Annotated in this window: 50 protein-coding genes, 1 pseudogene and 1 riboswitch; of the genes and pseudogenes, 20 read left to right on the top strand and 31 right to left on the bottom strand. The window is 71.6% G+C overall.

Annotated features, from left to right (window positions below; all coding sequences use genetic code 11):
- Positions 1 to 114: 114 nt before the first annotated feature.
- The 11 genes from ABZV06_RS25385 to ABZV06_RS25335 all read right to left on the bottom strand — a co-directional run bounded on the left by ABZV06_RS25385 (position 115) and on the right by ABZV06_RS25335 (position 11051).
- Positions 115 to 1338 carry a Gfo/Idh/MocA family oxidoreductase gene (locus ABZV06_RS25385; RefSeq protein WP_355624634.1) on the bottom strand — a complete coding sequence of 408 codons (1224 nt, stop codon included), beginning with the start codon at positions 1336 to 1338 and terminating at the stop codon, positions 115 to 117.
- Positions 1339 to 1359: 21 nt separating this feature from the next.
- Positions 1360 to 2412 carry a substrate-binding domain-containing protein gene (locus ABZV06_RS25380; RefSeq protein WP_355244274.1) on the bottom strand — a complete coding sequence of 351 codons (1053 nt, stop codon included), beginning with the start codon at positions 2410 to 2412 and terminating at the stop codon, positions 1360 to 1362.
- Between the two features lie 98 nt (positions 2413 to 2510).
- Positions 2511 to 3638, bottom strand: coding sequence for an ABC transporter permease (locus ABZV06_RS25375; protein ID WP_355244271.1), 1128 nt, complete (start codon positions 3636 to 3638; stop codon positions 2511 to 2513).
- Entirely contained in the window at positions 3635 to 5179 is a 1545-nt protein-coding gene (locus ABZV06_RS25370; RefSeq protein WP_355244329.1) for a sugar ABC transporter ATP-binding protein, read from the bottom strand. The genes ABZV06_RS25375 and ABZV06_RS25370 overlap by 4 nt, the downstream gene beginning before the upstream one ends.
- Before the next feature lie 74 nt (positions 5180 to 5253).
- On the bottom strand, positions 5254 to 6432 hold the full coding sequence (locus ABZV06_RS25365) for an ROK family protein (protein ID WP_355244268.1): 1179 nt from the start codon (positions 6430 to 6432) through the stop codon (positions 5254 to 5256).
- 268 nt (positions 6433 to 6700) lie between these two features.
- The gene (locus ABZV06_RS25360) at positions 6701 to 7822 is read right to left on the bottom strand and encodes a YihY/virulence factor BrkB family protein (RefSeq protein WP_355624632.1); all 1122 of its coding nucleotides are present in this window, start codon (positions 7820 to 7822) and stop codon (positions 6701 to 6703) included.
- A gap of 64 nt (positions 7823 to 7886) precedes the next feature.
- Positions 7887 to 8696 (bottom strand): ABC transporter permease, encoded by an 810-nt coding sequence (locus ABZV06_RS25355; RefSeq protein WP_355624630.1) that lies wholly within the window; start codon positions 8694 to 8696, stop codon positions 7887 to 7889.
- Between the two features lie 8 nt (positions 8697 to 8704).
- Positions 8705 to 9496, bottom strand: coding sequence for an ABC transporter permease (locus ABZV06_RS25350; protein ID WP_355244259.1), 792 nt, complete (start codon positions 9494 to 9496; stop codon positions 8705 to 8707).
- Positions 9497 to 9700: 204 nt separating this feature from the next.
- Entirely contained in the window at positions 9701 to 9895 is a 195-nt protein-coding gene (locus tag ABZV06_RS25345) for a DUF397 domain-containing protein (RefSeq protein ID WP_355624628.1), read from the bottom strand.
- Positions 9896 to 10065: 170 nt separating this feature from the next.
- On the bottom strand, positions 10066 to 10257 hold the full coding sequence (locus tag ABZV06_RS25340) for a DUF397 domain-containing protein (protein WP_355624626.1): 192 nt from the start codon (positions 10255 to 10257) through the stop codon (positions 10066 to 10068).
- On the bottom strand, positions 10248 to 11051 hold the full coding sequence (locus ABZV06_RS25335) for a helix-turn-helix transcriptional regulator (RefSeq protein ID WP_355624624.1): 804 nt from the start codon (positions 11049 to 11051) through the stop codon (positions 10248 to 10250). Before ABZV06_RS25335 ends, ABZV06_RS25340 begins: the two co-directional genes overlap by 10 nt.
- Positions 11052 to 11298: 247 nt before the next feature.
- Here ABZV06_RS25335 and ABZV06_RS25330 point away from each other — a divergent pair, with 247 nt between their 5' ends.
- Positions 11299 to 11505, top strand: a complete 207-nt coding sequence (locus tag ABZV06_RS25330) for a flavin reductase (RefSeq protein ID WP_355244249.1) — start codon at positions 11299 to 11301, stop codon at positions 11503 to 11505.
- A gap of 127 nt (positions 11506 to 11632) precedes the next feature.
- Here the strand turns inward: ABZV06_RS25330 and ABZV06_RS25325 are convergent, their stop codons facing one another.
- Positions 11633 to 12565 (bottom strand): ABC transporter ATP-binding protein, encoded by a 933-nt coding sequence (locus ABZV06_RS25325; protein ID WP_355624622.1) that lies wholly within the window; start codon positions 12563 to 12565, stop codon positions 11633 to 11635.
- A 94-nt stretch (positions 12566 to 12659) separates the two neighbouring features.
- Positions 12660 to 12989 carry a hypothetical protein gene (locus ABZV06_RS25320; RefSeq protein WP_355624620.1) on the bottom strand — a complete coding sequence of 110 codons (330 nt, stop codon included), beginning with the start codon at positions 12987 to 12989 and terminating at the stop codon, positions 12660 to 12662.
- Between ABZV06_RS25320 and ABZV06_RS25315 the strand changes: the two genes are divergently transcribed.
- Entirely contained in the window at positions 12988 to 15069 is a 2082-nt protein-coding gene (locus tag ABZV06_RS25315) for a TRAP transporter fused permease subunit (RefSeq protein ID WP_355624618.1), read from the top strand. The two genes, ABZV06_RS25320 and ABZV06_RS25315, sit on opposite strands and share 2 nt — an antisense overlap.
- Complete coding sequence (locus ABZV06_RS25310) at positions 15066 to 16085, top strand: TAXI family TRAP transporter solute-binding subunit (RefSeq protein WP_355244240.1); 1020 nt, start codon at positions 15066 to 15068, stop codon at positions 16083 to 16085. The genes ABZV06_RS25315 and ABZV06_RS25310 overlap by 4 nt, the downstream gene beginning before the upstream one ends.
- Before the next feature lie 9 nt (positions 16086 to 16094).
- On the opposite strand, the gene ABZV06_RS25305 is transcribed toward ABZV06_RS25310, so the two are convergent.
- Together ABZV06_RS25305 and dnaG are read right to left on the bottom strand one after the other, a co-directional pair.
- Positions 16095 to 16628, bottom strand: a complete 534-nt coding sequence (locus tag ABZV06_RS25305) for a hypothetical protein (RefSeq protein ID WP_355244237.1) — start codon at positions 16626 to 16628, stop codon at positions 16095 to 16097.
- A pseudogene (dnaG, locus tag ABZV06_RS25300) lies at positions 16629 to 18531 on the bottom strand (DNA primase).
- 114 nt (positions 18532 to 18645) lie between these two features.
- Here dnaG and ABZV06_RS25295 point away from each other — a divergent pair.
- The gene (locus ABZV06_RS25295) at positions 18646 to 19842 is read left to right on the top strand and encodes a low temperature requirement protein A (protein ID WP_355624617.1); all 1197 of its coding nucleotides are present in this window, start codon (positions 18646 to 18648) and stop codon (positions 19840 to 19842) included.
- A 53-nt stretch (positions 19843 to 19895) separates the two neighbouring features.
- Here ABZV06_RS25295 and ABZV06_RS25290 read toward each other — a convergent pair whose 3' ends face one another.
- From ABZV06_RS25290 to ppdK, 4 genes are all read right to left on the bottom strand, one after another.
- The gene (locus ABZV06_RS25290) at positions 19896 to 20726 is read right to left on the bottom strand and encodes a siderophore-interacting protein (RefSeq protein WP_355244231.1); all 831 of its coding nucleotides are present in this window, start codon (positions 20724 to 20726) and stop codon (positions 19896 to 19898) included.
- 14 nt (positions 20727 to 20740) lie between these two features.
- Positions 20741 to 21997 carry a deoxyguanosinetriphosphate triphosphohydrolase gene (locus ABZV06_RS25285; protein ID WP_355624615.1) on the bottom strand — a complete coding sequence of 419 codons (1257 nt, stop codon included), beginning with the start codon at positions 21995 to 21997 and terminating at the stop codon, positions 20741 to 20743.
- The gene (locus ABZV06_RS25280) at positions 21994 to 22341 is read right to left on the bottom strand and encodes a VOC family protein (protein ID WP_355244226.1); all 348 of its coding nucleotides are present in this window, start codon (positions 22339 to 22341) and stop codon (positions 21994 to 21996) included. The genes ABZV06_RS25285 and ABZV06_RS25280 overlap by 4 nt, the downstream gene beginning before the upstream one ends.
- Positions 22342 to 22496: 155 nt before the next feature.
- Positions 22497 to 25205 (bottom strand): pyruvate, phosphate dikinase, encoded by a 2709-nt coding sequence (ppdK, locus tag ABZV06_RS25275; RefSeq protein WP_355624613.1) that lies wholly within the window; start codon positions 25203 to 25205, stop codon positions 22497 to 22499.
- Positions 25206 to 25476: 271 nt separating this feature from the next.
- Between ppdK and ABZV06_RS25270 the strand changes: the two genes are divergently transcribed.
- Together ABZV06_RS25270 and ABZV06_RS25265 are read left to right on the top strand one after the other, a co-directional pair.
- Positions 25477 to 27174, top strand: coding sequence for a beta-N-acetylhexosaminidase (locus ABZV06_RS25270; protein ID WP_355624639.1), 1698 nt, complete (start codon positions 25477 to 25479; stop codon positions 27172 to 27174).
- A 493-nt stretch (positions 27175 to 27667) separates the two neighbouring features.
- The gene (locus ABZV06_RS25265) at positions 27668 to 28327 is read left to right on the top strand and encodes a C39 family peptidase (RefSeq protein ID WP_355244222.1); all 660 of its coding nucleotides are present in this window, start codon (positions 27668 to 27670) and stop codon (positions 28325 to 28327) included.
- A gap of 392 nt (positions 28328 to 28719) precedes the next feature.
- On the opposite strand, the gene dusB is transcribed toward ABZV06_RS25265, so the two are convergent.
- The 4 genes from dusB to ABZV06_RS25245 form a co-directional block, all read right to left on the bottom strand.
- Positions 28720 to 29892, bottom strand: coding sequence for a tRNA dihydrouridine synthase DusB (dusB, locus tag ABZV06_RS25260; RefSeq protein ID WP_355624611.1), 1173 nt, complete (start codon positions 29890 to 29892; stop codon positions 28720 to 28722).
- 64 nt (positions 29893 to 29956) lie between these two features.
- The gene (locus tag ABZV06_RS25255) at positions 29957 to 31336 is read right to left on the bottom strand and encodes a glycine--tRNA ligase (protein ID WP_234587283.1); all 1380 of its coding nucleotides are present in this window, start codon (positions 31334 to 31336) and stop codon (positions 29957 to 29959) included.
- A gap of 114 nt (positions 31337 to 31450) precedes the next feature.
- Positions 31451 to 31930 (bottom strand): hypothetical protein, encoded by a 480-nt coding sequence (locus ABZV06_RS25250; RefSeq protein ID WP_355244215.1) that lies wholly within the window; start codon positions 31928 to 31930, stop codon positions 31451 to 31453.
- 24 nt (positions 31931 to 31954) lie between these two features.
- Positions 31955 to 32296: an antibiotic biosynthesis monooxygenase gene (locus tag ABZV06_RS25245; protein WP_355244213.1), complete on the bottom strand. Its 342-nt coding sequence runs from the start codon at positions 32294 to 32296 to the stop codon at positions 31955 to 31957.
- Positions 32297 to 32325: 29 nt separating this feature from the next.
- Here ABZV06_RS25245 and ABZV06_RS25240 point away from each other — a divergent pair, with 29 nt between their 5' ends.
- From ABZV06_RS25240 to ABZV06_RS25200, 9 genes are all read left to right on the top strand, one after another.
- On the top strand, positions 32326 to 32583 hold the full coding sequence (locus ABZV06_RS25240) for a hypothetical protein (RefSeq protein ID WP_355244210.1): 258 nt from the start codon (positions 32326 to 32328) through the stop codon (positions 32581 to 32583).
- Positions 32584 to 32637: 54 nt separating this feature from the next.
- Positions 32638 to 33588 carry a metal ABC transporter substrate-binding protein gene (locus ABZV06_RS25235; RefSeq protein WP_355624609.1) on the top strand — a complete coding sequence of 317 codons (951 nt, stop codon included), beginning with the start codon at positions 32638 to 32640 and terminating at the stop codon, positions 33586 to 33588.
- Positions 33585 to 34346, top strand: coding sequence for a metal ABC transporter ATP-binding protein (locus ABZV06_RS25230; RefSeq protein WP_355244205.1), 762 nt, complete (start codon positions 33585 to 33587; stop codon positions 34344 to 34346). Before ABZV06_RS25235 ends, ABZV06_RS25230 begins: the two co-directional genes overlap by 4 nt.
- A gap of 2 nt (positions 34347 to 34348) precedes the next feature.
- Positions 34349 to 35215, top strand: coding sequence for a metal ABC transporter permease (locus ABZV06_RS25225; protein ID WP_355244202.1), 867 nt, complete (start codon positions 34349 to 34351; stop codon positions 35213 to 35215).
- 113 nt (positions 35216 to 35328) lie between these two features.
- The gene (locus tag ABZV06_RS25220; protein WP_282257156.1) at positions 35329 to 35628 is read left to right on the top strand and encodes a metalloregulator ArsR/SmtB family transcription factor; all 300 of its coding nucleotides are present in this window, start codon (positions 35329 to 35331) and stop codon (positions 35626 to 35628) included.
- Complete coding sequence (locus ABZV06_RS25215) at positions 35625 to 36023, top strand: Fur family transcriptional regulator (protein ID WP_355244198.1); 399 nt, start codon at positions 35625 to 35627, stop codon at positions 36021 to 36023. The genes ABZV06_RS25220 and ABZV06_RS25215 overlap by 4 nt, the downstream gene beginning before the upstream one ends.
- 6 nt (positions 36024 to 36029) lie before the next feature.
- Complete coding sequence (locus ABZV06_RS25210; RefSeq protein ID WP_355624607.1) at positions 36030 to 36473, top strand: GNAT family N-acetyltransferase; 444 nt, start codon at positions 36030 to 36032, stop codon at positions 36471 to 36473.
- Between the two features lie 125 nt (positions 36474 to 36598).
- Positions 36599 to 37207: a hypothetical protein gene (locus ABZV06_RS25205; RefSeq protein ID WP_355244193.1), complete on the top strand. Its 609-nt coding sequence runs from the start codon at positions 36599 to 36601 to the stop codon at positions 37205 to 37207.
- Positions 37208 to 37445: 238 nt separating this feature from the next.
- Positions 37446 to 37613, top strand: coding sequence for a hypothetical protein (locus ABZV06_RS25200; RefSeq protein WP_355051277.1), 168 nt, complete (start codon positions 37446 to 37448; stop codon positions 37611 to 37613).
- Between the two features lie 33 nt (positions 37614 to 37646).
- Here the strand turns inward: ABZV06_RS25200 and ABZV06_RS25195 are convergent, their stop codons facing one another.
- From ABZV06_RS25195 to ABZV06_RS25175, 5 genes are all read right to left on the bottom strand, one after another.
- On the bottom strand, positions 37647 to 39692 hold the full coding sequence (locus tag ABZV06_RS25195) for an acyl-CoA dehydrogenase family protein (protein WP_355244190.1): 2046 nt from the start codon (positions 39690 to 39692) through the stop codon (positions 37647 to 37649).
- 105 nt (positions 39693 to 39797) lie between these two features.
- Positions 39798 to 40301 (bottom strand): DUF6328 family protein, encoded by a 504-nt coding sequence (locus tag ABZV06_RS25190; RefSeq protein WP_355244188.1) that lies wholly within the window; start codon positions 40299 to 40301, stop codon positions 39798 to 39800.
- Positions 40302 to 40455: 154 nt separating this feature from the next.
- Positions 40456 to 41205 (bottom strand): SIS domain-containing protein, encoded by a 750-nt coding sequence (locus ABZV06_RS25185; protein ID WP_355244185.1) that lies wholly within the window; start codon positions 41203 to 41205, stop codon positions 40456 to 40458.
- Positions 41202 to 42008 (bottom strand): AAC(3) family N-acetyltransferase, encoded by an 807-nt coding sequence (locus tag ABZV06_RS25180; RefSeq protein WP_355244182.1) that lies wholly within the window; start codon positions 42006 to 42008, stop codon positions 41202 to 41204. The genes ABZV06_RS25185 and ABZV06_RS25180 overlap by 4 nt, the downstream gene beginning before the upstream one ends.
- Before the next feature lie 23 nt (positions 42009 to 42031).
- A complete protein-coding gene (locus tag ABZV06_RS25175; protein WP_355624605.1) occupies positions 42032 to 42862 on the bottom strand; it encodes an alpha/beta fold hydrolase in 831 nt (276 codons plus the stop codon).
- Positions 42863 to 42969: 107 nt separating this feature from the next.
- A riboswitch (TPP riboswitch) is annotated at positions 42970 to 43074 on the top strand.
- 77 nt (positions 43075 to 43151) lie between these two features.
- Between ABZV06_RS25175 and ABZV06_RS25170 the strand changes: the two genes are divergently transcribed.
- The 3 genes from ABZV06_RS25170 (at position 43152) to ABZV06_RS25160 (ending at position 46105) form a co-directional block, all read left to right on the top strand.
- Positions 43152 to 43739 (top strand): ECF transporter S component, encoded by a 588-nt coding sequence (locus ABZV06_RS25170; RefSeq protein WP_355244176.1) that lies wholly within the window; start codon positions 43152 to 43154, stop codon positions 43737 to 43739.
- Positions 43740 to 43824: 85 nt separating this feature from the next.
- Positions 43825 to 45252 (top strand): ABC transporter ATP-binding protein, encoded by a 1428-nt coding sequence (locus tag ABZV06_RS25165; RefSeq protein WP_355244174.1) that lies wholly within the window; start codon positions 43825 to 43827, stop codon positions 45250 to 45252.
- Positions 45253 to 45304: 52 nt separating this feature from the next.
- On the top strand, positions 45305 to 46105 hold the full coding sequence (locus ABZV06_RS25160; protein ID WP_355624603.1) for an energy-coupling factor transporter transmembrane component T: 801 nt from the start codon (positions 45305 to 45307) through the stop codon (positions 46103 to 46105).
- Between the two features lie 258 nt (positions 46106 to 46363).
- Here the strand turns inward: ABZV06_RS25160 and ABZV06_RS25155 are convergent, their stop codons facing one another.
- Positions 46364 to 46945 carry a hypothetical protein gene (locus tag ABZV06_RS25155; protein WP_355624602.1) on the bottom strand — a complete coding sequence of 194 codons (582 nt, stop codon included), beginning with the start codon at positions 46943 to 46945 and terminating at the stop codon, positions 46364 to 46366.
- A 286-nt stretch (positions 46946 to 47231) separates the two neighbouring features.
- Here ABZV06_RS25155 and ABZV06_RS25150 point away from each other — a divergent pair, with 286 nt between their 5' ends.
- Both ABZV06_RS25150 and gndA read left to right on the top strand, forming a co-directional pair.
- Positions 47232 to 47528: an MTH1187 family thiamine-binding protein gene (locus ABZV06_RS25150; RefSeq protein ID WP_355244165.1), complete on the top strand. Its 297-nt coding sequence runs from the start codon at positions 47232 to 47234 to the stop codon at positions 47526 to 47528.
- A gap of 121 nt (positions 47529 to 47649) precedes the next feature.
- Positions 47650 to 49092, top strand: coding sequence for an NADP-dependent phosphogluconate dehydrogenase (gene gndA / locus ABZV06_RS25145; protein WP_355624600.1), 1443 nt, complete (start codon positions 47650 to 47652; stop codon positions 49090 to 49092).
- A 117-nt stretch (positions 49093 to 49209) separates the two neighbouring features.
- Here the strand turns inward: gndA and ABZV06_RS25140 are convergent, their stop codons facing one another.
- Both ABZV06_RS25140 and ABZV06_RS25135 read right to left on the bottom strand, forming a co-directional pair.
- A complete protein-coding gene (locus ABZV06_RS25140; RefSeq protein ID WP_355244159.1) occupies positions 49210 to 49974 on the bottom strand; it encodes a pirin family protein in 765 nt (254 codons plus the stop codon).
- Positions 49971 to 50171: a thioredoxin reductase gene (locus tag ABZV06_RS25135; RefSeq protein ID WP_355244157.1), complete on the bottom strand. Its 201-nt coding sequence runs from the start codon at positions 50169 to 50171 to the stop codon at positions 49971 to 49973. Before ABZV06_RS25135 ends, ABZV06_RS25140 begins: the two co-directional genes overlap by 4 nt.
- Between the last annotated feature and the right edge of the window lie 135 nt (positions 50172 to 50306).

Raw genomic sequence — 50306 nt, 5'->3', positions numbered from 1 at the left:
CCGACCCCGCCCCGGCCGCGGGGCGAAACCCGCGGCCGGACCCTCGCCGGACGGCACCGGAAAGCCGGTCGGGCGACGGCGGTGCGAGCACCGCCGTCGCGGATGGTCAGGGGGTCAGACGGCGACCACGGTCAGCGCCGGTTCCACGTCGGTCCACGAGGAGCCGGTCTCCGCCGAGCGGGTGACCGCGTCCAGCACGAGCTGTACCTGCAACGCGTCGGCGAACGAGGGCGCCGGGTCGGTGCCGGTGGCGATCGCCTCGATGAGATCGCGCATCTGGTGGGTGAAGGAGTGCTCGTAGCCGATGATGTGGCCCGGCGGCCACCACGCCGACATGTACGGGTGGTCGCCCTCGGTCACCAGGATTCGACTGAAGCCCTGCTCCAGCGTCGGCCGGGTGGCGTCGTAGAACTCCAACTCGTTGAGGCGCTCCAGGTCGAAGACCACGCTGCCCAGCGAGCCGTTGATCTCGACACGCAGGGCGTTCTTGCGACCGGTGGCGAAACGGCTCGCCTCGTACGTGGCGAGGGCGCCGCCGTCGAGCCGGGCCACGAAGACCGCGGCGTCGTCGACGGTGACCGCGCCGGTGGCCGGACCGTTGCCGTCGGCCGATTCGCCGTCGACAGAGGCCGCCAACCCGCTCGACTCGGCCGGCAACGGCCGCTCCTTGACGAACGTCTCGGTGATCGCGCTGACGCCGGTGATCTGCTGGCCGACGACGAACTGCGTCAGGTCGATGATGTGCGCACCGATGTCACCGAGCGCGCCGGAGCCCGCCCTGTCCTTCTGCAACCGCCAGACCAGCGGGAACTGCGGGTCCACGATCCAGTCCTGCAGGTACGTCGCTCGGACGTGTCGTATCACCCCGAGTCGTCCGTCGGCGACCATCTGGCGCATCATCGTGACCGCGGGGACCCGGCGGTAGTTGAACCCGCACATCGACCGCACCCCGGCGGCGCGGGCGGTGTCCGCCGCAGCGGTCATCGCCCGTGCCTCGGCCACCGTGTTGGCCAGCGGCTTCTCGCACAGGACGTGCTTGCCGGCGGCCAACGCGGCGAGGGCGATCTCGGCGTGACTGTCGCCCGGGGTGCAGACATCGACCACGTCGATGTCGTCCCGGTTGACCAGGTCGCGCCAGTCCGTCGTGTACGCGTCCCAGCCGAGCCGGTCAGCGGCGTCGGACACCGCTGTGGTGTCCCGGCCGCAGATCAGCGCCATTCGGGCCCGCGCCGGCAGGTCGTACACGCGGTTCACGGTGCGCCACGCCTGTGAGTGCGCGGCGCCCATGAACGCGTAACCGACCATGCCGATCCGCAGTTCTCTGTCTGTCGTGGACAAGGTGGGTCTCCCCCCGGTATGTCAGAACCCGAGCTTGTCGTAGCTGCTCGCGTTCTCCTTGGTGATCGTCTCGGAGGCGAGGGTCACTTCCTTGGGCACCTGCAGCTCCGTCAGGTCGCCCAGGCCCCGACCCTGCGCGATGAGCCGCGCGAGCGAGATCGCCGAGGACGCCATCGACGGGTTGTAGGTGACCGTCGCCTTGAGCACCGAGTTGTCGGCCTTGATCGCGTCGATCGCGAGCTTGGAGCCCGCGCCGCCGACCATGAAGAACTCGGACCGGTTGGCCTGCTTGACGGCCGCGAGCACACCGATGCCCTGGTCGTCGTCGTGGTTCCAGATCGCGTCGATCTTCGGCAGCGCCTGGAGCAGCTGGGCCGCCTCGCGCTGGCCGCTGTCCGAGGTGAACTCGGCCGAGCGCCGGTTGCTCACCTTGAACCCGTACGTCGCCAGCGCGGCCTTGAAGCCCTCGCTGCGCTCGACCGTCAGCGGGATCTCCAGACCGGCGATCTCACCGATGACCGGGTTGGCGACACCCTTGTCCTTGAGCTGCTTGCCGATGTAGTGCCCGGCGGAGACGCCCATGCCGTAGTTGTCGCCCTTGATCACCAGCCGTGAGGCCAGCGCGTCGGGGAACGCCCGGTCGAGGTTGACGATCGGGATACCGGCCTGCATGGCCTGGAGGGCAACGGCGTTGACCTCCTTGCCGTCGTGCGGCAGCACGACGATGATGTCCGGCTTCTGGGCGATCAGGGTGCCGAGCGTGGAGCGCTGGGCCTCCGAGTTCGAGCCGCCGTCGACCTCCTTGAACTCCACGTCCGAGTACGCGGCGGCCTGGGCCTTGGCGTTGGCGTGGATGGCGCCCATCCAGCCGTGGTCGGCGGCCGGGGCGGAGAAGCCGATGACGACCTTCTTGCCCGGAGCGTTGTTGCCCTCGGCGTTTCCGGCGGCCTTGGTCTGGGTGCTGGCGGCCGGGGTCTCGTTACTGGTGCAGGCGGTCAGCAGGGTGGCGGCGCCGACCGCTGCGCCACCGAAGAGCAACCGGCGGCGCGACAGGTCGCGACTGTTCTGGGTCATGAACGACCTCCTGGGAGCGGGATTTCATCTGGGTGAGGGTGTGCGAGGTCCGGCCACCGTCGAAGATCTCGACGTCGCCAGGACAACGGTGCGGTGCGTCAGGTTGCGGTGGTGACCCTGTTCCGCGCGAGGAGCCGAGTGACGGACTTGAACTTGAACTGCTGGATCAGGACGGCGCCGACGATGATGCCGCCCTTGACCATGTTCTGGGCCTCGATGGAGAGGCCGTTGATGGCGAAGAGGTTCGTGATCGTGGCGAAGATGATGACGCCGAGCAGCGAGCCGACGATCGTGCCCCGGCCACCGCTGAGCAGCGTCCCGCCGATGATCGCGGCGGCGATCGCGTCCAACTCGTACAGGTTGGCCATCGCCGCCTGCGCCGAGGTGGCCTGCGAGGTGAGCATGATGGCGGCGATGCCGCAGCACAGACCGGAGAGCGCGTAGAGCAGCATGGTGTGCCGGCGGACGTTGATGCCGGCCAGTCGGGCGGCCTCCGGGTTACCGCCGACGGCGATGGTCCGCCGGCCGAAGGTCGTCCGGTTGAGCAGGACCCATCCGGCCAGTACGACCGCGCCGAGGATGTAGACCAGGATCGGAATTCCGATGACCTTGCGGGCGGCGATGTCGTTGATGAAGGTGCTGCTCGACACCTGGGTCTGCTTGTTGGAGATCGACGCCGCCAGGCCGCGCGCGGCCACCAGCATCGCGAGGGTCGCGATGAAGGGCACCAACCTGCCGTACGAGATGAGGACGCCGTTGACCAGGCCGACGCAGATGCCGACCGCGAGGGCCGCGAAGATCATGCCGCCGGCGCCGTAGCTCTGGGTGGCCACCGTGGTGCACCAGACCCCGGCCAGCGCGACGATCGCTCCAACCGAGAGGTCGATGCCACCGCCGATGATCACGAAGGTCATGCCGACCGTGACCACGCCGACGACCGAGGCGAGTTGAAGGATCGCCAGGACGTTGTTCCAGACCCAGTTCGGGTCGCCGTACAGCTCGGGCTTGGTGATCGCGCCGACCACGATGAGCGCGGCCAGCACGCCGATCAGGCCGAGGTTGCGCTTCGCGCCGTCGCCGCCGTCGCCCCGCCACCAGGAGAGTTTGCCGGTGGATACCGCTTTATCGCTGGCCACCGCCGTCTCCGCCGGGTCCACCGGCGGCGACTGCGCCGGAAGCTGCGGGCGCTCCGGTGTCGCGGTGGGTGTGGGAGTCGCGTCGCTCATGCCGGTGCGCCTTCCATCAAGGACCCCGCCATCACGAGGTCAAGCACAGTGTTCTCGTCGAGTTCGCCGGCCGCGGCTTCGCGGACGACCCGCCCTTCCCGCATCACCAGCACCCGGTCGGCCAGGCCGAGCACCTCGGGCACCTCGCTGGAGACCAGCAGCACGCCGACGCCCTGCGCGGCCAGTGAGCGGATGACCTGGTACAGCTCAGCCCGGGCGCCCACGTCCACACCTCGGGTGGGCTCGTCGAGGAGCAGGAGCTTGGTGCCACCGAGCAGCCACCGGCCGACCACCACCTTCTGCTGGTTGCCGCCGGAGAGGGTGCGTACCGGCCGGTCGACGTCCCGGGGCCGCAGCTCCAGGGTCTCGGCGATCCGGTCGGCCTCGGCGCGTTCGGCCGCAGCGTTGGTGAAGCCCAGCCGCGCGTACCGGCCGAAGGTGGCGAGCGTGACGTTGCGGTAGATCGGCTCACCGAGCAGCAGCGCCTGACTCTTGCGCTCCTCGGGGGCCATGCCCATGCCGGCCCGTACCGCCGCGCCGACGCCGGGGCGCAGCACCTTGCCGTCCATCCGCACCGTGCCGGCCTCGGCCAGCCGGGCGCCGTAGATCGTCTCCAGCAGTTCGGAGCGGCCGGAGCCGACCAGGCCGGCGATGCCGACGATCTCCCCGGCCCGGACGTTCAGCGAGACGTCGGCGAACTCGCCGGTGCGGGTCAGCCCCTCCACCTGGAGCAGGTTGGCGCCGGCGGTGTCGTCGGCCGGCCGGTCCGGGAAGACGTACTCGATGGTCCGGCCGGTCATCCGGCTGACCAGGTCGCGGGTCGGGGTGTCGCGCGCCGGCAGGTTCGCCGCCGTGGTCCGGCCGTCCTTGAGTACGGTGACCCGGTCGCCGATCTCGCGGATCTCCTCCATGCGGTGGGAGATGTAGATGACGGCGATGCCCTGGGCGGTCAGTTCGCGGATGATCCGGAACAGGTTGCCGACCTCGTCGTGGGCCAGCACCGCGCTCGGCTCGTCCATGATGATCAGTCGCGCCTCGTGCGACAGCGCCCGCGCCATGCTGACGATCTGCTTGCCTGCCGCCGGCAGGGAGCGGACCATCCGCCCGGGCGGGATCTCGCCGTGACCCAACCGGCTGAGGATCTGCCGCGTGTGTCGGGCCATCCGGCCGCGCCGGACGAAGCCGAGGCTGCGGTATTCGTGCCCGAGGAACGCGTTCTCCGCGACCGACAGGTCCTCGACGAGGTCGAGTTCCTGGTAGATGGTCGCGATGCCGGCCTTCATGGCGGCCTGCGGGTTGGTGAAGGTGGCCGGTTCGCCGCGCCACTCGACGAGCCCGGAGTCCGGCTGGTGCACCCCGGCCAGCACCTTGATGAGGGTGGACTTGCCGGCGCCGTTCTGCCCCAGCAGGCAGTGCACCTCGCCGGCGCGGACCTCGAGCTGGACGCCGTCGAGGGCGCGTACGCCGGGGAAGGTCTTGACCACGTCGGTGAGGCGCAGGACGACCTCGCCCGCGACGGTGTCGGGGGGAGCTTCGACCAGCGGCGCGTCGGTGTCGGCGTCGGCCGACCCGGTGGTGGCGGTCTCGTCGGACAGGGCCACGGTCTCCTCCTCGCTCACGATGCTTCCCCGAAGGCGACGTCACTGGCGAGTACGGCCGCGCCGGCGACACCGGCCCGACCACCCAACTCGGACAGCACGACGGGCAGGTTGCCGGTGGCCAGGGGAAGCGACCGGCGGTAGACCACGCTGCGGATCTCGGCGAGCAGGATGTGCCCGAGCTGGGCCAGCCCGCCGCCGATCACGATCATCGACGGATTGGTGAAGCTGACCAGGCCGGCGAGCACGCCGCCGACCCGCCGTCCGCCGTCGCGGATGAGTTGGATGCAGGTCACGTCACCCTCGACGGCACCCTCGGCGACGTCCAGGGCGGTGACCACGCCGCGCAGGCTCATCCGCTCGGCCAGGGCCGGCGACACCCCGCTGCGGGCGGCGGCGGTCGCGTCCTTGGCCAGCGCGGCGCCGCTGAACAGCGCCTCCAGGCAGCCCGCGTTGCCGCACGAGCACATCGGGCCGTGCGCGTCGACCTGGATGTGGCCGATGTCCCCGGCGCAGCCGTCCGTGCCGCGGTAGACCTCGCCGGTGAGGTAGATGCCGCAGCCGATCCCGGTGCCGATCTTCACGAAGAGGAAGTCGTCCACCGAGTGGGCGACCCCGCCGTGGCGTTCCCCGATGGCCATGATGTTGACGTCGTTGTCGACGACCGCCGGGCAACCGTGCTCACGGCTGAGCAGCTCGCGCACGGGGAACCGGTCCCAGCCCGGCATGATCGGCGGCGACACCGGGACGCCGTCGCGGAAGCTGACCGGCCCGGGTACGCCGATGCCCACCGCGTCCAGCCGCTCGTACGCCCCGTCGACCCGGGCCTTGTGCAGCAGTTCGTTGACCCGTTGCAGGGTCACCTTCGGGCCGCTGCGGATGTCGGCGGCCTCGGCGTAGTGGGCCACCGGTTCGAGGCGGCCGTTGACCACCTCGACGTCCATCGAGCTGGCGCCCAGGTCGACGGCGGCGAAGCGCAGCTTCGGGTTCAGCTCGACGAGCGTCGAACGACGCCCGCCCCGGGAGGCGGCGAAACCGGCCTCGGCCACGTACCCCAGCGCGACCAGCCGGTCCAGCTCGGCCAGCAGGCGCGGGCGCGGCATCTGGAGCCGGTCACCCAGCTCGGCGCGGGACACGGCCCCCTCGTCGCGGAGCAACCGCAACAGTCGGACGTGCAGGGGGTCGACGGTCCGCACGCGGGGTTCACCTCTTCATCGGACTCGTTCACATCGACGCAACGCCGATGTGTTGTGTCCGACACAGTAGGAGCGTTCCTCGCCGCCTGTCCAGAGCTTCAACCGTTCCGTTCCCAACTTTTGTCCGAAGGAACAAAAGCTTAAAGTGGATCAAGAAAAGGATAACGGCGAGCCCGCGGGCGCTCGCGCGCAGTTTCATCGACCGACACGAACCCGCCCCACCAGCGGCTCTTGGCTGGCGGGGCGGGTTCGTGTCGGGTGGGGCGGCTCAGCCGCCCGTGTGCGCGGTGCCCTTCTTGCGTAGCTTGCGGTCGTCGCGCAGCTCCAGGTACGGCTCGTCGTCGACCGGGTGACCGGCCGAGATGGCCCGGCCACGCTCCAACTCCGCGTCGAACTCGGCACCCAGCAGGATCGCGATGTTGGTCAGCCACAACCAGATCAAGAAGATGATCACGCCGGCCAGCGCCCCGTACGTCTTGTTGTACGAGCCGAAGTTGCTCACGTAGAAGGCGAACAGACCGGAGATCAGCAGCCAGATCACCACGGCCAGCACCCCACCGGGGCTGACCCAGCGGAAGCCGCCGTGCCGCGCGTTCGGCGAGGCCCAGTAGAGGATGGCGAACATCAGGCTGACCAGGATCAGCAGCACCGGCCACTTGGCGACGTTCCACACCGCGACCGCCGTGGAGCCGAGGCCGATCGCGTCGCCGACCACCTCGGCCAACCGGCCGGTGAAGACCACGATCACCGCGCTGGCCAGCAGCAGCACCCCGATCACGGCGGTCACGCCGAGCCGGATCGGCAGCGTCTTCCAGATCGGCCGGCCCTCCGGCACGTCGTAGATGGTGTTCGAGGCACGCATGAAGGCGCCCACGTACCCGGACGCGGACCAGAACGCGGCCACCAGACCGATGATCGCGGCGACGCTGGCCAGCCCACCGCTGCCCTGCGCCTGCTTGATCGCTTCCTCGATGATCTTCTGGATGCTGTCGTTGGGCACCGCCTGGTTGACCGTGTCCTTGACGCCCTCGGTGGCGCTGGTGCCCAGCAGGCCGAGAATCGAGATCAGGACCAGCAGCCCGGGGAAGATGGACAGCACCCCGTAGTAGGTGAGCGCCGCCGCCCAGTCGGTCAGGCTGTCGTCCTGGAATTCGCTGACGGTGCGGCGCAACGCCGCCTTCCAGCCACTACCGGGCAGGTCGGTGGGGCTGTCCGGGCCCGCGTCCGGCCCGACCGGCGCGTTGGCACTGTCACGCTCAGTGCGGGCCTGTGTGCGCGGATCATGCTCGCTCCGGCCGTGCTTGCGATCGCGGGCGCTGCTGTCGTGCGCGCTGCTGTCGTGCGCGCTGGGGTCGCGCTCGCGCTGGGCGGAAGACTCGTCCGAGGCCATCGCCCCTCCTCATCGTCGGCGGTGTCACCTGCGGACATGCCCCGTCGACGGGTCCGGATAACCCCTACTTGTAGAGGAACCTGCCCATCCGACGCGCGGCCACGCCCAGCCCGACCGTCATCAGCGCCAGCAGGTAGAGCACGTCGAGCAGCCAGAGCCAGCCGCCGACGCCCAACGTGATCCCGCGGATCAGGTGCACCGCCCGGTACAGCGGGGTGACCTCGACCAGCCAGTGCAGCAGCGTCGGATAGGCCTGCGCCGGCACGAACGTGCCCGAGAAGAAGAACAGGGTGAACTGGACCGACCCCACCAGGTCGAAATCCTGCCAACTGCGCATGACCGTGGAGACCGCCATGCCGAGCCCGCCGAACGCGAACCCGACAAGCACCGCCGCCGGCAGCGCGGTGACGGCCCGGGTCACGGTGGTCAGGTCGAGCGCGACCATGACCCCGAGGAACGCGGCCGAGTATGCGCTCCCGCGCAGCATCGCCCACCCCAGCTCACCGAGGGCGATCTCGAACGGCCGTACCGGGGTGGCGATCATCCCGTCGTACAGCTTCATGTACTTCATCTTGCCGAAGAAATTGAATGTGGTCTCCGAGAGCGCCCCGGTCATCGCGGAGGAGGCCAGCATCGCCGGGGCCACGAACTCGGCGTACGACACCAGCCGCCCGTCGGGCAGCGGCAGGTCCCCGACCAGCGTCCCCACCCCCAGGCCGATGGAGAACAGGTAGAGCAGCGGTTCCACGAAGCCGGAGAGCAGCAGCAGCCAGTAGACCGACTTCAGGGCCGCGACGTTGCGCCCGATCACCGACGCCGACCGGCGGGACGCGCCGGAGACGTCGACCAGTCGGGGCAGGACCAGCGTGATCACGAGACCCCCTAGACGACGAGCTTGCGGCGGAAGGTGCGCAGCGCGAGCAGCCACCCGGCGACCGCCCAGGCGGCCAGGTAGAGCAGGTGACCGACGATCGACCACTGTGGGGCGACACCGAGCGTGGCCGCCCGGCACAGGTCGACCGCATGCCAGAGCGGCGTCGCGTACGCCAGCCACCGCAACGCCTCGGGCAGCGACTCGACCGGGAAGAACACCCCGGCGAACAGGCTCATCGGGATGACCGCGAACCGGAACAGCATCGCCAGCCAACTGTCACTGGACACCACCGCGGCGTAGGCGAAGGTCGGCGCGGCCACGGCCAGCCCGAGCAACGCCACCACCGGCAGGGTGACCACCGCCCACGGTGAGCGCAACGCCCCGAACAACCCGGTCACCAGCAGGAACACCGCGATCGAGGTGACCACCCGGAACAGCACGAAGGCCAGGTGCCCGGCCAGGATGTCGCCCACGCGCAGCGGCGACGCGCTCTGCGCCTGGTAGCTCTTGATCCACTGGAAGTTGCTGAACACCGGCCACGTCGAGTCACCCACGGTCACCTGGAGCGCGGTCGAGGCGATCAGCCCGGGGACCAGCCAGTCGAGGTAGGGCACGCCGCCGACACCCTGGTCGATGTAGCCCCCGACGCCCACACCGAAGCCGAGCACGGTCAGCAGCGGCAGGAGGAACGACGAGAAGACCCCGGCCCGCCAGGTGCGGCGCAGCCCCACCAGGTAGTAGCCGAACACCGCGGCCGCCGGCGCCCACGGCGCCCGCGCCCGCTCCGCCACACCCACCATGACCACCCCCGTCCCCGACCTTCCTACCCCCGGGGTACGACACGTCGCCCGGCCACCCTACGGCGACCCCGTCGACGTGTCGCCGGGGTTTCGGCGGCTCCACGCGCCGTGCCAGCGGCTCTCCCGCGCGACGATCCACTCCAGATCCCCGATGTGGCGGCATCCCATCGCCCGGACACCCCCACATCGGCGACCTGGTGTGGATCACACCCTCCGGGCGGCGCCGGACCCGACGAAGGCGCGCCACGCGTCGGGCGGAAAGACCAGCATCGGCCCGCCCGGGTCCTTGGAGTCACGAACGGCCACGACCTCCGGCAGATTGTCCGCGACCTCCACGCAGTTGCCACCGCTGCCGTTGCTGCGAGTGCTCTTGCGCCACCGAGCGCCGGTCAGCTCCATGTCTCCGCCACTTCCTGCGCTTTTGTCGAATGGTTACTGCTGCGACAGTGCCTCATGGCAGATCAACTCGATTTCCCGTAAAGCGGTGCGTTCCGATCCCGCAGACGCCCCGGTTTGCGGGAAGCCGAGTGGACCTTGGGACTGTGCGGGCCGCGCGACCGTCCAGCGACCTATCGGACACCGACACCGAGGCCGACGAACGCGCGCCACGCCTCGGGCTCGAAGACGAGCACCGGGCCATCCGGGTCCTTCGAATCACGTACGGCCACCAGCCCCGAAAGGTTGTCGGCCACCTCCACACAGTTGCCACCGTCCGGGCCGCTGCGACTGCTCCTGCGCCACCGAGCGCCGGTCACATCCATGTCTCCGCCACTTCCGCCATCAGATCGAGGGACTGCCCGTGCGATAGTGCCTCACCCCGAATGGACTCCCACACCTCGACCATCTGCCGGACATAGTCGGACCGGTCGATGACCTGCCCGTGGCGCTGCCCAGCGAGGTAGACCAGGTCCTCCCCCTCTGGCGACGAGGCGATAACGAAGGGCCCGCCGAGTCCAGCGTAGGCACCGGCACTGGTCGGCACTACCTGGATGCGCACCCTTGGAAATGCCGAGCCGAGTTTCACGAGGTGCTGAATCTGCTCGCGCATCACTGCCGGCCCACCGACGTCTCGGCGCAGCACATGCTCATCGATCAACGAAGTGATCAATGGCGGCCGATCCCGAGTGAGTAGGCCCTGTCGGTCCAGTCTCGTCACCACGTGCTGCTCGATCTCATCCGGAGCGAAGAGCCCGCCACCGGTCAGCAGAGCCCGGGCGTACCCCTCGGTCTGCAAGAGGCCCGGCACACACAGCGGCTCGAACCACCGCAGTGCCGTGGTCTCCTGCTCGATGCCCGCCCAGTCGCGGAACCACGGCACGACGGTCTCCCGGCTGATCCGCCGTTGGATGCGTTCGAACCTGCCGTCGGCCGCGAGCACGACGTCACAGCGACGTGCGAAGTCCAGGCTCGGCCGGCGCTCGGAGGTCTCCACCTTGGCGACCAGCGCACCCGAGTAGCTCAACGCCTCGGCGAGCGCCGCCTGGGACAGGCCGCCGGCTGCCCGGGCCAGCCGTAGCTCCTCCGCGAAGTGCTCCAGCATGGACGAACTCTCCACGGACAACCTCCGTACATCTTCGTACCGTGCCGGGCCGACCCTCGTACGCGCCTGTCGTCGGCGCGCGGAACCTCCCACCGTAGTCGGACCATCACCAGACTGTCACGCAGCGGAACCGCTCACGGGAACGGACGGCGGGCGGAACCAGGCCGGGAGCGCCCCGTGACCCCCGATCCGGGGCGCTCCCACCCATCGAGCACACCGGCTACGACCAGGGGAGGCGCCGATGCCCCGCTACCGTCCACACGTGGCGGCGCGTCCGTCGTGGCGCTGCCGGGTCTGCGGCGCGGCGTGGCCGTGCTCGCCGGCACGGCTGGCGCTGCTCGGCGAGTACCGCGAGAACCGGACCGGCCTGCTGGTCTACCTCGCGACGCTGCTCGACGAGGCGGCCGGCGACCTCCCGGACAGCGACCGACTGACCGACCGCTTCCTCAGCTGGGCCAGAGCGCGATGATCGTTGGCTGCTCACCAGCACGACACGCCGGCATGAATGCCGCTGGGCAACCACCGATCGCCCCGGCTCACCCGCACCGGCCGCCGATCGGCCCGGCTCGACCACACCGGCCGCCAATCGCGGCGCTTCAGTCGACGAGGGTGCGGCCGGTGAGGTGCAGGAAGACGTCCTCCAGGCTGCTGCGCCGCACCAGCACGTTGGCCGGCTGCAACCCCAACGCGGTCACCTCGGTGACCGCCGCGTCGCCGTCCGGTACGTAGAGCAGGACCCGGTCGGGCAGCACCTCGACCCGCTCCCCCAGCCCGTCGAGCTTGTCGGCGAACGGCGCCTGCGACTCGGCGGCGAAGCGCAGCTCGACCACCTCGCGGGTGGAGTGTCGTGCGATCAGTGCGCGGGGTGAGCCCTCGGCGACGATCCGCCCACCGTCCATCACCACCAGCCGGTCGCAGAGCTGCTCGGCCTCGTCCATGTAGTGCGTGGTGAGCACCAGCGTGACGCCCTGCTGCTTGAGCCGGAACAGACGCTCCCACACCAGGTGCCGGGCCTGCGGGTCGAGCCCGGTGGTCGGCTCGTCGAGCAGCACGATGTCCGGGTCGTTGACCAGGGCACGGGCGATGGTCAGGCGGCGCTTCATCCCGCCGGAGAGCGGATCGACCCTGCTGTCGGCGCGCTCGGTGAGCTGGACGAAGTCGAGCAGTTCGTCGGCACGCGCCCGCGCCGCCCGCCGGGAGATGCCGAAGTAGCGGGCATAGACGGTCAGGTTCTCCCGAACGGTCAGCTCCGGGTCGAGGTTGTCGAGCTGGGGGCACACGCCGAGGCGGGCCCGGATCGCCGGCCCGTCGGCCACCGGGTCCAGGTCGAGGATGCGCAGCTCCCCGTCACTCGGTGGGGAGGTGCAGCCGATCATGCGCATGGTGGACGACTTGCCCGCGCCGTTCGGTCCGAGGAGACCGAACGCCTCACCCGACTGCACCTCGACGTCGATGCCGTCCACGGCGGTGAAGTCACCGAACCGCTTCACCAGCCCACGAGCCCGAATCAGTGGTCGCCCGGTAGTCACCGCCCGACCCTAACCGCCGGGTCCGACACCCCTCCACGCAAATACGCCGCGGCAGACCCGCCGGGAACGAAACGCCGATCAATGCCGCACCGGATCAGCTGATCGACAGGTATCGTCCCCTTGTGTCGCCCGTCAGCTCGCCCGATGGCCCGCCGTCAGCCGCCCGAGCAGCCAACTCATCCGCCGACGGACCTGCCACGAAAGCCGCCGACGAACCCGCCGCAAAGGCCAGCGACGAACCCGCCACAAAGGCCGCCGGCGAACCCGCCACGAAGGCCAGCGGCGAACCCGCCACGAAGGCCAGCGGCACAGCCGCCACGAGCACCGGCGACGGGCCGCCCCGACCACGCCCACCGGCCGAGACCTCGTTACCGGCGAAGGCCCACGGACCGGCCGAGGCGGCCGAGCGCGCGACCCGGGACATGGCGGCCCAGTTCGAGGACGAGAAGCCCGGGCGGGTGCTGTCCGGGCCGGCGGCTCTGCTCCTCGGCACGGTCGCGTTGGCGGTCGGCGCGCTGGCCCTCTGGCAGGTGTTCCGTCCGCTTGCGCAGGGCAGCAAATACTATTTGATCATCTTCCTGGCCGGAGTGCTGCCGCTGGTCTTCCTCGCCTACCCGGCCGACCTGCCGCGCTGGGCCCGTCTGCGCAGACCACGACGACGCGACGACGACGCCCACCGCGCCGACCAAACCGACCGCGCCGACGACACCGACCACACCGAGCGCACCGGCAGCACCCGGCCCACCGTCGTCGACTGGCTGCTGTTCGCCCTGACCGTGGCGGCCTGCCTCTACCCCGTCCTGCCGATCACGATCGGCACGGGTGGCGGCGGCTACAACGCGTTCCTCGATCGGCAGGGCCTGCTCGCGCCGACCGACCTGGTGCTCGGCACCGTGCTGCTGCTCCTGCTGCTGGAGGCGTGCCGACGTACGACCGGTTGGATCCTGCCGGCGGTCTGCCTGCTGTTCCTCGGGTACGGCTACTACGGCGGGTTGCTGCCGCAGTCCTGGCCGGTCGCGCACGCCGGGCTCGACTTCAGTCAACTCGTCGACGCGTTCTACAACTCCGACAGCGGCTTCTACGGCACCCCGCTGGACGTGGCCGCGTCGTACATCGTGCTGTTCACCATCTACGGGGCGGTGCTGGAGCTGTCCGGGGCCGGGCGGTTCTTCGTCGACCTGTCCGCCGCCGCGTTCCGTCGCTCCCGTACCGCCGCCGGTCGGACGGCGGTGGCCTCGGGCTTCCTGCTCGGTACGGTCTCCGGCTCCGGCGCGGCGACGACGGTGAGCATCGGCGCGGTCACCTGGCCGCTGCTGCGTCGCGCCGGCTATCCCCCGGAACGTGCCGGCGGCATGCTGGCTGCGGCGGGCGTTGGCGCGATCCTCTCCCCGCCCACCCTGGGTGCGGCGGCGTTCATCATCGCCGAGTACCTGGGCGTCTCGTACCTCGCGGTGCTGGGCTGGGCCACGGTGCCGACGGTGCTCTACTACCTGGGCATCCTGCTCTCCGTGGAGATCGACGCCCGCCGGTCCGGCGTACGACCGGTCGTGCTCGACGTCGGCTCGCCGTGGCGGTTGCTGGGCCGGTTCGGCTACCACTTCGCCTCGTTGATCGCGATCATCGTGTTCCTCGCGGTCGGTGTCTCCGCGACGAGGGCCGTGGTCTTCGCCATCGTCCTCACCGCCGCGTTGTCGTGGCTGGACCGCACGCACCGGCTCACCCCGGCCCGGCTGGCGACCGCGCTGGTCACCGGCGTACGCGGGGTCCTCGCCGTCACCGCTGTCTGCGCCGCCGCCGGCATCATCACGGCGACCACCACGAAGACCGGTCTCGGGCCGCAGGCGGCGGCACTGCTGATCGGCGGGGCGCAGGCGGCCACCTCGGACCCGACGCTGGTCCTGGTGCTGACGGCGCTTCTCGCCGCCGTCGCCCTCAGCCTGCTGGGCCTGGCCGTGCCGGTCACCGCCTCGTTCGTGATCGGGTGGGTGATCGTCGGCCCGGCCCTGCTCGACCTGGGCGTGGCCGCGCCCGCCGCGGCGATGTTCGTCTTCTACTTCGCCGTGCTGTCCGAGGTGTCCCCGCCGACCGCGCTCGCGGCCGTGGCCGCCGCCGCCGTCACCGGGGGCCGGCTGGTGCCGACCATGTGGCAGACCCTGCGGTACGCGCTGCCGGCGTACCTGACCCCGATCGCGTTCGTCATCACCCCGACCGGGCTGGGCCTGCTCGGCATCGGCGGTGTCGGGCGGATCGCCGTCGCCGCCGTGGTCACCGCGCTCAGCGTGGCGGTACTCGCCGTCGCCGCCGGTGGCTGGCTGCCCGGTGTGGGCCCGGCCGGCGCGCCGGAGCGGGTGCTCGGCGCGCTCGGCGGGGTCACGCTGCTCTGGCTCGAACCCGTGCCGGTCGCCCTCGGCGCGGCGCTGGCCGCTGTCGCGGCGACGGGTGTTTTCCTGCGCCGCCGATCCGCCGACCGATCATCGCCCCATCCTGTTGAGGAGAGACTGTGAGACGAATCGACGTACGACTCGCGGCGGGTGTGAGCGCGCTCGCCCTCGTCCTGACGGGCGTCACCGGCTGCGGAGGGCAGAAGGGCGGCGCGGCCGAGGACGACACGGCCAGCGCGGTCACCTGCGAGGTGGCCCGGGAGACCCGCGTGGGCATCGCCACCGGCAACTCGACGGGCGTCTACTACGGCGTCGGCAACGCCCTGGCCGGGCAGCTCTCCGGTGCGACAGGCGGCAAGCTCACCGGCACCGCCGCCGAGACCGGCGCGTCGGTGCAGAACGTCGAGCAGTTGGTCGGCGGCCAGTACGACGTGGCGTTCTCGCTTTTCGACACGGCGGTCAACGCGGTCGAGGGCAAGGGCAGCTTCAACGCGCCGCAGCCGGTGCAGGCGTTGGCCCGCCTCTACGACAACTACACGCAGGTGGTGGTCCGCAAGAATTCTCAGATCACCTCGGTGGCCGGCATGCGCGGCAAGCGGATCTCCACGGGCTCCCCGAAGTCCGGCACGGAGGTGATCGCGAACCGGCTACTGGAGGCCGCCGGACTCGACCCGGCCAAGGACGTCCGGGCGCAGCGACTCGACCTCGCGAAGACTGTCGACGGCGTCAAGGACGGCAGCATCGACGGCTTCTTCTGGTCCGGTGGCCTGCCCACCACCGGCGTGACGGACCTGTTCACCACCGCCGGCGACACGGTGACGTTCGTCGACATCTCGCCGCTGCTGCCGAAGCTGACCGCGTTGAGCCCCGGCTACCAGAGCGGCACGATCGGTCGGGACGTGTACCGGACGGCGACCGACACCCCGACCATCGTCGTGCCCAACGTGCTGCTGGTCCGCAAGGACCTGGACGCCAACGTCGCCTGCGCGATCACCCGGACGGTGTTCGACAAGCGCGACGTCCTGGCCCAGGCCAATCCGGCGGCCAAGGGAATCTCGCTGGATAAGGCCCGCAGGACCCTGCCGGTGCCGCTGCACCGGGGCGCCGAGAAGGCGTTGAACGACCTCGGCGCGCGGTGACCCGGCCGTTCAGTCGGCCGGCGCGGTGGCGGCGCGCGCCGCGCTGACCAGACGGTCGGTCTCGGCGAGCAGGGCTTCGTCGTCCGCCGGGGTGCCGGGGTCGGGTCGGACCGTCCAGGTCAGACCGTCCACGCCGGCCACCCGGCGGGCCACGACGCGCGCCGCGCCGCCGGGCACCGGGTGGTGTTCGGTGTACGCGACGGAACGCGTCACCCGGGCCCGTACCTGGTGCGGCAGCTCACCGGGGTCGAGCAGCAGGTACGTCTCGGCCGGCCCGTCGGCGACCACGAGGTAGCCGTCGCGCTCGACGACGGTCTCGGCGGGCGTGACGGTCAGCTCCCGGCCCGACCAGACCGCCTTGATCAGGTCGTGCCAGCCGATGCGGTGCCCGCGCCCGGGCAGCCACAGCCCGAGGTTGCTGGCCACGACCACGCCGTCGCCCTCGCCGTTGCCGACCGCCGCCCACGCGAGTACACGCTCGTCGGCGGCCAACGGCGGCCGGTCGGCCGGAGGCAGCTTCGGCTTACGGCTGAACAGTCCCATCTAGAGCCCTCCCGCGGCCTGCTCGCGCAGCGCCCGGGCGTGCTGTTCCAGTGACAGCAGCTCCCCGAAGGCGGCGAAGTACTCGTCCTTGTTGTTGACCGGGTTGATCCGCTGGATCCGCGACTTCAGATCACGGATGCGGGCCGTCACCGACCCGAACTGCACCCGGGCCATGGTGATCGACACGTAGCGCGGGTCGGGCTCGCCGTCGATGCGCAGCGGCTCCACGGCCAGCTCACCGACCAGCGCCGCGGCGGCCAGGTCGTCGCAGGCGTCGCGGACCTTCTCGATCCAGACCGCGCCACCGGTCGCCGACGCCACGCCGCCGGCCTCGGCGACGGCCGCCCGCACGGCCACGTGCAGCGGGTGGCGATATTCGTTGGCCTCGATCGCGTCGAACATCGGCCCGGCCAGCACCGGCTGTTGCAGGGCGAGCTTCAACGCCTCGCGCTCGACCATCGACTGCGGACTGTCCACCGACACCTCGGGGCGGGTCGGGGCGGGCCGGGCGGCGGGCGCGGCGTCCCGGCCACCGGACGGCGGAGTGTTCGCGGCGGCGAGCACGGCCCGCTGCACCGGCTCGATCTCCATCCCGAGGTCCATGGCGAGCTTGCGGACGTACTCGGGGCGCTTTTCCCGGTCTTTGAGTTGCGCGACAAGCGGCGCGGCCCGGCGCATGGCCTCCACCCGGCCGTCGACGGTGTCCAGGTCGAAGCGGCTGATCTCGTGCCGCAGCGCGAAGTCGACGAGCGGTTCGCGGCGGGCGACCAGGTCGCGCACGGCCAGGTCACCCTTGGCCAGGCGCAGCTCACACGGGTCCATGTTGTCGGGGCTGACGGCGATGAACGTCCGCCCGACGAAGCGCTGGTCGTCGCCGAACGCGCGCAGCGCCGCCTTCTGGCCGGCGGCGTCCCCGTCGAAGGTGAAGATGATCTCGCCGGCCACCGAGTCGGTGTCCAGCAGGAGCCGGCGCAGCACCCCGATGTGGTCCGCGCCGAACGCGGTGCCGCAGGTCGCCACCGCCGTCGGCACGTCGGCCAGGTGACAGGCCATCACGTCGGTGTAGCCCTCGACGACGACCACACGGCCCTGCTTGGCGATCTCCCGCTTGGCCTGGTCGAGGCCGTAGAGCACGTGCGACTTCTTGTAGATCGGCGTCTCGGGGGTGTTCAGGTACTTCGGGCCGTCGTCGTCGTCGAAGAGCTTGCGCGCCCCGAAGCCGATCACGTCGCCCGCCAGATCGCGGATCGGCCAGAGCAGCCGGCGGCGGAACCTGTCGATCAGGCTGCCGGAGCGGGCCTCCCGGGACAGCCCAGCGGTGACCAGCTCCTGGTGGGTGAAGCCCTGCTGACGGAGGTGCTTGGTGAGCAGGTCCCAGCCCTCCGGCGCGAACCCGCACCCGTAGCGCTCGGCGGCTGCCCGGTCGAAGCCCCGTCGGGCCAGGAACTCCCGTGCCGGCCGGGCCCCGGCGGTGCTGAGCTGCGCCCGGTAGAACTCCACAGCGGCGGCGTGCGCGGCGACCAGACGTTGACGCTGGCCCTGCTGCGGGCGCGGACGCGGGGCGCTCCGGTCGTCCTCGACGTAGCGGAGCTGGATGCCGGCGCGCCCGGCCAACCGCTCGACGGACTCGACGAAGCTGAGGTGCTCCGCGTCCATCAGGAACTTGATCGCGTCGCCGCCGGCCCCGCAGCCGAAGCAGTACCAGACGTTGCGGGCCGGCGAGACGTTGAACGACGGGCTCTTCTCGTCGTGGAACGGGCACAGGCCCTTGAGGTTGCCGCCACCGGCGGACTTCAGGGTGACCGTCTCGGAGATCACGTCCCCGATCGAGGTGCGTTCCCGGACCAGCGCGATGTCCTCGTCCCGGATCCGCCCAGCCATGCGCCACCCCCTCGCCGTACATCCTGCCCTGCCGGACCGACGACACGCCCTCCGGGGGACGCCGGTGTGGCGGGGGCCGCCGTCGGACTCGCCCGTTCCGGCCCGGCCGGCGGGTCCGCGCGGGGACCATGACCAGATGGGCAGGGTACGCGCCAACAGGCCCCGACCACCGGACTGGTTGGCCGGCCGGCTGCGGATACGGGGGCGGGGCCCGCAGGCCGACGGGGCCGGCGAGGCCGGCGAACGGCACGCAACCTGGCTGGAGCTGTTCCTCGACCTCATCTTCGTGTACGCGCTGGCGGCGGTGACACGCCGGTTGGGCGACGATCCCACCCCGTCGCCGAGCGCCGTGCTGGCCGTGCTGGGGCTCTTCGTCGTGGTCCAGTGGGCCTGGTTGGGCCAGGTGTTCTACGACACCCGCTTCGACCCGGACGACGTACCGCACCGGATCCTGGTGCTGGTCGCGCTGGTCGGCGCGGGGACGATCACGCTCGGGGTGGACGAGGTGCCGGAGAGCGTGCTCCTGCCGGTGGGCTACCTGATCGTGCGGGGCGTGCTGCTCCTGCTGTACGTCCGCGCCCGGCCGACCGGCCCGATGTCCCGTACGGTGACCACGATCTACCTGCTCGGCTTCGGGTCGGGCTGGCTGATCTGGCTGGCCTCGCTGGCCGCACCCACCGACACGCGCCCGACGTTGTGGATCGTCGCGATGCTCATCGAGCTGGCCACCCCGTGGGTCGGCAAGCGCTGGCTGAACCGGTTTCCGGTCGACGACCAGCACCTGCCGGAACGGATCGGGCAGTTCACCATCATCGTGCTGGGCAGCGCGCTGGCCAGCCTCCTCTTCGCGGTGCCCGACCATCCCCGGCCGCACATGATCGTCACGGCGGGACTGGCCTTCCTGGTGCCGGCGGCCGTCTGGTGGGTCTACACCACGTTCGTCACCACCCGCGAGTCACAGCGACGGCTGCGCGGCGGCCAGACGTACGCCTACCTGCACATCCCGCTCGGCGGCGCGCTCCTGCTGCTCGGCTGGGCGCTCGGGCAGATGGTCCGGCTGGCCGACGACGAGGTGGTCCGGCTGCCGATGGAGCTGCGGCTCCTGCTGGCCGCCTCGCTCACCGTCTGGATGCTCTGCGGGCTGGCGCTGCACTCGGTGTGGAACCGGCCGAGCATCGGTCGTCTGGGCATCGCCGGCTACGGCGTGGGCTCGGCCATCCTCATCACCGCGGCGGTGCACGGGACGAAGCTGATGCTGGCCCTGCTCTCCGTGGCGGTCGTCGGGTACGCGGTGCTGCTCACCCGACGACTCACCGCGACGGCCGAGGACTGAGCTGGCCGACCCTCACGCGGCGGCCAGCTCAACGGCGCTCAGCTCATCGGCGCTCAGGCGGCGGCCGGCTCCTCGGCGGCGACCTGCCGGTTCCAGTCGGCCTTCGAGGAGCGCCAGCCCTCGTCGTCCATGCCCCGCCGCCAGTAGCCGGAGATGGAGAGCCGGTCGAGGGGCACCCCGCGCTCGCCGCGCAGCAGTCGGCGCAGGTCCCGGACGAAGGCCGCTTCGCCGTGCACGAAGGCGTGCACCTGACCGGCCGGGAACTCCAGCGCGCGCACCGCGTCGACAAGTGCCTCGCCCACCGGGCGTTCGCCGCGGTGCAGCCAGGTGAGCGTGACCGCTCCGGGGCTGAGCAGCTTCTGCTCGTCCGCCGGGTCGGCGATCTCCACGAAGACGTGTGCCGGCGCGCCCAGCGGCAGCCGTTCCAGGGCGGCGGCGATCGCCGGGAGGGCGCTCTCGTCGCCGACCAGGAGGTGCCAGTCCGCGTCCGGGTCCGGCGCGTACGCCCCGCCGGGGCCGACGAAGTGCACCGGATCGCCCGGCCGCAGCGCTGCGGCCCACGGGCCGGCCAGCCCCTCGTCGCCGTGGTACACCACGTCCACGGTCAGCTCCCCGGCCAGCGGGTCCCACCGTCGCACGGTGTACGCCCGCAGCCGGGGCCACTGCTCGCGGGGCATGTCGCGGCGGATCGCGGCGAGGTCCAGCGGCTGCGGGTACGCGACGCCGGCGTGCGGAAAGACCAGCTTGATGTAGTGGTCGGTGAACTCGCCCACCGGCAGGCCGGCCAGCTCGTCGCCGCCGAGGACGAGCCGGATCAGGTGCGGGGTGGGTCGCTCGGTGCGCAGCACCTGGACCGAGGTGACGTTCCTGGGGCGTTCCGTCATGCACTTAGGTTAACCTAAGTTGTCGAGGTGCCCGCCATCGGTGCGCCGTCGCCGACCAGACGCGTGTGCCAGCTCACCGCCGCCGGGTCGGTGAGCGAGGCGACCTGGTCGATCACGACCCGCAACCGGGCCGCGTCATCCGGCGCGGCCCGCCACAGCGGAGCGAAGATCGGGTCGAGCCCGTCCGGTGCCCGCCGGACGAGCGCGGCCACCAGTTCGGCCAACATCGTCCGCTGCTGCTCGTAGCGACCCCGAAAGCCGCTGCGCCGCATCACGTAGCGCAGGGCGATGCCCTTGAGCAGCGCACACTGCGCCCGGACCAGCCTCGGCACCACCAGATCGGCGGCGTACCGACGGTGCGGGCCCGGCCCGTACCGCTCCTCCGTGGCCGCCACCGCCGCCGACACGAACCGGCCGGTCAGGCCACTTGTGGTGGCCTTCAACGCGACCTGGGCGCGGTGGCTGCCGTCGTACGCGGCGAGCGGGGCGAGCAGCACCTCGGCCAGCAACGCGACCAGCACCTCGGCCAGGTCGCCCGGGGACTCCCCCGAGTACGTGGCGGCCACGTCGGCACAGAGCGCGGCCCGTTCGTCGGCGTCGGTGAGCAGCGGACGCAGTGTGACGTACCCGCCGTGGATGCCGTCCTCGACGTCGTGCACCGAGTACGCGACGTCGTCGGCCCAGTCCATCACCTGCGCCTCCAGGCAGCGCCGGTCGCCGGGCGCACCGGCCCGGAGCCACTCGAAGACCGCCGTGTCGTCGGCGTACACCCCGAACTTGCGCTGCCCCGGGCGGCGCGGCCAGGGATACTTGCCGATCGCGTCGAGCGACGCCCGGGTCAGGTTCAGCCCGGCGGACGACCCGTCCGGGGCGAGCACCTTCGCCTCCAACCGGGTCAGCACCCGCAGTGTCTGCGCGTTGCCCTCGAAGCCGCCGCAGGGCGTCGCGAGCAGGTCCAGCGCGGCCTCGCCGTTGTGCCCGAACGGCGGATGCCCCAGGTCGTGGGCGAGCCCGGCGACGTCGACGACGTCCGGGTCGCAGCCCAACCGGGCACCCATCTCACGGGCGATCTGGGCCACCTCCAACGAGTGCGTCAGCCGCGTACGCAGGAAGTCGTCGGTGCCGGCGGTGTGCACCTGCGTCTTGGTGGCCAACCGGCGGAACGCGGCCGAGTGCAGCACCCGGGCACGGTCACGCTCGTACGGCGACCGACGGTGGCCGGTGTCCTTCGGCGGCTCCACCACCAACCGATCGGCGGGATCGCTGCTCACTGCTCAGGTAACACGCAGAACTCGTTGCCCTCCGGGTCGGCGAGCACCGTCCACTGCACGTCGCCCTGGCCGATGTCCACGTGCCGGGCGCCCATGTCGACCAGACGCTCGACCTCGGCCTCCCGGTCGGCCGGGCGCAGGTCGAGGTGCAGCCGGTTCTTGCGCACCTTGCCCTCGGCCACCGGGCCGAAGAAGATGGCGGGGGTCCGATCCGCGGACTGGCGGATCTCCACGCCGCTCGGCTTCTCGGTGACGATCTGATAGCCGAGCGCCTCGGCCCACCAGCGGGCCAGCCGCGCCGGATCGCGGGCGTCGACGGTGAGGCTCTCCCAGACGCTTGTCATTCAGTCACCCTTCCCGTTCGACGGCGTGCACAATCAGCCGTTTGCGAGCGAGCCAAGGTTACGCCCGTCGCGGCCTCCTGATGCGCCCCCGACCCTTCGGCGGGTGGCGAACGCCAGCGGCGGCCCGGTCCCCCGGGCCGCCGCCGTGCCGCGCGTCAGCGACTGTCCGAGCCGTCGGTCTCCACGGCCGCCCGGCCGGCTTCCAGGCGTGCCACCGGCACGCGGAACGGCGAGCAGGACACGTAGTCCAGCCCGACCTCGTGGAAGAAGTGCACCGAGTCGGGGTCGCCACCGTGCTCACCGCAGATACCGAGTTTCAGCCCCGGCCGGGCGGCCCGGCCCTCCTCGGCGGCGATCCGGATCAACCGGCCGACGCCGTCACGGTCGATCGACTCGAACGGCGAGATGCCGAAGATGCCCAGCTCCAGGTAGCGCCAGAAGAAGGCACCCTCGACGTCGTCGCGGGAGAAGCCCCAGCCCATCTGCGTCAGGTCGTTGGTGCCGAACGAGAAGAACTCGGCGGCCTCCGCGATCTGGCCGGCGGTCAGCGCCGCCCGGGGCACCTCGATCATCGTGCCGATCAGCACCTCGACACCGCTGTCCCCGACCACCTCGGCGATGATCTTCTCGGCCTCGGCGCGTACCGTCTCCAACTCCTGCACGGCCCCGACCAGCGGCACCATGATCTCGGGTCGGGCGACGCCGCCCGCGCGGACGACCGCGACGGCGGCCTCGGCGATGGCCCGGACCTGCATCGCGAACAGGCCGGGGATGACCAGGCCGAGGCGTACGCCCCGCAGCCCGAGCATCGGGTTCTCCTCGTGCATCCGCCGGACGGCGGCGAGCAGCGCCTCCTCCTTGGCCACGTCCTCGCCGCGCTCCTGCGCGACCGCCACGTTGACCGCGAGCTGCTCCAACGGCGGCAGGAACTCGTGCAGCGGCGGGTCGATGAGCCGGACGGTGACCGGCAGGCCGTCCATCTCCCGGAAGATCTCCTCGAAGTCGGCCCGCTGCAACGGCAACAGCGCCGCCAGCGCCGCCTCCCGCTCGCCCGGGGCGCGGGCCAGGATCAGCCGCTCGACAAGCTCCCGCCGATCGCCGAGGAACATGTGCTCGGTGCGGCACAGCCCGATGCCCTCGGCGCCGAAGCGCCGGGCCCGGGCCGCGTCCGCGCCGGTGTCGGCGTTCGTCCGGACCGTCAGCCGCCGCTTCCCGTCGGCGTGCGTCATGATCCGGTGTACGGCTCGCACCAGCGGATTGTCGACGTGCTCGGCGTCGAGGCTGCCCTCGAAGTACTGCACGACCTCGGACGGCATGACCGGCACCTCACCCAGGTAGACCTTGCCGGTGGTGCCGTCGATGGAGACGACGTCGCCCTCGGTGACGGTCCGCCCGGCCACGGTGAACCGTTTCGCCGGCACGTTCACGTCGATCTCGTCCGCGCCGGAGACACAGGTCTTGCCCATGCCCCGGGCCACCACTGCGGCATGGCTGGTCTTGCCGCCGCGCGAGGTCAGGATGCCCTGCGCGGCGATCATGCCGTTCAGGTCGTCCGGGTTGGTCTCCCGGCGGACCAGGATCACCGACTTCCCCTCGGCGGCCAGCTCGACGGCCCGCGCGGAGGTGAAGACGACCGCACCGGACGCCGCGCCGGGCGAGGCGCCGATGCCCGTGGCGACCGCCTCGAACTCGTGGTCGAGCTCGAAGCGGGGGAACATGAGCTGGGCGAGCTGCGCCCCGTTGACCCGGTGCAGCGCCTCGTCCTCGTCGATCAGGCCCTCGTCGACGAGCTGCCCGGCGATGACGAACGCGGCCGCGGCCGTTCGCTTGCCCACCCGCGTCTGCAACATCCACAGCTTGCCGCGCTCGATGGTGAACTCGATGTCGCACAGATCCCGGTAGTGCTCCTCCAACCGAGCCATGATCGACAGCAGCTCGTCGTAGGAGGACTTGTCCAGCCGCTCCAACTCCTGCAACGGCACGGTGTTGCGGATGCCGGCGACGACGTCCTCGCCCTGGGCGTTGGCCAGGTAGTCGCCGTAGATGCCCTGCGCCCCGCTGCCCGGGTCGCGGGTGAACGCGACACCGGTGCCGGAGTCGGGGCCGAGGTTGCCGAAGACCATTGTCACCACGTTGACCGCGGTGCCGAGGTCGGCCGGGATGCGCTCCTGGCGACGGTAGAGCACCGCGCGCTCGGCGTTCCACGACTCGAAGACGGCCCGGATCGCCAGGTCGAGCTGCTCACGCGGCTGCTGCGGGAACTCCCGGCCGGTGTGCTTGACGAAGATCTTCTTGTACGCGTCGACGAGCCCCCGCAGGTCGTCCGCGTCCAGGTCCAGGTCGTTCTGCGTACCCCTGGCGCTCTTGACCTCGTCGAGGGCGTGCTCGAACTCCTCGCCCGGCACCTCGCAGACGGTCTTGCCGAACATCTGGATGAGCCGGCGGTACGAGTCCCAGGCGAAGCGGTCGTTCTGGCCGGCCTGCGCGGCGAGTCCCACCACGCTCTGGTCGTTGAGGCCGACGTTGAGAACGGTCTCCATCATGCCGGGCATGGAGAACTTCGCACCGGACCGGACGGACACCAGCAGCGGGTCTCCCGGGTCGCCGAGCCGCTTGCCCATCTCCCGCTCCAGCGCCTGGAGGTGCGCCTCGATCTGACCGGCGAGGCCGTCGGGCTCCCGGCCGGTCGCGAGGTACGCCTGGCACGCCTCGGTGGTGATGGTGAAGCCGGGCGGTACGGGCAGGCCGAGGTTGGTCATCTCGGCGAGGTTGGCGCCCTTGCCCCCGAGCAGGTCCTTGAGGTCCTTGTTGCCCTCGGAGAAGTCGTAGACGTACTTGTGATCGTCGGTCTCTTGCGCTGCCACCAGAGCCTCCCACGCGCGCCGGATTGACACTTAACGAAGGTTCAGGGCGAAAGGTTAAGCGAAGATCGGGTGACCTGGGACCGTTCGGTGACAATAGGCACAGCCGTCACGACTATCCGTGTTCGTACCGGTTTCTGGGAACGCTTCCACGCGCACGATCACGCAATTTCCCCGGTCCTCGTATTGTTGACGACACTGATTTACCGAAGCTCGCTTTTGCCATATCCGACGCGAAATAACCCCTTCCGGAGCCGTCGTGTCCACCCTCGGAATCTCCTCCCCCACGCCCGATCCGACCACCGCCGACGCTGCCGTCCTGCACCCGCACGAGCCGGAGGCCGGCGACCTGGCGGCGCTCGCCGCCCGAACGGCCGGCGACGACCTGCTCGCCCCGCCGGTACGCCTCGACGACGTCGTACCGGCACCGGAACTCCTCGAAGCGGACCCCGGGACGACGTTCGTGCTCGCCGGGGACACGGCCATCCGGGTCACCACGCACCCGGGCGCCCGGGAGGTGGCCGACCACCTTGCCGAGCTGCTCCGACCGGCGACCGGACTCCCGCTGCCCGTCGCCGACGCGCTCGCAGTCGACCCGGCCGGCCCGATGACGCTCACCCTGGCCGGCACGACCCCGCCGCCCCCGGCCACCACCGGCGGAAGCGCCGACCTCGGGGCGGAGGGCTACCGGCTCGACGTGGGCAGCAGCGGGGTGCGCGTCGTCGCCGAGACCACCGCCGGTCTCTTCTACGGCGTCCAGACGCTCCGGCAGTTGCTCCCCGCCGCCGTGGAGAGCCCGACCCCGGTGGCCGGCCGCTGGGCGCTGCCCGGCGGCACGATCCTCGACCGTCCCCGCTTCCCGTACCGGGGCGCGATGCTCGACGTGGCGCGACACTTCTTCGCCGTCGAGGACGTCCTACGGGTGGTCGACCACCTGGCCCGCTACAAGCTCAACCACCTGCACCTGCACCTCACCGACGACCAGGGCTGGCGCATCGCCGTCGACTCCTGGCCGAGGCTGGCCACCGTCAGCGGCGCGAGCGAGGTCGGCGACGGCCCGGGCGGGCACTACACCAAGGACGACTACCGGCGGATCGTCTCGTACGCGTCCGCCCGGCACGTCACCCTCGTCCCGGAGATCGACCTGCCCGGCCACACCAACGCGGCGCTCGTCGCGTACCCGGAGCTGGCACCGGACAAGGTCGCGCCGCCGCCGTACACCGGCACCGAGGTCGGTTTCAGCTACGTCGACCCGGCCGACGAGCGCACGTACGACTTCGTCACCGACGTGCTCGGCGAGGTCGCCGCCCTCACCCCGGGGCCATGGCTGCACATCGGCGGCGACGAGGCGTTCAAGGTCAAGGGCGAGGTCTACACCGGTTTCGTGGAGAGGGCGCAACGGATCGTCGCCGACACCGGCAAGACCGTCGTGGGCTGGCACCAGCTCGCCCCGGCCGCACACGTCGACGGACGGGTCCTGCAATGGTGGGGCACGGACGCCGCCGACCCCGCCACCGCCGACGCCGTCCGCCGGGGCGCTCGTCTGATCGTCTCCCCCGGCAACCACGCCTACCTGGACATGAAGTACGCCGAGGACACCCGGATCGGACACGACTGGGCCGGCCTGATCGACGTGCGCCGCGCGTACGACTGGGACCCGGGCACACACGTCACCGACGTGCCCACCACGGCCGTACTCGGGGTGGAGGCCCCGCTGTGGACCGAATCGGTCACCTCGCTCGCCGACATCGAATTCCTGCTGCTTCCCCGGCTGCCCGCCATCGCCGAGCTGGGCTGGTCACCCCGTGCGACACACGACTGGGCCGGTTTCCGCGAACGCCTGGCCGGGCACGGACCGCGCTGGTCCACCGCCGGCATCACCTTCCACCGCAGCCCCGAGGTCCCCTGGCCGGCCACTCCGACCATCCCGGGCCAACGCCCCGCCGCTGCGGTGGACCCGACACCCCGCTGAACGGCGCGGTACCCCGAGGCCGCCAACCGGCCATGATCGACTCGGGTCCACCGATATCGGGGTGTCCCGCACGCCGGGATGCCCCGATATCCCCGACGTCGAGTCGATCAACCCGGTTGACGCGCAAGTCCGGTCCCGGTGGGTGGTTTGGGTGGTTTCGGTGCGATCGTCCCGTGGCGGACGGCCACCCCGGCGGCGGAATCGCGGGTGGGGCGGGATCGTCATACCTCACATGCCGCCGTGACCCCGGGTCGCGGCTCCCGGGAACACCCGCCGGGCCGGCGCCGTTACATCTCCGCACGGCCGAGTACCACCGGCCGTCCCCGGTCCCCCGGCGGGAATGATCCCCTGGCCCGGACCGTTGCACCACCCTCCGGGACAACCCCGAGCAGGCCCTGTCGGGTCGCCGGGCCGGTCCCCGTGAACGTTCCGCCCGGCACACCCCCCGGTGTGTCGTCGCGTATCCCCCGATGAAGCAGAGGAGCACGCCATCATGCGTACCGATCTGATTCGCAAGACCGCCCTGACCGCCGCTGGCCTCGCCTTCACCGGTGGAGCGATCGCCGGCCCGGTGACCGCCGCGTACGCCATGGCCGACGCCAAGCCCACCACCCAGACGGTGTCCGACCGCAAGGGTCACGGTGAGCGGGAGCTCGGCGTGCGCTACGAGGCGCAGCCGAACTTCTTCTACTGCGGCCCCGCCGCCACCCGTAACGCGCTGAGCGTGCAGGGTAAGAACATCGACGTGGACGCCATGGCCAAGGAGATGGGCACCACCGAGGCCGGCACCAACTCGATCAACGACATCACCCCGGTGCTGAACAAGGAGACCGGCAAGGCCGACGCCTACCGGTCGGTGGAGATCAGCAGCCCGGACGCTGACGCCAAGCAGACCGACACGCTGCGCGCCGACGTGGTCAAGACCGTGGACGACGGTCGGGCCGTGGTCGCCAACATCGCCGGCACCAGCACCGACACCGACGGCAACACCCACTCCTACGAGGGCGGGCACTACATCAGCGTGACCGGCTACCGCGACAACGGCAACGTCGTCACGATCGCCGACTCCGCCAACCCGGACACCGCCTCGTACCAGATCACCATCGAGCACCTGGCCGACTGGATCGCCACCCGCGGCTACGCCACCAGCTGACCCGCGACCCGCACCACCGACAAGGGCCGGACCCCACCACGGGTCCGGCCCTTCGGCATGCCCAGGTCACGTCGCCCCGCGCCCCGCGCCCCGCGCCCCGCGCCCCGCGCCCCGCGCCCAAGATCCGAGCAACTTCCCCGTTGTTGCTGCCTCCGACACGCTCAAGACAGCAACAACCCCGATGTTGCGCGGATCTTGGCGACGAGCGGTCGGGCGAGGGCCCGTTGGTGGTGTCACGGGTCCTTTAGAGCTGATGTCGTAGACGAATCAGTGTGCGCCCGGCTGGAACCAGGCGCGACCAAGCGCGACCGAGGCGGGACCAAGCGCCATCGAGGCGGCGACCTGGGAGAAACAGCTTCTAGGTCGGTGATCCATCCGGGACCGGCCACCGGTCAGCCGCCGGAGTCGTCCATCTCGGCGCCCTCGGGGACGGTGTCGTCGTCCCGGCTGGCCAGCCAGCCGTCCGGGAGGGCGACCTTGCCCGGCGAGTTGGTACGGCCGCGCGGCTGCCCCAGGGCGGTCAGCGGGAAGGGCTCCGCCGGGTCGAGCTTGCCGAGCAGGTCGTCGAGCTGGGCCAGGCTCTCGATCATCGCCAGCGAGCGGCGCAGCTCGCCGCCGACCGGGAAGCCCTTCAGGTACCAGGCGACGTGCTTGCGGAAGTCGGTGCAGCCGTCCCGCTCACCCCGGGCCGGGTTGCGGGCGCCGGCCACGAACTGGTCGACAAGCAGCTCGGCGTGCCGGCGCATGGTCACCGCCACCTCACCGAGGGTGGGCAGCCGCCGCTCCGGCCGACCGTTGAAGGCGGCCTCCAGGTCGGCGAAGAGCCACGGCCGGCCCAGGCAGCCGCGACCGACGACCACGCCGTCGACGCCGGTGTGGGCGACCATCCGCAACGCGTCGTCCGCCTCCCAGATGTCGCCGTTGCCGAGCACCGGCACGTCCAACGCCTGCTTCAACGTGGCGATCGCGTCCCAGTCGGCGGTGCCCGAGTAGCGCTGCGAGGCCGTCCGCCCGTGCAGGGCCACCGCTGCCACGCCGGCCTCCTGCGCGGCGAGCCCCGCTTCGACGTACGTCAGGTGGTCGTCGTCGATGCCCTTGCGCATCTTGACCGTGACCGGCACCCCGGAGGGTGCCGCGGCGTCCACCGCGGCCTTCACCAGGCGGGCGAAGAGCCGGCGCCGCCACGGCAGCGCCGCGCCGCCACCCCGCCGGGTGACCTTGGGTACGGGGCAGCCGAAGTTGAGGTCGATGTGGTCGGCCAGGTTGCGTTCGACGACGATCCGCACGGCGGCGGCGGTGACGTCCGGGTCGGTGCCGTAGAGCTGGAGGCTGCGCGGCTGCTCGTCGTCGCCGAACGCGATCATGCGCAGCGTCTTCGGGTTCCGCTCGACGAGCGCCCGGGTCGTGATCATCTCGCAGACGTAGATGCCGCCGCCCTGCTCGCGGCAGAGCCGACGGAAGCCGATGTTGGTGATCCCGGCCATCGGCGCGAGCACCACCGGCGGCGACACCTCGTAGGGCCCGAGGGTCAACGGGCGCAGCACGGGCACGGTCGAGGCGGTCACCGCACAAGTGTACGGGGCCCCGACCGGCGCTTATCGCGTCGGCCGAGGCCCCGTGCCCGGTGTCTCAGCAGCCGGGGAGGCGCTCGATCAGGTACCGCTCGACCTGGTCGAGGGAGACGCGCTCCTGACCCATCGTGTCCCGGTTGCGGACCGTCACGGCGTTGTCGTCAAGCGTGTCGAAGTCGACGGTCACGCAGAACGGGGTGCCGATCTCGTCCTGCCGGCGGTAGCGGCGGCCGATCGCCTGCGAGTCGTCGAACTCCACCACCCAGCGCTTGCGCAGCAGCGCGGCGAGGTCCTTCGCCTTGGGCGACAGCGCCTCGTTGCGCGACAGCGGCAGCACCGCCACCTTGACCGGGGCCAGTCGCGGGTCGAACCGCATCACCGTGCGCTTGTCCACGCCGCCCTTGGTGTTCGGCGCCTCGTCCTCGTCGTACGCCTCCAGCAGGAAGGCGAGCACCGCGCGGGTCAGACCGGCGGCCGGCTCGATGACGTACGGCATCCAGCGCTCGCCCTTGGTCTGGTCGAAGTACGACAGGTCGACGCCGGAGTGCTTGCTGTGCGTGGAGAGGTCGAAGTCGGTGCGGTTGGCGACACCCTCCAGCTCGGCGAACTCGGTCCCGCCGAACTGGAAGCGGTACTCGATGTCGACGGTGCGCTTCGAGTAGTGCGACAGCTTCTCGGCGGGGTGCTCGTACAGGCGCAGGTTGTCCGCCGAGAGGCCGAGGTCGAGGTACCAGTTCCAGCGCTCCTGGAGCCAGTACTCGTGCCACTGCTCGTCGGTGCCCGGCTCGACGAAGAACTCCATCTCCATCTGCTCGAACTCGCGGGTCCGGAAGATGAAGTTGCCCGGGGTGATCTCGTTGCGGAACGACTTACCGGTCTGCGCGATGCCGAACGGCGGCTTCTTACGGGCGACCGTCTCGACGTTCTTGTAGTTGACGAAGATGCCCTGCGCGGTCTCCGGGCGCAGGTAGTGCATCCCCTCGTCGCTCTCCACCGGGCCCAGGTAGGTCTTCATCAGGCCGTTGAACATCTTCGGCTCGGTGAAGGTGCCCTTGTTGCCGCAGTTGGGGCAGTTGACCTCGGCGAGCGAGGTGGGCGCGTGGCCGTGCTTGGCCTCGTACGCCTCCTCGATGTGGTCCGCCCGGAACCGCTTGTGGCAGAACTGGCACTCGGTGAGCGGGTCGACGAACTCGGCGATGTGGCCGGACGCCTCCCACACCTTGCGGGCCAGGATCACCGCGGAGTCCAGGCCGACGACATCGTCGCGCTGCTGGACCATGGTCTTCCACCACTGCCGGCGGACGTTCTCCTTCAGCTCCACGCCGAGCGGACCGTAGTCCCACGCCGACCGGGTGCCTCCGTAGATCTCGCTGGAGGGGAAGACGAAGCCTCGGCGCTTGGCGAGGCTGACGACGGCGTCGATACGGTCGGCTGGCATGTTTCCTCCTACGCCGGCTGGCGGTCGGCGGGGGCGAGATGTGGATGGATCGGTCGGTTCGGGACAACGGTACGACCACCGGCGTCCCGAGCCCAGCAGAATACCGGGGGCGGGTCAGCTCACCCCGCAGACCTCCATGCCGCCGGTCTGACCGTCCTGGCCCAGGCTGACCTGCTGCCGTTCCCGCTCGCCGCCGTCGAGGGTCACGTCGACTCCGACGGTCAGGTTGGTGGTGTCCACCTCGCCCACCCGGAACCCGGTGACCTGCGGCTCGGCGGCCGCCCGCCGTTCGAACTCGGGGCGGGACTCATGCCGCTGCGCGTCGTCGCAGAGCTGGTCGTACGCCTTGCCGTAGTTGTGCTCGACGAGCGCCTGGTAATAGTCGCCGGTCACCGTGCGGCCCTGCTCGCGTACCGCCTGCACGCCGCTCACGGCCAGGCCGACGACGGCCGTGCCTCCGCCGCCACAGCAGAGCAGCACGGCCAGGGCGCCGACGCCGAGGCCGATCCAGAGCCGGGTCCGCCGACCTTCGGTGGGCGGTGCGGCGAACGGCGGAGCCACACCGGGACCGGGCGGCGGGGCGGGTGCGGTCATAGGAGCAGGGTAGTGCCCGACGGCTCAGCGGTAAGGACCAGCGGCCCGATCACTCTCGGCGACCACCACGGCTCCCCCGGGCGCGGCGTTGGCCAGCGCCTCGTACGCGGACGGCTCGTCGACCGACTCGGCGAGCAGCGGCACCGCGCTCACCTTGACCTCGAAGGCGCCCAGCGCCCGCCGGTAGGTGCCGACCGACTCCCACTCGGTGACGAGTGACCAGTACCGGGGGTCGTCCAGGGCCCGGACCAGTTGACCGCGCAGGTAGCCGGGGCAGGCGGCGAGCGCGGTGAGGGCGGCGTGCGCCCGTTCGGTGAAGCCGTCGGCGGTATCGACGTCGACCACGAACCGGTTGGTCACCAGCACCGGGGGTTCCTCCTCGTAGAGTCTGTGGGATGCAGCGTACGCAGCGCCCCCTGCTGGCCCGTCTGGCCGGGGCGAACCCGACGTCGGTGTTCCTGCTCGCCCTGGTGGTGGTGCTGGTGGCGTTCTTCACGCCGGGGGCGGTGGGTGGGGTGCTGACGTTGGCGCTAGCCGCCGCCCTGATCGCCCTGTTGGCGACCACGTGGTCGGTTCAGGCGCCGCAGACCCGGCTGATCCGGCTGCTGATGCTGACTCTGCTGGTCACGGTGGGTCTGGCGAAGCTGCTCTGACATGCAAGCATGCGTTTTTGACAATCATTGTCGTTACCACGGACAGTTGGGCACATGACCAACCGCACCACGTCCCGCGCCCTGGCCGCCGCGACCGCCCTGCTCGCCCTCGGTACCGTCGCCGGCTGCTCCACCGGTGGCCCGGCCGGCGCCGATCCCCAACGGGTCGACGTGGTGGCCGCGTTCTACCCACTCCAGTTCCTCGCCGAGCGCGTCGGCGGTGACGACGTCCGCGTCACCAACCTGGCCAAGCCCGGCGCCGAGCCGCACGACCTGGAACTGAGCCCACGCCAGGTCGGCGACATCACCGAGGCCGAACTGATCGTCTACCTGAAGGGTTTCCAGCCCGCGGTGGACGAGGCGATCGCGCAGGACGACGATGCCCGCGTGTTCGACGTGGCAAGCGTGCAACCGCTCCTGGACGCGAGCGCCGGGGGCCACAACCACGAGGGCGAAGAGGAACAGGGCGACAAGCGGCACGAGCACGCCAAGGACCCGCACGTCTGGCTCGACCCCACCCGGCTCGCCGCCATCGGCGACCAGCTCGCCCACCAGCTCGGCACGGTCGACCCGGGCCATACCGCCGGGTACACCGCCCGCGCCGCGAGCCTGCGCGCCGACCTGACCGCCCTCGACGGCGAGTTCAGCAAGGGTCTGGCGACCTGCCAGCGGCGGGAGATCGTGACCAGCCACGCCGCCTTCGGCTACCTGGCCGACCGCTACCGCCTCCAACAGGTCGGCATCACCGGGCTGAGCCCCGACGTCGAGCCCTCGCCGCAGCGACTCGCCCAGGTCGTCGAGGAGGCCAAGGAGCACCGAGCCAGCACGATCTTCTTCGAGTCGCTGGTCAGCCCGAAGGTCGCCGAGACGATCGCCGGCCAGGTCGGCGCGAAGACCGCGGTGCTCGATCCGATCGAAGGACTCGCCCCTGGCCGCGACGCCGACTACTTTTCGGTGATGCGTACCAACCTGCAGACCCTGCGGACGGCGTTGAGCTGCTCGTGAGCACCCCCGTCATCACCGTCGAGCACGGCGCGGTCGGCTACGACGGCCGTCCCGTGCTCCAGGACGTCTCACTCACCGTGACCGCCGGAGAGGTGGTCGCGGTCCTCGGCGCCAACGGCTCCGGAAAGTCCACGCTGATTCGCGCGATCCTCGGCCTGGTGCCGCTGGGCGCCGGCTCGATCACCCTCTTCGACCGGCCGTTGCGCCAGTTCCGCCAATGGCAGCGCATCGGGTACGTCCCGCAGCGCCTCGGCGCCGGCGGAGGCGTGCCCGCCACCGTCCGCGAGGTGGTGGCCTCCGGTCGACTGGCCCGCCGGGGCATCCTGCGCCCGCCCGGCGCGGCCGACCGGGTCGCCGTCGACGCGGCTCTGCACGCGGTCGGACTCGCCGACCGGGCCACCGATCCGGTATCCACCCTCTCCGGCGGTCAGCAGCAGCGCACTCTGATCGCCCGCGCGCTGGCCGGCCAGCCGGAACTGCTGATCCTCGACGAGCCCACCGCCGGGGTGGACGCGGCCAGCCAGGAGGCGTTCGCCGGCGCGTTGCGCGACTTCGTCGCCGACGGCGGCACGGTCCTGCTGGTGGCCCACGAGCTGGGCCCGCTGCGACCGGTGATCAGTCGGGCGGTCGTCGTCCACCAGGGCGGCATCTGTCACGACGGCCCGGTTCCGGACCCGGCCGGCCACCACGCGGAGCCCGACCACGACCACGTGCACCCGCACGGTCCCGACGAGCCCGCCGGGCTGTGGAGCAACTGACAATGGAACTCTTCCAGTACCCCTACATGCAGCGTGCCCTGATCGGCGCGCTGGTGATCGGCCTCGCCGCGCCGGCGCTCGGCATCTACCTGGTGCAGCGGCGGCTCACGCTGATCGGCGACGGCATCGGGCACGTGGCGTTGACCGGCGTCGGCGCGGGCCTGCTCCTGAACCGCTCGCCGGTGCTGGTGGCGGTGCTCGTCGCCACCGCCGGCGCGATCGCCATCGAGTTGGTCCGCGCTCGCGGGCGTACCTCCGGCGACCTGGCCCTCGCCCTGCTCTTCTACGGCGGCATCGCCGGTGGCGTCCTGCTGGTCGGCCTCTCGGACGCCACGAGCGCCAACCTCAACGCCTACCTCTTCGGATCTCTGCTCTCCACGTCGACGGCCGACCTGGTCACCGTCGGAGTGCTCGGTGCGGCGATCCTGATCACCATGATCGCCCTGCGGCCGGCGCTCTTCGCGATCAGCCACGACGAGGAGTACGCCCGCGTCTCCGGCCTGCCGGTGCGCACCCTCAACCTGCTGATCGCGGTCACCACCGCGGTCACGGTGACCATCGCGATGCGGGCCGTCGGGGTGTTGCTCATCAGCGCGCTGATGGTGGTTCCGGTGGCCACCGCCCAGCAGGTCACCCGGGGCTTCCGCAGCACGATGACCGCCGCCATGGCGCTCGGATTCTTCGCCGCCGGCTCCGGCGTCTGGGTGGCCGCCAACGCCGACACCCCGCCGGGGGCCTCGGTGGTGCTGCTGGCGATCGCCTCGTTCCTGGTGGTGGCCGTCGCCGGCGCGATCTGGCGTGGGCTGCGCCGCCGTGCCGTGCCAGCGTCCATGACGGCCGCCGAGCCGCACGAGGTCGTCCTGGACTAGGGCGCGTTGTCAACGCCCTCGCTCGTCTGGGCCCGCTGCAGGCCCGCCAGGGGCTTCGGCACGCGCCCTCAGCCTGATCGGCGGATGTCGGTGGTATTGGTTACCGTTGCAAGATGACCAGCGCAACAGGCTACGAGGGTTTCGACGGAGCCAGCGAACTGCTCCGAGCCCTGTCGGCGCCCATCCGGCTGGCCATCGTCAGCGAACTCGCCGACGGCGAACGATGTGTGCACGAGCTGGTCGAAAAGCTGGGCGCCGCCCAACCGCTGGTCTCCCAGCACCTGCGGGTCCTGCGCGGAGCGGGCGTGGTGCGCGGCTCCCGCCGAGGCCGGGAGATCGCCTACAGCCTGGTCGACGAGCACGTCGCGCACATCGTGGCGGACGCGGTCAGCCACGCGGGGGAGGGATCATGAGCGAGAGCGGCGCCGCGGTGCGCAACACCCGGCAGCGCTCGGCGGTGAGCGCGCTGCTGGGCGAGATGGAGGGCTTCCACAGCGCCCAGGATCTGCACGCGATGCTCCGGCAGCGCGGCGAGCGGGTCGGCCTGACCACCGTCTACCGCACTTTGCAGGGGCTGGCCGACGCGGGCGAGATCGACGTGATGCGCCCGCCGGGTGGGGAGCACCTCTACCGCCGGTGCAGCGAGGGGCACCACCACCATCTGGTCTGCCGGGCCTGCGGCCGTACGGTCGAGGTGGCCGGCCCGGCGGTGGAGAGCTGGGCCGACCGGGTCGCCGCCGAGCACGGGTACGCCGACGTCAGCCACACCGTGGAGATCTTCGGCACCTGCCCCGCGTGTGCGCGCTGACCAGCCGTGACGGATCTTCGGTTCACGCCGGTCCAGCCGGCAGGCAGTGCACTGGCACTGCTGGACTGGCAGCACATCCACAACTCGATCATCCCCACGGCTCCCCTGTCGGCCGACGAGATCGTCGCTCGCGCCCAGCGCAACATCCTCGAGGTCGCGTACGTCGACGGGACGGCGGTGGGCTGCTCCACCGTGCGGCCTCCGGCACCCGACGCCGCGACCGTGATCGCACGGGTCCTGCCCGGCAGCCGTCGGCGCGGCTACGGGGAGCAGATCTACCAGCGCGGGCTAACGCAGGCCCGCGAGCTGGGGGCGACCGCGATCGAGACCGTCGTCCTGGCGTCCAACGACGAGGGCCTGCGGTTCGCGCGCCAGCACGGCTTCGTGGAAACCGACCGGTACGTCCTGCCTGGTGACACCATCGCATTCGTGGACCTGCGGCTCGCCTGATCGCGGCTTTCTGTGGACCTGCGGCCAGTCTGATCGGGGCCCGGCTGCGGCGCTCCGGCCGAGGACCTTCCCAGGCGCCGATCGACGGGTGCCGGGCCGCTGTCGTTCGTGGCACGCTGTCCGGCGTGAAGATCTACGCCGATCGGTTTCCGACCGCCGTCCGCCAGTTGCTCACCGACCTGCTCGTCGTCATCTGGGTGTACGTCGCGATCCGCGCCGCACTCTGGCTGCACGACCTGGTGCAGAAGCTCGCCGTACCCGGACAGAAGCTGGAGGGCGCCGGCGCCGGCCTCGCCGACAACCTCGCCGACGCCGGAGGCAAGGTTCGCCGGGTGCCGCTGGTCGGTGACGAACTGACCGCGCCCTTCCAGCGTGCCGCCGACGCCGCCCGAGGGCTCGCCGACGCCGGCCGGGAGCAGCAGCACCTGGTCGACCAGCTCGCCCTCGCCCTCGCCATCGCAGTGCTGATCTTTCCGCTCGGCCTGGTGCTCTTCGGCTGGCTGCCGCTGCGGCTGCGCTGGATGCGCCGGGCCGGATCGGCCGCGAAACTGGCCGCCGGGCCAGCAGGGCGGGACCTGCTCGCGCTCCGCGCGCTGGCCACCCAACCGCTGGGTCGGCTGACCCGGATCGCCCCCGACGTCGCCGAGGCTTGGCGACGCGGCGACGACGAGACAGTCGACGCCCTGGCCGCGCTGGAGCTACGCCAACTCGGCCTACGCAACAAAAGCCGATGAGCCCGACCGTCGTCGCTCTGCTCGTGAGCGCGTGCTTCGTGCGTGAGCCCGTGTCCGTGGATCTTGGCGCATCGGCACGGCGGAGGCGGGGTGGCTGACCGTGATCGACACGAGGTCGGCGATCTGGGGGTGTCCGGGCCGCTGGATACCCCCAGATCGGTGACCTGGTGTGGATCAACCGCCTGTTACCCCCGCCTGCCGCAGTCTGCCTGCGGATCCAGGCCGTTAAGGTCGTCGGGTGTTCTACTTCCTGATCGTCATCGCCGTACTGCTGCTCGGCTACGCCGCCGTTCTGGTCTCCTTCGTCCGCCGGGGCAAGAAGATCCCACCCGCCGCGTACCTCGCCCTGGCCGGGCTGAACGGTCTGATCCTGGCGGGAGTGCTGGCCTGGGCGGTCGCACGCTGACACGGCACGCCGCGACCGGGCGCGACCGGCGGGTTACGGCTTCGGCGGGATACGGCGCCGGACGTCCTCGGCCGTGGACGGGCCGGGCTGCCAGCGGGCCACCCAGGGCAACTCGTCGGACGGGGTGACCACGCCCCCTTCGACGCTCGCGTAGCGGCCGGCGAGGATCCGCTTGGCGGCGGCGGTGTCGACCGAGTCGGTGTTGTCCCAGAGGGCCGCGAACAGGGCGTCCACCCGGACCCGGGCCTGCCGGCAGAACAGGTCGGCCAGCTCGACGTTCTCCGGGCGGGTGTCGCGCTCGGCGGTTGCCCGGACGCAGACGGCGGACATGGCAAACAGTTCCGCGCCGATGTCCACGATTCGCCCGAGGAACGCCTGCTTGCGCTCCATCTTCCCCTGCCAGCGGGACATCGCGTAGAACGTCGAGCGGGCCAGCTTGCGCGAGGAGCGTTCCACCTGGCGCAGGTGGCCGGCGAGGGGGCCGAACTCGGCGTACGCCGATGGGCTCTGGCCCTTGCCGACCGTGAGGGTCGGCAGCCACCTCGCGTAGAACGCTCCCGCGCGGGCGCCGGCGCGGGCCTTGCGGCCGAGTCCCGCCTCCGGGTCGATGATGTCGCCGGCCACCGACAGGTGGGCGTCGACGGCCTCCCGGGCGATCAGCAGGTGCATGATCTCGGTAGAGCCCTCGAAGATCCGGTTGATCCGCAGGTCGCGGAGCACCTGCTCGACGGTGGCCGGGCGTTCCCCGCGGGCGGCCAGCGAGTCGGCCGTCTCGTAGCCGCGCCCACCCCGGATCTGGACCAACTCGTCGGCGATCTTCCAGGCCATCTCACTGGCGTAGAGCTTGACCAGCGCCGCCTCGATCCGGATGTCGTTGCGGTCGTCGTCGGCGAGCAGGCAGCACAGGTCGAGCATGGTCTCCATGCCGTACGTGGTGGCGGCGATGAAGGAGAGCTTCTGGGCGACCGCCTCGTGCGCGCCCACCGGACGGCCCCACTGGACGCGGTCGGCGGCCCATCCCCGGGCGACGTTCAACGCCCACTTGCCGGCGCCGACGCACATGGCCGGCAGGGAGAGCCGGCCGGTGTTCAGCGTGGTCAGGGCGATCTTCAGTCCTTTGCCCTCGCCGCCGATGACGTTCTCGGCGGGCACGAACACGTCGTGGAAGCGGGTCAGGCTGTTTTCCAGGCCGCGCAGGCCGACGAACTCGTTGCGCCGTTCCACGGTGATGCCGGCGCTGTCACCGTCCACCACGAACGCGGTGATGCCGCCGCGTCGCCCATCGGCGGCGGGCACCCGGGCCATCACCACCAGCAGGGTGGCCACGGTGCCGTTGGTAGCCCAGAGTTTCACGCCGTTGAGCCGGTAGCCGGTGCCGTCCTCGGTCGGTTCGGCGGTGGTGGCGAGCCGGGCCGGGTCGGAGCCGACGTCCGGCTCGGTGAGCAGGAACGCGGAGACCTCACCCGCGGCAAGTCGGGGCAGGAAACGCTGCTTCTGCTCGGCGGTGCCGAACATCTTGAGCGGTTGCGGCACGCCGATCGACTGGTGGGCCGAGAGCAGCGCGCCGATCGCCGGGCTGACCGAGCCGGCCAGCATGAGGGCACGGCAGTAGTGCAGGTTGCTCAGCCCCAGGCCGCCGTACTTCCGGTCGATCTTCATGCCGAACGCGCCGAGGTCCGCGAGCCCGTGGAAGACGGAGTCGGGGATGGAGGCGTCCCGCTCGATGGCCGCGCCGTCCACCTCGGAGGTGACGAAGGCGCGGAGCTGGCCGAGGAACTTCTCGGCACGGGCCATGTCGTCCGGGTCGGAGCGCGGCCACGGGTCGATGAGGTCGAGCCGGAACCGGCCGAGGAACAGCTCCTTGCCGAAGCTGGGACGGTCCCAGGTGGACTCGCGGGCCGCCTCGGCGACCCTGCGGGCCTCCTTCTCGGAGACCTGACCGGCCTCGGCGGGCAGCGGTGCGGCGGTGCCAGCGGTGGGCGGGGCAGCGGCTCCGGCGGCGGGCGGCGCAGCGGTGCCGGCGGCGGCTTCGGGATCGGGGCCGTCCGGTGCCGGTCGGCCGTCCTGTGTCGTGGTCACGGCTGCCCCCTCGAAACTCGATGTGGCTGCGTCGACGTGCGCGACTAACGCCACGCTACCCCCGGTTGTTACCCAGGGGTAGCGTGGCGTGAACATCGAGGGAGATCAGCCGGCGCTGAGCGTGGCCGGGTCGTCGTCCTCGTCGTCGATGTCGTCGTCACCCCAGTTGCGCCGCGCGAACGGCAGGAACACCCAGAAGGCGAGGAACCAGAGGCCGGCCAGCGCGCTGAGCACGAAGGCGATCGGCCGGTCCAGCACGAAGTCGGTGATCAGCAGGACCGCGCTGACCATCGCGATGAGCATGAAGCCGAGGCCGCCGGTCGCCATGCGGTGTGCGAACCGCACCAGCTCCGGCTTGCGCCCCTGACGGAACAGCGCCCGGTGGAACGCCACCGGTGAAATGATCATCGCGGTGGCGGCGGCAGCGGCGAGCAGGGCGACGATGTAGACGTCCCGCTGGAACTCGCTGGTCCGGGTGAACCCGTTGCTGAACGGCAGGGTGAGCAGGAAGGCGAAGAGGATCTGCACGCCGGTCTGGGCGACCCGCAACTCCTGGAGCAGGTCGGCGAAGTTGCGCTGCCAACGCTGCTTCTCGGTCTCCTTGGACACGCGCTACCTCCGGTCAGACGGTACTGCCGGCGGTCCCGGCCGCCGGCAGCAACGCCAATGCCCCACACGGCCGAGCACGAAACTGGTTCACGACATGTCCCGGCCATCTGCCGGCCACCCGCCGGACACCGCGACGTCGATCGACCGGACCGGGTCAGGACCCGCGGCGAATCCGACCGGCGTACCGGGCCTCCAGCGCGTTGTTGTGCGCGTCCCCGTCCGGGATGTTGGCCGACAGGTAGACCGGGGGCCGCTCCCCCGCCGCGAGTATCCGGGCGACCACCTCCACGGTGACCTGCTGGGCCAGGAGCGCGGCCGTGATCGAGGAGACCGCGCCGACCGCGCCGCCGCCCGGCAGCGGCAGCGTCGCGTCGCCGTACGGCGCGCCGTTGTCGAGCACCACGTCGGCGAGATCGGCCAACGTGCGTCCGGACGGGTGGCGGGAGGTCATCCGGCCGGAGTGCTGCGCGGAGGTGATCGCCACCAGCGGATGGCCCCGCTCCTTGACCAGCGTGGCGAACTCGACCATCGCGCCGTTGACCCCGGAGTTCGAGGCGAGCACGAAGACGTCGGCGGGCCGTACGGGAGCCAGCTCGTAGAGCCGGTGCGCCACCGCCGGGTCCCGCTCCAGCAGCGGCCCGAGCACGTCGGCCGGCTCGCCGCCGAGCAGCACCAGGTCCCGCAGGGCGATCCGGTTGGTGGGCACCAGCCCGCCCGCCCGACCGGCGATCTCCATGGCGAGGGCCTCCGAGTGCCCGGTACCGAAGGCGTGCACCACCCCGTCGGCGCGTACCGCGTCGGCGATCAGATCGGCGGCCCGGCCCACGGCCTCCCGCTGGCTGGCGGCGACCCGGGACATCGTCTCGGTCACCACGGTCAGGTAGTCCTCGGCACTCACCGTCATACGTCCTCCATCCGTCTGTTGCGGGCGAACCACCGCACCGCGAAGTCGACAGCCGCCCGCTGGCCCACCAACCTCGCCGTTCCGGCGCCCACCGGGCCGACGCGGACCACCGCCGTGTCGTCGAGGTCGCGGCCCAGCGCGCCGAAGTCACTTCCGTCGATCCGGACGTCCTGCCACCACACCCATTCGCGGCCACCGTCGGCGGTCCGCACCGCCGCGCCCAGTCGCTCACGCACGAGGGCGGGTCGGCGGTACTCGGCCAGGTGCAGCGAGGTGTTGACGCTGTGGTCGACCCCGAGCAGCAGGACGTCGGCGTCCAGGTCGTAGAGCCGGGCCAGCGGAGATCCCTCGCCGAGCATGTCGGCCAGGGTGTGCCCGGCGACCACCCGCTCGGCCGCCGGGCCGAGCGCGGCGAAGGACACCTGGGGGTGCCCGCTGCGCAGCGCCGACGGCCAGCAGCGGACCGTCTCGGCGAACACGCCCATGTGCCTGCTCGGCGTGACCACCGGGTCGAAGCCGGGCATCTCGGCGCGGATCAACGGCCACCAGTCCACCGGCACCGGCGGATTCCGCCACTGCGCCGGGTCGCTGTTGTCAGGTGTGTGGGTGGGCACCACGATCGTGCCGTCCGGACCGAGGGCGTCACGCAGGGCGAGCACCAGCGCCTGCGGCCCGCCACAGACGTAACCCAGCGGGCGCATCCCGGCGTGCACCAGCACCGTCGATCCGGGGCGTACGCCCAGTAGGCGCAGCTCCGCGGCGATCGACCGGCGAGTGCCCGGCCCGCCGACGGGAACGGTCACGACTCTCCCCCGCCCGGCACGGCTCAGGCCGTCCCGGCGACCCGCGCCAGGACCGCCTCGGCCAGCACGGCGGGCGCGGCGTCCGGGATCCAGTGGCTCACCCCGCCCAGGGGTACGAAGAGGTAGTCGCCGCTCACGTTCGCGGCGCACGCCTCGGCGGCGGCCCGACCGATCGCGACGTCCCGGTCGCTCCACACGTACGTGGTCGGTACGGCGACCGGGCCGACGGCGGCCAGGTCGGCACGGGACATGGCCCGGTACCAGTTCAGGGCGGCGGTCAGTGCGCCCGGCTCGCGCATCGGGTCGGCGTAGCGGTCGACGCGGGAGGCGTCGCCGACCCCGCCCAGCAGCTTGCGCAGCGCCGTCGCGTGCCACGCCAACAGCACCTTCTCGGCCTTGCCGGGTTTGCGGAACAGCGCGATGTAGGACGAGCGGGCCTTCTGCTGACCGTCGGTGGCGAGCGCGTGCGCCATGGCCGCCGGATGGGGCACCGACACCGCGGTCAACGTACGGACGCGCCGAGGGTGCGCGGCGGCCACCGCCCAGGCCACTATCGCGCCCCAGTCGTGGCCGACCAGGTGCACGGCGTCCAGACCGAGCGCGTCGAGCACCGCGACCGCGTCGGCGACCAGTTCGGGGATGCGGTACCCCGCCACCTCGGCGGGCCGGGCACCCGGCGAGTAGCCCCGCTGGTCCAGCGCGTACGTGCGCAGGCCGGCGGCGTGCAGTGGCGGCACGACCTCGTCCCACTCGCCGCTGTGCTGCGGAAACCCGTGCAGGAGCAGGACGGGGACGCCGTCGGACGGGCCGCCGGTGCGTACCTCGAACGTCAGACCCCGCGCGTCGACCTGCATGATCGTCAGCCTACCCAGCCGTCGTCGTGCCGGCCCGGATGCGCGCACGTCACAACGCCCTGCTGGGCTGTTACCCCTGGTCGGTGCTAGCGTCAGCGAGACAACTTCACATCCGACAGGGGAGCGCACAGCGCTGAGAGTGCGGGCACGCCCGCAGACCCTCGAACCTGATCTGGGTAATGCCAGCGCAGGGAGTTCGGTCGACCTCCAGCCGCGCCGTGAGTCCGGTGCCACCGGACGCGCGGCGTGCGTCTTCTCCTGGTTCGTTTCACTGAACTGGGAGCACAGCATGGACAACACCACCAACCGCTGGCGCACGATCGACATCGTGGTCGCCTCGGTGATCGCGGTCGCCTTCGGCGTCATCTTCTGGGCCTGGGGCCTGGTCTGGAGCGCCACCGAGGGCGCGTTCGCCTTCTTCCCACCGGCGCAGACGCTGATCTACGGCGTGTGGCTGCTGCCGGCCGTGGTCGGCGGGCTGGTCATCCGCAAGCCCGGCGCCGCGCTCTACTGCGAGACGGTGGCCGCGGTCGTCTCCGCGCTGCTGGGCAGCCAGTGGGCCGGCACGGTCATCCCGCAGGGCATCGTGCAGGGCATCGGGGCCGAGCTGGCGTTCGCCGCGTTCCGCTACCGGTCGTACCGGCTGCCGACAGCCGTGCTGGCCGGCGCGCTGACGGGCCTCAGCGCGGCCCTGTTCGACTTCTTCGTCTGGAACGCGGACTACGCGCTGGGCGACTACCGCATCCCGTACGCGCTGCTCACCATCGTCAGCGCCACGATCATCGCGGGTGTCGGCGGCTGGCTGCTCACCCGCGCCCTGGCCAACACCGGCGCCCTGGACCGCCTCCCCTCCGGCCGAACCCGCGCGCTGATCTAGACCTGCGCGCGCACCCCGTGATCAAAAGGTTCGCGTCATCGGCAGGCGGAATTCTGACGCGAACCTCTTGATCACCGGCGAGGACATGGAGGGAGGGGTCGTGGGCGTACTGCTGCGGGGTTTCGGGTGGCGGCACGCCGGGCGGCGGGCCTGGGCCGTACGCGGGGTGGACCTCCGGGTGGAGGACGGCGAGCGGGTCCTGCTGCTCGGGCCCTCGGGGGCCGGCAAGAGCACCCTGCTCAGCGCGCTGGCCGGGCTGCTGGCGGAGGACTCCGGTGAGCAGGAGGGCACCGTCGAGATCGACGGGCTCGACCCCCGCAAGGGCCGGGAACGGGTCGGCATCGTCTTCCAGGACCCGCAGACCCAGCTGGTGATGGCACGCAGCGGCGACGACGTGGCGTTCGGGTTGGAGAACCGGGGCGTACCGACCGACGAGATCTGGCCACGGGTCGACGAGGCGCTGCGGCGGGTCGGCTTCCCGTACCCCCGGGACCGCGGCACCGCCGCCCTCTCCGGCGGCGAGCAGCAGCGTCTCGCCCTGGCGGGCGCGCTGGCGCTGCGGCCCGGCCTGCTGCTGCTCGACGAGCCCACCGCCAACCTCGACCCGGACGGGGCTGCCCTGGTCCGGGGCGCCGTGGCGGGCGCACTGGACGCCGACACCACCCTGATCCTGGTCGAACACCGGGTCGCCGAGGCGTTGCCCCTGGTCGACCGGGTGGTCGTCCTGGAGCCCGGCGGTGGGGTCCGCGCGGACGGGCCACCCGACGTGGTCTTCGCCGCGCACGGTGACACCCTCGCCGCCGAGGGGGTCTGGGTACCCGGCCATCCCGTCGCGCCGCGCCGGGCCACCGCCGCGGCCGGCGACGTGTTGCTCACCGCCGACCGGCTCGGCCTGCCGCCCCGGCTGGGCTCCACCGATCTGACGGTACGCGCCGGAGAGGCGCTCGCCGTGCGCGGACCGAACGGCGCCGGCAAGTCCACCCTGGCGCTGCTGCTCGGCGGGCTGCTCAAACCGGGCACGGGCCGGGTCACCGCCTCGGCCGAGCTGGCCGGCGCCCACCACCGCACTCCCCCGCATCGCTGGCGCGCGCCCGCGCTGGCCCGACGGATCGGGTCGGTCTTCCAGGACCCGGAGCACCAGTTCGTCACCGGCACCGTCTTCGACGAGCTGGCGCTCGGCCCACGCCGGACGGGCCAACCCGAGGCGGCGGTCAAGGAGACGGCGGCCGGGCTGCTGGAGCGGCTGCGGCTGACCAGGCTCGCGGCGGCCAACCCGTACACCCTCTCCGGCGGCGAGGCGCGACGCCTCAGCGTGGCGACGGCCCTGGCCACCGCGCCCCGCCTGCTGATCTGCGACGAGCCCACCTTCGGCCAGGACCGGCGGACGTGGGGCGAGCTGGTCGACCTCTTCGCCGACCTGCGCGACGCCGGGCACGGCGTCGTCAGCGTCACCCACGACGTGGACTTCGTCGCCGCGCTCGCCGACCGCACCGTCACCCTGGAGCGGTCGTGACCGTGCCGGCGCGTCGCGACCGACGCCTCGACGCCGGACGGGAGTCGCACCGATGATCAGCATCGAACCGGTCGCCCGGCCCGGGGCGCCGCTGGCCCGGCGCAACCCGGTGGCGAAGCTCGCCGCCGCACTGCTCTTCTCGTTCACCCTGCTGGCCACGCTCGACCCGCTGGCGCCCGCGATCGCCATCGCCGTCGAACTCGCGGTCCTGCCGCTGTTCGGCCTCCGCTACCGGGTGCTGGCCCGGCGTGCCCTGCCGCTGCTGCTCAGCGCCGTCGGCATCCTGGTCACCCTGGTGCTCTTCGCCGCCGACCAGTCCGGTCGCGTTCTGCTGGACGCCGGCCCGGTGCTGGTGAGCACCGGCGTGCTGTTCACCGCGCTCGGCCTGGTGCTGCGGATCTTCGCGGTGGCCCTGCCCGGCGTGATCGTCTTCGCCACCACCGACCCGACCGACCTGGCGGACGCGTTGATCCAGAACGCGAGGGCGCCGGCGCGGTTCGCCGTCGGGGCGCTGGCCGCGTTCCGGCTGGTGCCGCTGCTCGGTCAGGAATGGCAGATGATCAGCATGGCCCGCCGGGCACGTGGCGTGGACGCCGGACGCAACCCCGTGGCGAAGCTGCGGCTGTTCGCGTCCACGGCGTTCGCGCTGCTGGTCGGAGCGATCCGCCGAGGTACCCGGCTGGCCGTCGCGATGGACGCCCGCGGTTTCGACGCCGACACACCCCGTACCGTCGCGCGCCGCCAGCACTTCGGCCTCGCCGACACACTGCTCGTCGTCGGCGCGTTCGCGCTGGCCGGCGCGGCACTGACGACAAGCATCCTGGTCGGCACCTTCCGCCCCCTGCTCGGCTGACGCCGCCCGACGCCGGACCGCCGTGCACCCCGGCCGCCGTGCGCCGGGCCGCGCCGCGCCGGGCCGCGCCGGGCCGCGCCGGGCCGCGCCAGGCCAGGCCGGGCCAAGCCGCGCAGGCCAGGCCGCGCCGCGCCGCGCCGCGCCGGCGGCAAGATCCGCGCAACTTCAGGGATGTAGTGGCCTCGTCAGCGTGGGAAGCCACTACATCCCTGAAGTTGCTGTCGCGGAGTCGTGCGCCAGAGCGGGCGCACGGCTCGGTCAGCTTCGCCGGAAGGCGTAGCGGCGGGTCTGCCCCGCCGCCTGGCTGCGGCCACCGGTCGAACGGTTGCCCCGGCCCGTGGGCGGCCCGGCCGTCGGTGCTGACGGTCGGCTGGCCGGCGTGGGCAGATCCTCCACCGCAGGCGCCTCGACAGCCGCCGGCACGTCGACAGGCAGCGCCGCGTCGGCCGGGACCGCTCCGGGCCGGAGCGGCTCGACGGTCACCGCCGGGTCGACCAGCGCCGCCAGTGGCGCGGACTCGACGGACGCCGCCGGGTCGACCAGAGCCGCCGGCAGCGTCGGCGCCGCCGGCTCAACCAGCGCCGCCGGCAGCGCGGGCTCCACGAGCGCCGCCAGTGGCGCCGGTTCGACCAGCACCGCCGGCAGGGCCGGTTCGACCAGCACCGCCGGCAGGGCCGGTTCGACCAGCACCGCCGGCAGGGCCGGTTCGACCGCGACATCGGGGCTGGACGGCGGGCTCGTGCCGCGACCAGTCGTCGGGCCGTGGTCCGCCGCCGGAACCTGTCCGGACGGGGGCGTCTTGGGGATACGGGACTTCTTCGGGTTACGCCTGGCGGGCATCCGGGTCTCCTTCGGTGCCGACCGTCCCGGCCGTTCCCGCGCTCCGGCGGTCGGTCGGATCGGCTGGTGACCGTCGCGGCGCGACGGTCGGATGGGAAGGGACTGCTCACCGGGAATCAGGAAGGCTCGACGCCGCCGAACGGCGGGGACGCGCGACGCCCGGGAGCGCACGGACCGCGACGCGGGGCGGCGGACCGGCTCGGAAAAAGGGGCGTCAGTTACGCATGCCGGAACCCTAACCGTCACACGAGGAGACGCGCACCCTGTTTACTGGCACGATCGGCGCATGCTGATCGCGTTCTCGATCACCCCGCTCGGCGGCGGCGACTCCGTGGGCGACCTCGTGGCCGAGGCGGTACGGGTGGTCCGCGAGTCCGGGCTGCCGAACCGGACCGATGCCATGTTCACCACCGTCGAGGGCGAGTGGGACGAGGTGATGGCGGTGGTCAAGCGGGCGGTCGACGTGGTGGCCGCGCAGGCGCCCCGGGTGAGCGTCGTCCTCAAGGCAGACGTCCGGCCCGGTGTCACCGACGCGCTCACCGCGAAGGTGGCGCGTGTGGAGGAACGACTCGCCCAGCGGTGAGCGACCGGTGGACGGACGGGCCGCGACCAGGCGGTGACCCGCCGTGGGACGACCTGCCCGCGATGCCGTGTGCCGCGATACGGTCGCAGGGACAGTTCGACGGCGAGAGGTGGCGGCACGAATGGCTCAGCAGGCGACAGCGCAGATCGGCGTGACCGGGCTGGCGGTGATGGGCCGTAACCTGGCCCGCAACCTGGCCCGTAACGGCTTCACCGTGGCGGTGCACAACCGGTCCCCGGAACGCACCCGCAGCCTTGTCGCCGAGCACGGTGACGAGGGCACCTTCGTGCCCGGTGAGTCGATGGCCGACTTCGTGGCGTCGCTGGAACGGCCCCGCGCGGTGATCGTGATGGTCAAGGCGGGTGCGCCCACCGACGCGGTCATCGACGAGCTGGTGCCGCTGCTGGACGAGGGCGACATCATCGTCGACTGCGGCAACGCCCACTTCGCCGACACCCGCCGCCGCGAGGAGTCGCTGCGCGCGCAGGGGCTGCACTTCAGCGGCACCGGCGTCTCCGGCGGCGAGGAGGGCGCGCTGCTCGGCCCGAGCATCATGCCGGGCGGTTCCACCGAGTCGTACGCGAAGCTCGGGCCGATGTTCGAGAAGATCGCCGCCCAGGTGGACGGTGTGCCGTGCTGCACGCACGTCGGGCCGGACGGCGCCGGGCACTTCGTCAAGATGGTGCACAACGGCATCGAGTACGCCGACATGCAGCTCATCGCCGAGGCGTACGACCTGCTGCGGGCCGGTCTGGACGCGACGCCGGCGGAGATCGCCGAGATCTTCCGCGACTGGAACAGCGGCGAGCTGGAGTCGTTCCTCATCGAGATCACCGCCGACGTGTTGGCGCACACCGACGCGGCGACCGGCCGCGCGTTCGTCGACATCGTGCAGGACCGGGCCGAGCAGAAGGGCACCGGCCGGTGGACCGTGCAGAGCGCCCTCGACCTGGGCATTCCGATCACCGGGATCGCCGAGGCGACGTTCGCGCGCTCGTTGTCCGGGCACGTCGACCAGCGCGAGGCGGCCCGCCGGGCCTTCCCGGACGCCGGTGACAAGTGGCAGGTGGCCGACCGGGACGCGTTCGTCGAGGACGTCCGCCGGGCGCTGCTCGCTTCCAAGATCGTCGCGTACGCCCAGGGCTTCGACCACATCCGGGCCGGCAGCAGCGAGTACGACTGGGACATCGACCTGGGCGGCACGGCGACCATCTGGCGGGGTGGCTGCATCATCCGGGCGCGCTTCCTGAACCGCATCCGCGAGGCGTACGACGAGCAGCCCGACCTGCCGACGCTGCTGGTCGCGCCGTACTTCGCCGAGGCGGTCAGCGCCGGCGTGCCGAGCTGGCGGCGGGTGGTGGCCGACGCGGCGCAGGCGGGTGTGCCGACGCCGGCGTTCTCGTCGTCGCTGGCGTACTTCGACGCGCTGCGCGCCGAGCGGCTGCCCGCCGCGCTGATCCAGGGCCTACGGGACAACTTCGGCGCGCACACCTACCAGCGCGTGGACCGCGAGGGCTCGTTCCACACCACCTGGGCCGGCGACAAGACGGAGTCCCCGGCGTAAGGCACGACGCACGACGCACGGCATGATCGTGCTCGATCCACGATGTAGTGGCCTCCCGTGTCAGGGAGGCCACTACATCCATGTTCGGGCGCGATCATCTCGTGGACGCGGCTGCGCTCAGGCGACGGTGGCGTGCATCTCCCACACGAGGATCTCCGCCGGCTCGTCGGCGGTGACCCGTCGGCCGCCGGTCATGGTGAGCCGCGCCGCGTCTCCGGTGCCGAGTGGACCGCTGCCTTCCAGGGTGACCGTGCCGTCGGGCACGTACAGGTGCACGAAGGGCGCGTCCGGGATGGTGACCTCGTCGCCGGGGCGGAGGCGGGCGGCGTGCAGCGTCGCGTACCGGTTGCGAATCCGGATCGCGGACGCTCCGTCGTAGCGGTCCATTCCCGAGGCGATCGGCACCAGGCCGCCGCGCAGCAACTCGTCCTCGATCTCCAGCTGCTCGTAGCCGGGGTCCACACCCTGCTCGTCCGGGAGCACCCACATCTGCACGAAGTGCACGGGGTCGCTGTGCGGCTGTTGGTTGTCCAGGAGCCGCCACGCGTCGTTCTTCTCCGAGTGCAGGATGCCGGTGCCGGCGCTCATCCGCTGCGCCAGGCCCGGGTAGATGACCCCGGAGTGGCCGGTGGAGTCCTGGTGCACGAGCGAGCCGCGCAGCACCCAGGTCACGATCTCCATGTCCTGGTGCGGGTGGGTCTCGAAGCCGGCGCCCGGCCGGACCACGTCATCGTTGTTGACCAGCAGCAGGCCGTGATGGGTGTTGGCCGGGTCGTAGTGCCGGGAGAACGAGAAGGAGTGCTTGGAATCCAGCCAGGAGATCCGAGTGGCGAAGCGGTCGTCGGCACGGCGTACGTCGACGGCCGGGGCGGCTGCGGTCACCAGGCACGCTGCCCGGCGTCGGGAGTCGAGGGCGCCCAGGTCAGGGCCGGCTCTCCGGTGGCCAGTTCGGCGATCTCACCGGTCCGCAGCGCGGGCGTGTGACCGAACTCGGCACAGTGCTGCTCGGCGATCTCGGCGCAGATCTCGGCAACCTGCTCACAGATCGGGTCGCCCAGGTCGGCCGCGTTCAACGCCATGATCATTTTGTACCGGAGATCCCGCACACCCAACCACCCCCACCCGACAGGTCCCGCCCCCTCCCGAACCCTACCGACCCCCACCACCCCAAACCCCCAAATCCCCCACCCCACCCAGCCCCCACCCCACCCCAC

Source organism: Micromonospora sp. NPDC005172 (genome assembly GCF_040608555.1).
Lineage (GTDB): Bacteria > Actinomycetota > Actinomycetes > Mycobacteriales > Micromonosporaceae > Micromonospora.
This window is presented reverse-complemented; position numbering and strand designations above follow the sequence as displayed.

Bases quoted from the DNA above. Each gene is read 5' to 3' on its own strand.
- ABZV06_RS25320 (WP_355624620.1), bottom strand. From the start codon at position 12,989: ATGTCCCGGGTCGCGCGCTCGGCCGCCTCGGCCGGTCCGTGGGCCTTC.
- ABZV06_RS25340 (WP_355624626.1), bottom strand. From the start codon at position 10,257: ATGGATGTGACCGGCGCTCGGTGGCGCAGGAGCAGTCGCAGCGGCCCG.
- ABZV06_RS25160 (WP_355624603.1), top strand. From the start codon at position 45,305: ATGATCAGCATCGAACCGGTCGCCCGGCCCGGGGCGCCGCTGGCCCGG.
- ABZV06_RS25215 (WP_355244198.1), top strand. From the start codon at position 35,625: ATGAGCGAGAGCGGCGCCGCGGTGCGCAACACCCGGCAGCGCTCGGCG.
- ABZV06_RS25290 (WP_355244231.1), bottom strand. From the start codon at position 20,726: ATGACGGAACGCCCCAGGAACGTCACCTCGGTCCAGGTGCTGCGCACC.
- ABZV06_RS25185 (WP_355244185.1), bottom strand. From the start codon at position 41,205: ATGACGGTGAGTGCCGAGGACTACCTGACCGTGGTGACCGAGACGATG.
- ABZV06_RS25350 (WP_355244259.1), bottom strand. From the start codon at position 9,496: ATGGTGGGTGTGGCGGAGCGGGCGCGGGCGCCGTGGGCGCCGGCGGCC.
- ABZV06_RS25315 (WP_355624618.1), top strand. From the start codon at position 12,988: ATGGCGGCCCAGTTCGAGGACGAGAAGCCCGGGCGGGTGCTGTCCGGG.
- ABZV06_RS25360 (WP_355624632.1), bottom strand. From the start codon at position 7,822: ATGGCCTCGGACGAGTCTTCCGCCCAGCGCGAGCGCGACCCCAGCGCG.
- ABZV06_RS25175 (WP_355624605.1), bottom strand. From the start codon at position 42,862: ATGCAGGTCGACGCGCGGGGTCTGACGTTCGAGGTACGCACCGGCGGC.
- ABZV06_RS25375 (WP_355244271.1), bottom strand. From the start codon at position 3,638: ATGAGCGACGCGACTCCCACACCCACCGCGACACCGGAGCGCCCGCAG.
- ABZV06_RS25380 (WP_355244274.1), bottom strand. From the start codon at position 2,412: ATGACCCAGAACAGTCGCGACCTGTCGCGCCGCCGGTTGCTCTTCGGT.
- ABZV06_RS25225 (WP_355244202.1), top strand. From the start codon at position 34,349: ATGGAACTCTTCCAGTACCCCTACATGCAGCGTGCCCTGATCGGCGCG.
- ABZV06_RS25155 (WP_355624602.1), bottom strand. From the start codon at position 46,945: ATGCCCGCCAGGCGTAACCCGAAGAAGTCCCGTATCCCCAAGACGCCC.
- ABZV06_RS25135 (WP_355244157.1), bottom strand. From the start codon at position 50,171: ATGGCGTTGAACGCGGCCGACCTGGGCGACCCGATCTGTGAGCAGGTT.
- ABZV06_RS25280 (WP_355244226.1), bottom strand. From the start codon at position 22,341: ATGACAAGCGTCTGGGAGAGCCTCACCGTCGACGCCCGCGATCCGGCG.
- ABZV06_RS25170 (WP_355244176.1), top strand. From the start codon at position 43,152: ATGGACAACACCACCAACCGCTGGCGCACGATCGACATCGTGGTCGCC.
- ABZV06_RS25165 (WP_355244174.1), top strand. From the start codon at position 43,825: ATGGAGGGAGGGGTCGTGGGCGTACTGCTGCGGGGTTTCGGGTGGCGG.
- ABZV06_RS25265 (WP_355244222.1), top strand. From the start codon at position 27,668: ATGCGTACCGATCTGATTCGCAAGACCGCCCTGACCGCCGCTGGCCTC.
- ABZV06_RS25255 (WP_234587283.1), bottom strand. From the start codon at position 31,336: ATGCCAGCCGACCGTATCGACGCCGTCGTCAGCCTCGCCAAGCGCCGA.
- ABZV06_RS25250 (WP_355244215.1), bottom strand. From the start codon at position 31,930: ATGACCGCACCCGCCCCGCCGCCCGGTCCCGGTGTGGCTCCGCCGTTC.
- ABZV06_RS25150 (WP_355244165.1), top strand. From the start codon at position 47,232: ATGCTGATCGCGTTCTCGATCACCCCGCTCGGCGGCGGCGACTCCGTG.
- ABZV06_RS25235 (WP_355624609.1), top strand. From the start codon at position 32,638: ATGACCAACCGCACCACGTCCCGCGCCCTGGCCGCCGCGACCGCCCTG.
- ABZV06_RS25295 (WP_355624617.1), top strand. From the start codon at position 18,646: ATGGGCAGGGTACGCGCCAACAGGCCCCGACCACCGGACTGGTTGGCC.
- ABZV06_RS25220 (WP_282257156.1), top strand. From the start codon at position 35,329: ATGACCAGCGCAACAGGCTACGAGGGTTTCGACGGAGCCAGCGAACTG.
- gndA (WP_355624600.1), top strand. From the start codon at position 47,650: ATGGCTCAGCAGGCGACAGCGCAGATCGGCGTGACCGGGCTGGCGGTG.
- ABZV06_RS25345 (WP_355624628.1), bottom strand. From the start codon at position 9,895: ATGGAGCTGACCGGCGCTCGGTGGCGCAAGAGCACTCGCAGCAACGGC.
- ABZV06_RS25305 (WP_355244237.1), bottom strand. From the start codon at position 16,628: ATGGGACTGTTCAGCCGTAAGCCGAAGCTGCCTCCGGCCGACCGGCCG.
- ABZV06_RS25240 (WP_355244210.1), top strand. From the start codon at position 32,326: ATGCAGCGTACGCAGCGCCCCCTGCTGGCCCGTCTGGCCGGGGCGAAC.